The organism is Serratia sp. 22278, assembly GCF_052045405.1.
Classification (GTDB): domain Bacteria; phylum Pseudomonadota; class Gammaproteobacteria; order Enterobacterales; family Enterobacteriaceae; genus Serratia; species Serratia marcescens.
On record NZ_JBQEOW010000001.1, the window covers coordinates 557,286 to 612,402 of the forward strand.

A 55,117-nucleotide genomic window follows, 5' to 3' on the forward strand; every position below is an offset into this window, starting at 1 on the left:
AAGCGTCGTCACCCTGCAGATCGTGCCGGACGCCGGCGGCGGCAGCCTGCTGCGGATTATCCACCAGCTCGACGCCGCCAACGATGGCCCGCCGACGGTGATGCGCGCCGCCTGACGCGTTAAACACATTTCTCTTTGTTGCCAACCCAGGAGTTCACCGATGCGTGAGAAGATGATGCTCGTCCCGATGGTGGTGGAACAGACCAGCCGGGGAGAACGTTCCTTTGATATTTATTCGCGCCTGCTGCGCGATCGGATCGTGTTCCTTAACGGCGAAGTCAACGACGACGTGGCCGAAATGCTGTGTGCCCAGTTGCTGTTTCTGGAGGCGGAAAACCCGGAAAAACCGATCCACCTGTACATCAACTCGCCGGGCGGGGCGATCACCAGCGGGCTGGCGATTTACGACACCATGCAGTATATCCGCGCGCCGGTGCATACGCTGTGCATGGGCACCGCGCGTTCGATGGGGTCGTTCCTGTTGATGGCCGGCGAACCGGGGCACCGCATGGCGCTGCCTAATGCCAGCCTGCACGTGCACCAGCCGCTGGGCGGCTTTCAGGGGCAGGCCTCCGACATCTTGATCCACGCCGAAGAGATGAAGCGCACCAAAGACCGGGTGATTCGGCTGTATGCCCAACATTGCGGCCTAAGTTATGAAGAGGTGGAGCGGGTGTTGGATCGCGATCGCTTCATGACCGCCGACGAAGCGGCGGTCTGGGGGTTGATCGATCGGGTATTGCGGGCGCGGTAAAGGGCTCAGGAGTGCGAGGCGGATTGTTGCGTTTGCCAAACCCGTTCAAGTCCGAATTCGACCATCGCAAAATAGAGACTGAAATAGCGTTCCGCCATGATGAAGAACGAACTGTTGAGTTCGATTACCACATTATTGGTGGTGGTCAGCAGGCCGGATTTTTCCGCCGCCTGCAGAATGCGGTTCACGTGCGCGCGTGAGACGGAGCAGGACTTGGCGATTTTGGCCGAGGAGAGCAGCAGAAAAGGGGCGTCCTGTCGGATGCTTTCGATAAACAGCATCAACAGCACCATGTGGCCGGCATCTTTGCTGATAAACAGCCCTGACTGTTGCACCAGATCGATCAGGTAGATCTCCTTGAGCATCAGTTGCCCGTAGGCGGCGAAAAAGGTGGACAGAAAGCCGGGCGCCGCCAGCAGCGTCGCGATGGGCATCTGTGGCGCCAGCGCCTGATAAGGCCGCGCCATTGAGGCGATCAGCGCCTGGGTTTCCGCCAGCGCGTGCGGCGTAGGCTTATAGCGTAACTGGCGTTTGTCATGCTCACAGGGTTTGACCTCCAACCGGCGCCCGACCCGCAAAAAAAACAGAAAGGAGTCCAGGGAGTTCTCGCTGATCAAATTTTTCCCTTTAAAAAAGGCTTTGATGTCTTTCAGCCCGGCGGCGGGCTGATGGTAATAAATGGACAGGATGGTGGAACAAATGATGAACCGGCTGTTCCTGAAGATGATTTTGTAAAACAGCGGATGTTTCTTGTAGGTCTCTTTCAATAACTCCCCGTGTTTGACGATGGCGGCGTGAAACGCCGGTGACTGCCTGATGATGTTGGCCTGTTTCTCCAGGTGAAACTGTAGCTGGAATCTGCTTAGACTCATTTTCCCTATTTCCTGTACTTAAAAAATGTGCTGCTTTTTATCGTTATGGGTTTGCTGTGTATGACTTGACGATCTGTTGGCCCTGGTCGTTGATGAGGGTGGCCTGAACGGTGATCTGAGAGGGAAGTTCCGACGCTGCAACGTTGTCCAGGTGATAATCTCGCGTGCTGAATGGCGCGGTCATCATGTCGCTTTCTTGCCGCACCGGGGCATCGCGCCTGTCGGTTTGCACGGTGATGCGAGCGAACGAGAGATAAAACGCCGACCGGTTGTGACAGCGCAGCAGATAGCCGCCCGGTGATTTTTGCAGCGTGAACGAAACGACCTTGGCCGCGTTGTCGGCGTTTCCCTTCAGCGCGCTGGGGCGGTAGAAGATTTTCATCTGCGTGTTCATCGCCAGCGTCACGCGCGACGCCAGCGGCGGCGTGGCCGGCCGGCTGGGCGGGATCTCATACAGGTTAAGCCAGAACACCGACTCCCTGTCGGCGGGCAGGCTCGCGCCGGCAAACAGGATCCGCAGCCCTTTCAGCGCCGAAGGCTGCAGGGCGAATACGCTGGGCAGGGTGACAAACGGCGCGCGGGACAGTTCGGGGGCGGCGTTGACGTCGCCGTTATCGACCCAGGTTTGCGCCACGATCGGATAGCCGTTGGTGTTGAGCAGCATCAGGGTTTTTTCCGTCTCGCCTTCGCGGAAAATCACCCGCGTGGCGGAGGCGATGATGCCCGCCTGCGCGCCGATGGAAGCCAGCGCCAGCAGCAGGGCGCATCCCATAATCAGGCATTTCTTTCTCATCATTGCACCTTAACCCAGACGTAGGCCCTGGCGTCCACCTTGCCGGCGGTGACGGTTTGGCCAGGCAGCCGGGCGAGCGTGGCGGTGAGCTGGGTGGTGTAGTGGGTAAACCCCGCCGCGGTGCTGCCGCCGCCGCTGGCGCCGTTGAGCACCGGATACCAGCCGGCGTCGTTGCCCTGCGGGCATTGCCCGGCGCTGCAGCGCGCCCAGCCGACAAAGTTCATCGGCGCGCCGTTGCCGGCGTTGGCGAGCGCGATGCCCACGCCGGTAGCGACGCTGCTGTCGGTGCCGTAGCCGCTGGAGAGCAGGTAACTCACGCCGCCGTTGGCGCTGACCAACCCGAGTCGCTGCGCCGCGACATAGCTTTCATACGGCACCTGCAGGCCGAGGGCGGTATTGTTGCTGCTGACGCCGGACACGGCGGCGTTGTCACATTCGATATTGAGGGTGAACTGCGCCTGTGAGGTTTGCCCGGCGGTCAACTGGCTGACGGAGAGGGTCGGCAGGATCACCAGCGGCGTGACGTTGCGCGCCACGCAGGTGGCGGTATAGGTCAGCGAAGAGATCGGTGCGGTGCCCATGCCCATCGCATTCCAGCGCCCGGTGCCCCAGGTGGCGTAGTTGGTGGCGGAATCGCTGCCGATAGGATCCGAGGCGATGCCGGGCCCCTGAAAGGTGACATAGCCGTTCGGCTGCGTGCAGGTATAGTTCGAATTGCCGGTGGTCGACGCCATGCCCACCAGCGGGTTGCCGGCGCTGTAGCCGCAGTAGTTGCTGGCGCCCGCGCCCGGCAGCGAGCTGATGCGGATCAGATCGGCGCGGATGGCGCTGAAGTCTTTCACCCGGATCTGGATTTTGTTGCCCACGGTGGCGTAGCGGGTAATCGGCGCCGACTGCCAGTAACGGGTAAAAACCTTGCCGGAATCCAGGTGGGTCAAACGGATGCCGACGTAAGGGAAGTAGGTGGCGTAATAGTTGGGGTTGCCGTCCCTGGCGCCCAGATCGTAATAGCCGCCGACGCGATCGTCGCCGTTGGTGGCGAAGACTTCATAAATTTGCCCGACATCGCCGGCATCGCATTCATACAGCACCTTATTGGGATCGGGATAGCGGGTGCCGGAGGTCAGATCGAACACGCTGGTGCCGAGCGGCGTGCCGACGGGCTGCAGATAGGTGCTGGTCAGGTTGACCCGACCCAGCGCCGTGCCCACCCCGCAAGGATCGCAGCCGGAGTCGATCCAGGGGGCGACCCGCGTGCATTGCGCCAGCGCCGCGGGCGCGCCGAACAGCGACAGGGCGAACAGCGCCGGGGCGGCGACCAGATAAGAAATGCGTTTCATCGTCTCTCCTGAGATAAGTTAAACGGGCTAGCGGCACGGGGCGCTGAGCCGTTGGATCGGGCTGTCTTCCGCGACGGGCAGGCGGTAATGCAGCGTGCACTGCTGACCGGGCGCGTCGCCCCAGTTCAGCGTCAGCACACCGGCATTCTGGTCGCTGCGCAGATACACCTGATTGGCCTGGCCGACCATGCCCACGCTGTTCCCCGCCTTATCCAATACGTTGGCGCCCATCGGGATCGGCGCGTTATCGGGCCGCTGCGCGGTGATCAGCAGCGCCTGGCCGCGCACGGTGTTGAAGCGCAGGCGCACCGTGGCGCCGGCGTACGGCGCGACGCGCCGCTGGCCGTCTTCCAGTTCCGCTTTGTCATTCATGCCCTCGGGGTTCAGCGCGACGGTGTTGTAGTGATAGGGCACCAGCGCCGGCGCCAGCGCATAGCCGAAGCGATCGACACGCGCGCCTTGGCCGTCCATCACCTGCGCGCCGCTGGCGCCGGGCGCCTCGATCAGGGCGAAGGTGTCACCGACATACGGCCCTAATGTCACGCCGCCGCGGTGCGCCACCACCGCGCCCTGCAGCGACAGTGAGCCTTGTCGATACTGGCGCGCGGTGGAGAACGAGCCGGTGACGTTGGCGTAGGGCAGGCGGGTTTGCAGGTTGCCGCCCCAGATGCTTTGTTGGCGATCGTCGTCGGTGGTGAAGTTCAGGCCGTAGCTGACTGGCTGCTCGTCACCGACGCTGCCCGACAGCGCAGCCTGATAGTTGCCGCCCTGACCCTGGCTGTGGTTGGCCAGCAGCGAGACGCTGGGGGCGGATGACGAACGCCCGAGCGGGAAGCTCAGCGACAGGGCGGTGACGGTCTGCGTGTTCTGCGCCAGCGGCGCGCTGTAGACGTTGTCCAGCGGCCCGTAGCCGCGGTAGTCGCCGTTGCTGTAGCCCAGGCTGCGGGTGCGGGTGACGGAGAGGTTAAGCGCCACGCCGTTGCCGAAGGTTTTCCCCCAGCCCAACTGGAGCTGATTATCGCGGCCGCGCTGATCGCGGTAGTCCTGGGTCGAGCCGGACATCGTCAGGCTGCCGAACGCGCCCATGCCCTGATTGACGGCCACCTCGAAACGCGAACGCTGGCGGTAGGAGTCGGACTGCCAGCGTTGGCCGGTGACGGCGGCGCGCCGCACGCCGAGCACGTCGCTGAGATCGCGGAAACCTTCGGTGGAGTAGCGGTAGCCGGCGATGGATAAGGTGGTGTCCGTCGGGCTGAAGGTTCGGCTGTAAGAGAGATGCAGCATCCAGCCTGAGGCGTCGCCGTCCGGCAGGCTGGCGTGGGAATAGGTGGTGTCCATGCCGAAGGCGCCCAGTTCGTTGCTGTACACGCCGCCCAGCATCATCGCCTGATAGCCGTCCGCCAGCTGATTGCCGAGGTTGAAGGTCAGGGCGTTGGTCAGGCCGTGCTGCCAGGTCACTTCGCTGAACAGATCGTTGTCGCCGACGTAGCGGGAACGGCCGACAATGGCGGAGTAGCGAGACTGGCCGGGGCGGATGGATTCCGGCACTGCGGCGAACGGCACGGTGAAGGTGCTGACGCTGCCGTCGGCTTCGGTCACCACTACGGTCAGATCGCCGGCGTAGTTGGTGGCGTACAGATCGTTGATGGCGAACGGCCCCGGCGCTACGGTGGTTTCGTACAGCGTGCTTTTGCCCTGCAGCACCGTCACGCGCGCGTTGCTTTTCGCCACGCCGCGCACCACCGGCGCATAGCCGCGCTGTGAATCCGGCAGCATGCGATCGTCCGAGCTGAGCTGAATGCCGCGAAAGCCCAGGCCGGAGAAGAAGTGCCCGTCGGTAAAGCCTTCGCCCAACAGCATTTCGCTGCGCCAGGGCAGGATTGCGCGCTGCACGTAGCGGCGGCTGGTGTCCAGGTGACCGCCGAACTCCCGATCGTAGCGGTAGCTGGACTGCTGGCGGTAGCGCCAGAGCCCGAGGTTGAATCCGCCGTTCAGGTTGGCGTAGGTCGAATCGAGATCGCGGGTTTGCCCCTGCCGGTAGCTGACGTGGTACTGGTTGAGGTTGTAATTGACGAAGGCCATCGATTCGCCGCTGTCCAGGCTGGCGGGGTTGACGCTGCCGCGCGGCTGGCCGTTCAACAGCGCCTGCGGAATGCTCAGATCCAGCCGTAGCCGCGAGATATCGGCGTTCACCGCGATGTCTTTGAGATCCCGGCCGGGCAGCAGGCATTCCGCCTCGGCCGCCGGCGGATTCTTCAGCCCGAAGCGTGTCAGCTGCGGCCGATCGAAACAGGGCAGCACCTGCTTGTCTGCGCGCACGAAGCGAATTTGGTCGCGCTCGAGAAACTGGCCGTTGAGGTACAGATCGATCTGATAGCTGCCGGGGGCGACGGCGTCCTGTTGGTTGAACTGGCTCAGGGCGCTGTTGCTCAGCACGCTGCCGCGCAGCAGCGCGGGATCGAAGGTATAGCCGTCGGCGGCGGCGCAGCCCAGCGGCAGCGCCAGCAGCGCGCAGCACCAGCGCGCGGGCAGCGGCGTCGCCTTGCGGACATCGAACATGAAAACCTCCCTGTCTGGTTTCAGCGCGCGACGTTCAGGGTGCGCGTGATTTCCACCCCATAGTCATTGATGACGCGCAGCGTGACCTGCCGCACCTCCCCGTTCACCGGCCAACTGGCCTGCGAAAACGGCGGGATCAGATCCGCCTGCGGAATGGCGCTGCGCTTCGCGCCGCTCAGGATCGTGGCCTGGCTGACGTTGGCGTAGTAGCCGGTCGGGTTGTCGACGCGCAGCGCGTTGCCGACCTGGCGCAGGCTAAGGCGATCGATGACGTGGTTGGCGTCGCCGGCCAGCCCGGCGGGGCGATAGAACACCTTCAGTCGATTGGTGACCACCAGCAGCAGTTTGTTCTTGTCGCTGTCCGTCTGACGCACGGCGGGCACCTGCAGGAAGTTGAGGTAGAACAGCGATTCGCGATCGCGCGCCAGCGGCTGGCCGACGAACGACAGCCGCACCATTTGCCCGCTGTGCGGATTCATGCGGAAGATTTGCGGCGAGGCGACAAAGGGCGCATCGGCGTTTTCCGGCGTTGACTGCGGGTTATTGATGTCGAGCCAGATCTGCATCAGCGCCGGGGTGCCGTCGTCATTGGTGAACTGCAGCGTTTTTTCCCGCGCCTCGGCGGGGTAGATCACGCGGTTGCCGAGCAGCGTTACGCTGGCCAAGGCGTGGGTGGCGGCAAAACTCATCAGGCAAAGCGACAGGGCGGCCCATCGGCGGGCGGAGCGGGTTATCTGCGGCATAAACGTGAACCGATAAAGGGAGCGAGTCATTCAGCGCCGCCCGCTAAGGAACGGCGCTGGCATCAACAGGTATGGCGCCTGACGCCGGCTTATTTGTAGCTAATGGCGAACTGGGCGGTGGCGATCACCGAACCGGCCGCCACGCCGGTGTCTTCCGCGTAGTAGCGGGCCACCAGATTCTGTGAGGTGGAGGTGGCGTCCTTCGCCAGCGTCATCGCGGAGGTGGTGACGGTCGAACCGCTGGCGAATGACAGCGGCGTGGTGGCGTCGCTGTCCAGCAGTTGAATGGACACCTTGGCCGCATCGCCCGCGTTGCCCAGGTTGCCGTTGGTAGTCGGGTTGTTGCCCGCCAGCACGGTTTTGATCGCCGTATCGCTGGTCGCCGCGGCGCAGCCCGTCACGTTAACGGTAAAAGTGGTGTCGCCGGCGGTGGCGCCTTTGGCGGCGAGTTTGCTGGCGGCGACGGTCGGCAGCAACACGACCGGGTTGGATTGGTTGCCGTTAATATTCACCGAACAGGTTTGCGTGCTGACTTCGCCTTTGAATTGCACGGTATTGGATGAGGCGGCCGCACAGGCGCCGGTGAGAGCCAGCATGGATAATGCGACTAATTTAACATTCATGTGAAATGCCCTTTAATTAACTTTAGAGAAAAGCTTTCCTGACAGTAATAAATTACTGACGTGCGTTTGTTGATTAATCATGTTGCGCAATTGTTTTTTAAACGCGTCGGCAAACATGGATTTTCATCCTAACAAACTAAGAATTTTCCCTATAGGTGTTTTCCGCATGGTAATAAGGTGGTGGTGTGGGTTGTTACATTTATTTTCATTTTCCCTTATGTCATACAAAATGGAAAATAGATCTATATCATTGTGTTGCGTTTTTATTGGGTTGTCAGTTTTTGCTTATGAAATAATTTGAAACATTCATGCCTTTTTTGCGTATTAATCAACGTGCTGACTGCTGCGTGATTATTTGAAAAACATGTTATCAAGATGTTTTATATCGGTGTGCTTTGCAAGCGAATTACCCCAAAAAAGAACAGCGACAAGCTGCCTAAGGTGTGGAAGCATGTTTTCATGCTGATAAGGAGAATTAAAGTGAGAGTGATTTATATCGACGGTTCGTCGTTGTGCCGGTTAGGTATGAAAACATTATTGGGGGGTGGGGTGATAACCTTATCTGCGCCTAATATTAACATCGTTAAAAATATAAGCCCGGCGCCTGATTTAATTATCATGGATTTTCCCCATGAAATCTATCGGTTCGAAGCCTATTTGAGGTTTGTTGACCTTTGCCGCGCTGAATATAAAGACGTCCGGATACTGTTCTTCGTCGATAAGACTTCGCCGCTGATCCTGGCATTTATCGCGGCGGCGCGGCCGGATGCGATTTTGCACAAACGGGAAGCGCTGCGGGTGGTGCGGGAAACCTGCGCGGCGCTAGTCCGCCGTGAAGAGACGGGCGAACGGCGCGTGGTGAGCCGGCATCGGGCGGCGGCGATCACGCCTGGCGAGGCGGCGGTGTTGTGTGAAACCGCCCGTACGGAAGATATCCGCCAGACTGCGCGGCGGCTGAATTTGCACCCGAAAACCGTTTATTCGCACCTCAACAATGCCGGCAAGAAGTTCGGCATCCGTAATCGGGTGGAACTGCTGAAGATGATTGCGCTGCTGTAGCGCGCCGTTAACGGGCCTGGCCTACGGCCAGCCGCCATCGCGTGATCTCATCGGCGCCGGGGCCGGCCGCCAGCGCCAGGTTTTGCGCCGGCAGCGATTTGCCGGTCACGGCATCGACCACGCGCAGGGTGGCGGGGTGGCCAGTCGCACGGTCGACCACGCGCAGCGGCGGCCCGGCCAGCTCGGACAGGTTCCACTTGTCGCCAATCTGGATCATCGCCATCACCAGCAGCCCGAGATCTTTTCCCTTCTCCGTCGGAAGATACTCGTAGCGATCGGGGCGCGTCTGGTATTGCCGCTTTTCGATAAGGCCGCTGCCTTCCAGCGCCTTGAGCCGATCGGCCAACGTGTTGTTGGTGATGCCGGTCGATTGGCGCAGATCGTCATAGCGCGAGAGCCCCAGCAACAGATCGCGCATGAGAATCGCGCCCCAGCGATCGCCCAATGCCGACAGCACGTGGGCCACCGAGCACGTCATACCTTCAAACCCTTTTGCTTTCACGTTGCCTTGCCTCCGTTTGCCGCCCTAATGCGGATAATTTTATCGCCTCGGCTTGATAACTTCAATGATTGGAGTTATTACTCTTATTATTGGAGTTTTGTTTGACATAGGCTGCCGGCCAGAACGATTGTCGATACCCCGCAGCTTTACCGAGGAGATAACGCGATGCCACTGTGGCAGATTTACCACCCTGAACCGGCTTTCAGCGCCGCCGATAAACGCGCGATTGCGCAGAAGGTCACTGCCCTGTACCAGGACTTTTTGCCGCGCTTCTACGTCAACGTTTTCTTCCAAGCGCTGCCGCCCGGCACGGCGTATCTTGGCGGCGAACCGGCTGATGACTTCGTGCGGGTGACCATCGACCATATTGCGCGCGCCATGGACAACGACGCAGAGCAGCAGCAATTCCTTGCGGCCTGCACCCGCATCCTGCAACCCTACCTTGCCGCGCGCGGGTTGCGCTGGGAGCTGCACGTGGACGAAACGCCGTTCTCGCTGTGGACTATCGAAGGCTTGAAGCCCCCGGCGCCGGGAACGACGGCGGGGGAGAAATGGCGCAGCGAGAACCGGCCTTCGGTGTGGGAGGGGGATAACCGCGAGAAATGGACATAATGAGCAACGGTAAACGCTTGTGGACTATGAAATAATGCGTACTGTATCTGCCGAAAGAAATTGAAAGGCAACCTCCAAGAGGCTGTTTTTCGGAAGTGTTAGAATGGATAAAAATGTCGCTTGCAGGGAGAAGCCATGTCTCATTCATCAGCGAGGAAAAAAGTGTTGAATACGGCAATGCCGCTGGCACAGAGAGCGTCTCACGCGCGCAGTTGTGCTAACCATGTGGCGAACCGATTGGGAATGACTCGCAGTGAGCTTCTAATAAAAGTTGAGAAAGAGTCAGGCTCAAATCTGGAATCACCGTTAACTGAAGAAGAGCTGATGAACGCATTCAACTATATGGAAAGCCTTTAGGATTAGGCCGCTTTAAGCCGCACAAACATCTAATATTGAGCGTTCAGATTGGAAAAGAGGCCAGTACCGTTCTTTAAGCATTGATCATGGGATCGGATACTTTAACTCTATTTCAGGCGCATCAGCTAAATACCTGCCAGAGCGGGCCATTAAATAGCCGGCAATCTCTTCGGTTGTCAGGTCAACATGGAACATATCAGGATCCTGGAACCATTCATCCGGCCAAAAAATGAGGTCTGATGGATTGCCATCAAAATTTTTCTCAAGCAGTGCAAGAGCGAAATTTTGTTCGGATGCCTTACTTTTGGCATCAGACACACAGCGAAGTGTTTGAACCAATTCATCCCAGGTAAAATCCGCATAGAATTTTTCCAGATTGAAAGCCATGCGGGTGAACTCCCTGGCACTGGTCCAGGAGGAGAAATCTCTGAAATCTGAAAACGCATAGGGGCATGCAACCTGGCTGTTCCATTCGACTATCATTGCTTCTAAAACGGAATCTTGTTCGTCAAAACCTTCGTCAATTCTTGAAAGTATCTGCTTAGCTTTGTTTGCCAGCTCATTGATCTTTTTGCTACTGACTTTTGTGGGTCTCATTCGGTCAGGTAGAGGCATCGCTAGAATCCTTATCTAACTCACTAATTAACCAAAGATTGTGAAGTCATCTTAATACAGATATTAAAGTATTGAATAGCAGAAAATTTAATCATTCTGGATGAGGGGCCTACTGAATAAAACTGTCCGTTGCTCATCGTAACGTTCAGTACGTTGCACTTTTAACATTAGATTCTTATCCAGAGCGCTAACACGCAGAATCGAGAGACAAAAAAATCCACGCCGAAGCGTGGATTTTTCCGTTTCCGGCAGCGGAGAAATACGCTGCGGGGAAGGGATTAGACGTTGAACAGGAAGTTCATCACGTCGCCGTCTTTGACGATGTAGTCTTTACCTTCTGAGCGCATTTTGCCGGCTTCTTTGGCGCCTTGTTCACCCTTGTAGGTGATGAAGTCGTCGAAGGCGATGGTTTGCGCGCGGATAAAGCCTTTCTCGAAGTCGGTGTGGATCTTGCCGGCCGCCTGCGGGGCGGTGGCGCCGACCGGGATGGTCCAGGCGCGCACTTCTTTCACGCCGGCGGTGAAGTAGGTCTGCAGGTTCAGCAGCTCGTAACCGGCGCGGATCACGCGGTTCAGGCCCGGCTCTTCCAGACCCAGCTCGGCCATGAATTCGTCGCGCTCTTCGTCTTCCAGCTCGGCGATGTCGGATTCCACGGCGGCGCACACGGCGACCACCACGGAGCCTTCGGCGTCGGCGATTTTACGCACGGTGTCCAGGTACGGGTTGTTCTCGAAGCCGTCTTCGTTGACGTTGGCGATGTACATGGTCGGCTTCAGCGTCAGGAAGCTCAGGTATTTGATCGCCGCCTTGTCTTCCGCGGTCAGATCCAGCGCGCGCAGCATGCCGGCGTTTTCCAGGTGCGGCAGGCATTTCTCCAGCGCCGCCAGCTCGGCCTTGGCGTCTTTGTCGCCGCCTTTGGCTTTCTTCTGCACGCGGTGGATGGCGCGCTCGCAGGTGTCCAGGTCAGACAGCGCCAGCTCGGTGTTGATGACGTCGATGTCTTCGGCCGGATCGACCTTGTTGTTGACGTGGATGATGTTGTCGTTCTCGAAGCAGCGCACCACGTGGCCGATGGCTTCGGTTTCGCGGATGTTGGTCAGGAACTGGTTGCCCAGGCCTTCACCCTTGGACGCGCCTTTCACCAGGCCGGCGATGTCGACGAATTCCATGGTGGTCGGCAGAATGCGCTGCGGCTTGACGATCTCGGCCAGCTTATCCAGACGCGGATCGGGCATCGGCACCACACCGGTGTTCGGTTCAATGGTGCAGAACGGGAAGTTGGCTGCTTCAATGCCCGCTTTGGTCAACGCGTTGAACAGGGTGGATTTGCCTACGTTAGGCAGGCCGACGATACCGCATTTGAATCCCATGTTGTAATCACCTTAAATATCTTAACTATCAGCTGGTTAGGTTTAACCGACTGCATAAAGGGCAAAATAATGCCGCCATTATACACGTAATGGGCGTTTATCTCGATCAGACTTGCTTGGCGGGGGGGAGCGCAGCGCGGGCGACCGGTTTTTGATTGAGATTTGGATCACATTTACCCATACTGGCCGTTTCGATTAACCGACAGGAAACGCGCCGGATGTATTTCTTGCCTACGCCACCCTGAGCTGTGCCCGCCTGCACTCTGCCGCGCCTTGCGGTACCCCATACCCGCTACGCGGGGAGATGATGTCATCTGTCATAAGTGAATAATGCATGTTTAACCTGAGTAACGTCAGGATCGCGGACGTTAAAAATGAAGTCCTGGCGGGCTTTGTGGTGGCGGTTTCGATGATCCCCGAGGCGGTTGGCTTTTCGCTGGTCGCCGGTCTTTCGCCGATCGTCGGTTTGCATACCGCGTTTATTATCGGCCTGGTCACGGCGCTGTTCGGCGGCAAGCCGGGCATGGTTTCCGGCGCCGCCGGCTCCATTGTGGTGGTGCTGATGAGTCTGGCGGCGCAGTACGGCATGGGTTACGTGCTGTGGGCCACGCTGTTTGCCGGGGGGATCCAAATTCTGATCGGCGCCTTCCGGTTGGGCAAGTTCATTCGGCTGGTGCCGCTGCCGGCGATCCACGGCTTCGTCAACGGTCTGGCGATTGTCATCATGCTGGCGCAGCTGAAGATGATCGCCGGGCAGGGCCCGCTGATGTACGGCCTGGTGGCGCTGGCGATTGCGGTGGTGGTGCTGTTCCCGCGCCTGACCAAAGCCATTCCGTCTTCGCTGGCGGCGCTGCTGGTGGTCTCGGCGTTGGCGATCGGCCTCAACCTGCACACGCTGCGCGTGGGCGACCTGGCGGACATTTCCGGCGCGCTGCCGCACTTCAGCCTGCCGACGGCGCCGTTTACCCTGGAGATGGTGCGGGTGGTGCTGCCCTATGCGGTGGTGATCGCCTTGGTCGGTTTGATTGAATCGCTGCTGACCATGACGGTGCTGGATGAAATGGGCGGCAAGAAGGGCAACGGCAACCGCGAGAGTATCGCGCAGGGCGCCGGTAACGCGGTATGCGGCCTGTTCGGCTGCTTCGCCGGCTGCGCGATGATCGGCCAGTCGATCATCAACTTCACCTCGGGCGGTCGCGGGCGCATCTCCGGCACGGTAGGCGCCATCCTGCTGATCCTGTTCGTGGTCAGCCTGTCGCGCTATATCGGCCTGCTGCCGGTGGCGGCGCTGGCCGGGGTGATGCTGGTGGTGTGTTACAACACCTTCGAGTGGAGCTCGCTGCGTCGCTTGCGCCGCATGCCGAAGGCGGACGCGCTGGTGATGGTCGCCGTCACGCTGATCACCATCTTTACCGATCTGGCGGTGGCGGTGATCAGCGGGGTGATTATTTCGGCGCTGGTGTTCGCCTGGCAGCAGGCGCGCATCCGCGTGCGTCAGCGGCAGGTAACGGGCGAGGTGGCGGTGTATCAACTGGATGGCCCGCTGTTCTTCGGCTCTGCTGCGGCTTTCGCCGAGCTGTTCGACCCGCAGAGCGATCCGCAGAGCGTGGTGCTGGATTTTGCCGGCACCCGGGTGATGGATTCCAGCGGCGTAGAGGCGATCGATAAGCTGACGGCGCGCTATCTGGCGGCGGGGAAAAGCATTCGTCTGCGCCACCTGAGCGCTGACTGCGTGCGCCTGCTCAAGCGCGCCGGGCCGTTCTGCAGCCATGAGCTGGACGATCCGCAGTATTATGTGGCGGAAGAGGGCTTCACCGCCGATGAGCGCCGCGTGGGCGAGGAGACCTTCAACCCGCGCGGCTAAAAGCAGGCAGCGGGCAGGGCGCCCGCTGCGGCAAGGTTCAGGCCTGCGCCTTGAAGCTGTGCAGGCGCTGAACGGTTTTTTCCAGCCCGTCCTTCATCAGCATCTCGGTGCAGCGCAGCGATTCGTCGATCGCTTCGTCGATCATCTTCTGCTCGCCGGCCGGCGGCTTGCCGAGCACGAAGCCCACCACCTTGTTCTTGTCGCCCGGATGGCCGATGCCGATGCGCAGGCGGTAGAAGTTCGGGTTGTTGCCGAACTTGTTCTGGATGTCTTTCAGGCCGTTGTGGCCGCCGTTGCCGCCGCCGAGCTTGATTTTGGCCACGCCGGGCGGCAGATCCAGCTCGTCGTGCGCCACCAGGATCTCGTTGGGTTCGATGCGATAGAAATTGGCCATCGCCAACACCGCTTTGCCGCTCAGGTTCATGAAGGTGGTCGGCACCAGCAGGCGCACGTCGTTGCCCGCCAGGTTCAAACGGGCGGTGTAGCCGAAGAACTTGCTCTCTTCTTTTAACTGCTGATTGTGGCGCTGGGCCAGCAGATCGACGTACCAGGCGCCGGCGTTGTGGCGTGTCTGGGCGTATTCCGCGCCCGGGTTGGCGAGGCCGACTATCAATTTAATACTGCTCACTGGGAGATTCGCTATGATCAGGGTAATGGAAAGGGCCTTAGTCTACCTGTCGGGGCGGTGAATGACAAAACCCGATCTCTGCCGTCACCTTAGGTAAGAAAGGCGAGTGATTCATTAGCTGAATAATTCAATTTGTCCGCTAATTTTCAGCGCCGTGTTAAGAAGTGTCAATAATTCTTTACCATTTGTGATCGCCTCCGCAATCCCCTTGCCGCAACAGGGACTATACTTAACTTATCAAAGTGGGTTAACAAGTTGCAGCGTTATCCCGGTTGGCACATGGCAATCATGGAGGTGGCATATGAAACGTAGAAGCGCGGACAGAGTGGGCAACTTTTTTATGGGGCTGGGGCTGGTCGTGATGATCGGCGGTGTCGGATACTCCATTATTGCTGAAGTATCCCAGTTCAATCTGCCGCAGTTTTTCGCCCACGGCGCCATCATGAGCATCTTCGTCGGCGCGCTGTTGTGGCTGGTGGGCGCGCGTATCGGCGGCCGCGAGCAGGTGGCGGATCGCTACTGGTGGGTAAAACACTTTGATAAACGGTGCCGCAACGATCAACATCGTTCGTCGCATTGATTAAAAAAGCAGAAGGGAAGCAAGAGCAGGGCAAGGGAACATCTGCCGTGCATTAAGGTTTGAGGTCATGTCGGACTACGAGTAGAAAACCCGTTGTTGCTCACGCACCAACGGGTTTTTCTTTTTCTGCTGTCGAGCGCGCTATCTTTCCGGCGCAGTGGGCGCCGCACCGGAAAGATGACGGATCAATGCTCGAACATCGCAGAGATCGACTCTTCGTTGCTGATGCGGCGGATGGCTTCAGCCAGCATGCCGGACAGGGTCAGAGTGCGAACGTTTTTCAGTGCCTTGATTTCCGGCGACAGCGGAATGGTGTCGCAGACGATCACTTCATCAATCACCGAGTTCTTGATGTTGTCCACGGCGTTGCCGGAGAAGATCGGGTGCGTCGCGTAGGCGAATACGCGCTTGGCACCGCGTTCTTTCAACGCTTCAGCCGCTTTACACAAGGTGCCGCCGGTGTCGATCATGTCGTCGACCAGCACGCAGTCGCGGCCTGCCACGTCACCGATGATGTGCATCACCTGAGAAACGTTCGCGCGCGGGCGGCGTTTGTCGATGATGGCCATATCGGTGTCGTTCAGCAGTTTGGCGATGGCGCGGGCGCGCACGACGCCGCCGATGTCCGGGGAAACCACGATCGGGTTTTCCAGGTTCTGCTGCAGCATGTCTTCCAGCAGGATCGGGCTGCCGAACACGTTGTCTACCGGTACGTCGAAGAAGCCTTGAATCTGCTCAGCATGCAGATCCACCGTCAGAACGCGGTCAACCCCTACGCTGGAGAGGAAATCGGCGACAACCTTGGCGGTGATTGGCACACGCGCGGAACGCACGCGGCGATCCTGGCGGGCATAGCCGAAGTAAGGGATAACGGCGGTAATACGACCTGCGGAGGCGCGACGCAGGGCGTCGACCATCACAACCAGTTCCATCAGGTTGTCGTTGGTCGGGGCACAGGTGGACTGGATGATGAAAATATCACCGCCGCGTACATTTTCGTTGATTTGCACGCTCACTTCGCCGTCGCTAAAACGACCTACAGCGGCGTCACCAAGGCTGGTGTACAAACGGTTGGCAATACGTTGTGCTAGTTCCGGGGTGGCGTTACCAGCAAAAAGCTTCATATCAGGCACGAGAAGAACCTCAGGCTTGCGTCCAGAGAAGATATTGTCATGCGACATCGCCAAGGGGCAGTCGGCGACGCCGGCGCAATATACATACGGGTATGTAAAACTAAAATTGAGACCGCAGGCAGCGCAGGGATAACAGGGCCAGGTGTGCATGACCCTGCGCAGCGAAACGTTGAGCTACGACTCAAACCGCCCGGAACGAATGCGATGTAGTGGGGAGACGTTAACGCCGCGCGCTACAAAACCACACAACCACTCCGGGGCTTGATTTAACACCTGACGGGCGGCGATTTCTGTGTCGAATTCAGCAAACACACAAGCACCTGTGCCAGTCAGGCGTGACGGGGCGTATTCTAACAGCCATGAAAGAAGCTGTTCAACCTCGCGAAAACGTTTTCTTGCGATCGGTTCGCAATCATTTGCGTACGGCGCCTGCAACAGCTCACTTAAGGAGCGAACCGGGGTGTTTCTTTTTAATTCGGGGTCGCCGAAGATAACCGGCGTCGGGATGCCGACGCCGGGATGCGCCACCAGATACCATTTTTCCTGCGGCTCGGCCGGCTGCAGACGCTCGCCGATGCCTTCGGCGAAGGCGGCGTGGCCGCGCACGAACACCGGCACGTCGGCGCCGAGGCTGAGCCCCAATGCAGCCAGTTGGTCGTCGCCAAGACCGCAGCGCCACAGTTCGTTCAGCGCCACCAGCACGGTGGCGGCGTTGGAGGAGCCGCCGCCCAAACCGCCGCCCATCGGCAGGCGCTTGTCGATGCTGATGTCGGCGCCGCGCGGCGCGGTCTGCAGACCCTGTTCATCACAATAGCGCTGCAGCAGGCGGGCGGCGCGCACGATCAGGTTCTGCTCGTCCGGCACGCCGTCGACCGGCGTCAGCAGGTTAATGCGATCGTCCTGGCGCGGGTCAATGGTCAGGGTGTCGCCGTAGTCCAAAAACTGGAACAGCGTTTGCAGCAGGTGATAGCCGTCTTCACGACGGCCGGTGATGTACAGAAACAGGTTGAGTTTCGCGGGGGAGGGCCACTGGCGGATCATTTGAGCGTCCAGTTATCCATTTTCAGCTTGATGCGCTGGTCGCCCTGCTGCAGCTCCAGACGGTTCGGCAGCGTCGGCTGCACCTCGGTGCTGTAGCTCTGGTAATCCACTTTCCAGGTCTGGCCGCCTTGCTGGTAGGTCAGTTTGCTCAGTCGATATTGGTCATCCAGCGCAAAATCGCTGGCTTCGCCCGGCAGGCCGACCATCCACTGGCGCAGGTTGTTCAGCGGGATCGCCATGCCGGTCAGCTTGCGGATCATCTCTTCGGGGTTGTCGCTGACGTAGCGTTTGCCCTGGTTGTCGGTCAGCTGCACCACGTTTTTCTGTACGTTGAGATCCATTTCCGTGCTGCCCAGCGGGTTAGTCAGCAGCAGGCGGTAGCGCTCCGGCGAAAACTGTTGCCAGAAGAAGCGGGCATAGACTTTTTTCTGATCAGACAAGTAGGCGAAAGAGCCGCGGGTCTGATAGGTGCTAAGCTGCTGCACCGCCTGCTCATGGGCGCGCCACTGCGGTGAGGTCGGGCTGGTGGCCGGGCCGGTCGGCTTGGTGGTGGTACAGGCGGCCAGCACCAGGCTGGCCAGCGGGATCAGACGGAGCAAACTAACTTTGCGTATTGGCATAACTTTTTCTTGTCCTTTTGTCCTTGCGGGCATGCGCGACGAAACCCGGATTCAGCGCTCACGCTAACGGGGCGCCGGCGGCGCGTCAATTTTTTGCTGCATCGCGTTGAATCTTGCCGCGTTTACCGGCGTAGTGCCAACGCGGCGCGCGCGTCGGGGTTGTCATTAAGCGTAACACAATCGCCTGAAGGCGGGGGAGGCGCTCCCGATAAGCGGTGCAGAGTTGCGCAAACGCCGCCGTTATGTGCGTCGAATAGCGTGCGCCTCATCGCAAACTGCGCTAAAATTTAAACAATCAACCTACCCTTTGACTATTTATCCCGCTGTATTTATTACTTATTCATTAATTGATGTCGTCTATGACAGCGATTGAACGGAAGATGCGGTTGTTACTTTTATTGATCCCGCGCATCAAGTAGAATGCCGTTCAACGAGAACCCGTACCAACAGAAGTATTACTCGAAGCAATGACCCTGCTGGCGTTAGGTATAAATCACAAAACCGCTCCGGTTTCTCTGCGTGAAAGGGTGACCTTCTCGCCAGAGTCCATCGATGAGGCGCTGACCAGCTTGCTCCAACAACCGTTGGTGCAGGGCGGCGTCGTGTTGTCCACCTGCAACCGCACCGAGCTGTACCTCAGCGTGGAGCAGCAGGAGCACATGCACGAACAGCTGGTCGCCTGGCTGTGCGCCTACCACAACCTGCGTCCGGAAGAGGTGAAGAAAAGTCTCTACTGGCATCAAGGCAACGACGCGGTCAGCCATCTGATGCGGGTGGCCAGCGGGTTGGACTCGCTGGTGCTGGGCGAACCGCAAATCCTCGGCCAGGTGAAAAAAGCCTTCGCCGAATCCCAACGCGGCCAGTCGCTGTCCGGCGAGCTGGAGCGGCTGTTCCAGAAATCCTTCTCCGTTGCCAAGCGCGTGCGCACCGAAACCGACATCGGTGCCAGCGCGGTCTCCGTGGCTTTCGCCGCCTGTACGCTGGCGCGGCAGATCTTCGAATCGCTGGCCGATCTCAACGTCTTGCTGGTGGGCGCCGGTGAAACCATCGAGCTGGTGGCGCGCCACCTGCGCGAGCACAAAGTGCGGCACATGATCATCGCTAACCGCACCCGCGAGCGCGCGCAATTGCTGGCGGACGAAGTCGGCGCGGAAGTGATCACCCTGCCGGAGATCGACGAACGCCTGGCGGACGCCGACATCATCATCAGTTCCACCGCCAGCCCGCTGCCGATCATCGGAAAAGGGATGGTGGAGCGCGCGCTGAAGGCGCGCCGCAACCAGCCGATGCTGCTGGTGGATATCGCCGTACCGCGCGATATCGAACCGGAGGTCGGCAAACTGGCCAACGCCTATCTGTACAGCGTGGACGATCTGCACGCCATCATTCAAAGCAATCTGGCGCAGCGCAAAGCGGCGGCGGTGCAGGCGGAGTCGATCGTGCAGCAGGAAAGCACCAACTTCATGGCCTGGCTGCGCTCGCAGGGCGCGGTGGAAACCATCCGCGACTACCGTTCGCAGGCCGACCAGATCCGCGCAGAGATGGAGGCCAAAGCGCTGGCCGCCATCGCGCAGGGCGCCAGCGCGGAGCAGGTTATTCACGAGCTGGCCCATAAACTGACCAACCGTCTTATTCATGCCCCTACCAAATCCCTCCAGCAGGCCGCCGGCGACGGCGACGTGGAGCGGTTGCAGTTATTACGCGACAGCCTCGGGCTGGATCAGCATTAGTTTTCTCTATTAACAGGGTTTATTACCACGCATGAAGCCTTCTATTGTTGCCAAACTGGAAGCGTTACAAGAGCGCCATGAAGAAGTGCAGGCGCTGCTCGGCGATGCCGGCGTCATCGCCGAGCAAGACCGGTTCCGCGCGCTGTCGCGAGAATACGCGCAGCTGACCGACGTCAGCCGCTGCTTCCTGGAATGGCGTCAGGTGCAGGAGGATCTGGAGACGGCGGAAATGATGCTGGACGATCCGGAAATGCGCGAGATGGCGCAGGAAGAGCTGAAACAGGCGCGGGCGACCAGCGAAGCGCTGGAACAGCAGCTGCAGGTGTTGCTGCTGCCGAAAGATCCGGACGATGAGCGCAGCTGCTTCCTCGAAGTGCGCGCCGGCACCGGCGGCGATGAGGCGGCGATCTTCGCCGGCGATCTGTTCCGCATGTACAGCCGCTATGCGGAAAGCCGCCGCTGGCGCGTCGAGGTGATGAGCGCCAACGAAGGCGAACACGGCGGCTTCAAAGAAGTGATCGCCAAAGTTTCCGGCGACGGCGTGTACGGCCAGCTGAAGTTTGAATCCGGCGGCCACCGCGTGCAGCGTGTGCCGGAAACCGAATCCCAGGGGCGCATCCACACCTCCGCCTGTACCGTGGCGGTGATGCCGGAAGTGCCGGAAGCCGAGCTGCCGGACATCAACCCGGGCGATCTGAAAATCGACACCTTCCGCTCCTCCGGCGCCGGTGGTCAGCACGTTAACACCACCGACTCGGCGATCCGCATCACCCACCTGCCGACCGGCATCGTGGTGGAGTGCCAGGACGAACGTTCGCAGCACAAAAACAAAGCCAAGGCGATGTCGGTGCTGGGCGCGCGCATTCGCGCCGCCGAGATGGCCAAGCGCCAGCAGGCCGAGGCGTCCACGCGCCGCAACCTGCTGGGCAGCGGCGATCGTTCCGACCGCAACCGCACCTACAACTTCCCGCAGGGGCGGGTGACCGACCACCGCATCAACCTGACGCTCTACCGTCTGGACGAAGTGATGGAAGGCAAACTGGACATGCTGATCCAGCCGATCGTGCAGGAGTATCAGGCCGATCAGCTGGCTGCGCTGTCCGCCGAGCAAGAGTGATGGATTATCAACACTGGCTGAAAGCCGCCGCCGCGCGTTTGACCCACAGCGACAGCGCCCGGCGCGACGCGGAAATCCTGTTGGGTTTCGTGACCGGCAAGGCCAGAACCTTCCTGATGGCGTTCGGGGAAACCCTGCTGACGCCGCCGCAGCAACAGCAGCTGGAGACGCTGCTGGCGCGCCGCGAACGCGGTGAGCCGGTGGCCTATCTGGTGGGTGAACGCGAGTTTTGGTCGCTGCCTCTGTCGGTCTCGCCGGCGACGCTGATCCCACGCCCGGATACCGAATGCCTGGTGGAACTGGCGCTGGCGCGCCTGCCGCCGCAATCCTGTCACTTTCTCGATCTCGGCACCGGCACCGGCGCCATCGCGCTGGCGCTGGCCAGCGAGCGCCCGGATTGTTCGGCTATCGGCGTTGATGTGCAGCCGGAGGCGGTTGCGCTGGCGCAGCACAATGCGCACAAGCTGAGGATCGACAACGTCCGATTTCTACAGGGCAGCTGGTTTGCGCCCGTCGCGGGGCAACGCTTTGCGCTGATCGCCAGCAATCCGCCCTATATCGACGCCGCCGATCCGCATTTGTCACAGGGCGACGTGCGTTTCGAGCCGGGCAGCGCGCTGGTCGCCGCCGATCACGGGCTGGCGGATCTGGCCGCCATCGTGCGCCAGGCGCCGCACTATTTGCAACCGCAGGGCTGGCTGCTGTTGGAACATGGTTGGCAGCAGGGCGAGAGCGTGCGCGCGCTGCTGCAGGCCGCCGGATTTTCCGCTGTCGCCACCCACCGTGATTACGGCGACAACGACCGCGTGACGCTCGGCCAATGGCCGGGATAAGCGCCCCTCATAATAACGACGCCCGGGCCATTTAAGGGAGCATCATGACTGCATACACCGCGTTGAAACATTTCCATTTGCTGACGGTCGCCATCAGTATTACCTTGTTTGTGCTGCGTTTCTACTGGCAGTGGCGCCGCTCGCCGATCATGGGGCGCCGCTGGGTCAAGGTAGCGCCGCACCTGAATGACACGCTGCTGTTCGTCAGCGGCATCGCGCTGGTGGTGACGTTCGGGTTTTATCCGCTGCTGGGTATGGACTCATGGCTGACCGAGAAGCTGTTTGGCGTTATTATCTATATCCTGCTTGGCTATGTCGCATTGGGCAAGAAGACCAAAAGTCAGCGGCTGCGAACCGTGGCGTTCGTGCTGGCGTTGGGCTGTCTGTATCTGATAATTAAACTTGCCACGACGAAAATACCGTTTCTGATGGGATACCTATGAGTAGCATTGCTGATTTTGAATTTAACACCTCGCCGCTGAGCGAAGGGGTGATCCTGGTGTCGCAGTCGGTGCGGCGCGACTTCCCGGCTGCCGACGTGGAGCGAAAGCTGCAACAGCTGGTGGATGAAGCGCGTGCGGCAGTGCCGGTCGATATCACTCAGGAGCAGCAACTGGATGCGCTCATTGAACTGTTCTACAAGACCTGGGGATTCGGCGGCGCCAGCGGCGTGTACCGCCTGTCGGACGCCATCTGGCTGGACAAGGTGCTGGAAGGGCGGCAGGGCACGCCGGTCTCGCTGGGCACCATTTTCCTGCACATCGCCAACGCGCTGGATCTGCCGCTGCTGCCGGTGATTTTCCCCACCCAGTTGATCCTGCGCGCCGATTGGCTGGACGAAGAGCTGTGGCTGATCAACCCGCTGAACGGCGAAACCCTGAGTGAGCACCAGCTGGAAGTGTGGATCAAGGGCAACCTGGGGCTGGGCGCCGAGCTGGAAGACGACGACCTCGATGAGTCGGAGAACATCATGGTGGTGCGCAAGATGCTGGACACGTTGAAGGCCGCCCTGATGGAAGAAAAGCAGCTGGAAATGGCGCTGCGCACCAGCGAAACGGTGCTGTGCTTCGATCCGGAAGATCCGTACGAGATCCGCGACCGCGGGCTGATTTATGCCCAGCTGGAGTGCAACCACATCGCGATTTCCGATCTCAACTATTTTGTCGAGCAGTGTCCTGAAGACCCGGTCAGCGAAGTGATCAAAGTACAGATCCACTCGATTGAGCCGAAACAGGTGACGCTGCATTAATTCAATGACTCCGTGCAGTTTGCAAGGCGACGGTAACAACCTTAACAAAGGCGAAAGCATGAAACAGAAAGTGGTTAGCATTGGCGACATCGACGTAGCAAACGACCTGCCGTTTGTGCTGTTTGGCGGTATGAACGTGCTGGAATCGCGCGATCTGGCGATGAGCATCTGCGAGCACTACGTCACCGTGACGCAAAAACTGGGCATTCCTTACGTATTCAAAGCTTCCTTCGACAAAGCCAACCGTTCTTCCATCCACTCGTACCGCGGTCCGGGCCTGGAAGAAGGGATGAAGATCTTCGAAGAGCTGAAAAAAACCTTCGGCGTGAAAATCATCACCGACGTGCATGAAGCGGCGCAGGCGCAGCCGGTTTCCGAAGTGGTTGATGTGATCCAACTGCCGGCCTTCCTGGCGCGTCAGACCGATCTGGTGGAAGCGATGGCGAAAACCGGCGCGGTGATCAACGTCAAGAAGCCGCAGTTCGTCAGCCCGGGGCAGATGGGCAACATTGTCGACAAGTTCAAAGAGGGCGGCAACGACCAGGTGATCCTGTGCGATCGCGGCAGCAACTTTGGCTATGACAACCTGGTGGTCGACATGCTGGGCATCAACGTGATGAAGAACGTCACTGGCGGCCATCCGGTGATCTTCGACGTGACCCACGCGCTGCAGACCCGCGATCCATTCGGTGCCGCGTCCGGCGGCCGCCGCGCTCAGGTGGCCGAGTTGGCGCGCGCCGGTATGGCGGTTGGCCTGGCCGGCCTGTTCCTCGAAGCGCACCCGGATCCGAACAACGCCAAGTGCGACGGTCCTTCCGCGCTGCCGTTGGACAAACTGGAACCGTTCCTGGCGCAGATGAAAGCCATCGACGACCTGGTGAAGAGCTTCCCGGAGCTGGATACCAGCAACTAAGCGCTCGTCGCCATAAAAAAAGCCCGACTTGTCGGGCTTTTTTACGTTTAGGCGCCGGTGGCCGCCAGCGCTTCCGGCAGGGTCGGATAGAACTGCAAGCGGCCCTCGATCGGCTGCACCCGCGCGCGCGCCAGGGTTTTCAGCGGCTGGAATGGCACGTCGGTGATCACCAGCTTTTTATCCGCCGGCAGCACGTCGATAAAGCGCCGCAGGGCGTTCAGGCCGCCGGCGTCGAGCACCGGCACCGCATCCCACTGCAGCACGATTGTTCGGTAGTCCTCGCTGCGCGCCAGCAGTTCGCTAAAGATGCGCTCGGCGGCGGCGAAGAACAGCGGGCCATTCACTCGCAGCACCAGACGGCCGTCATCGGCGCTCAGTTCGCTTAGCCGCGTCATGCGGGCGATGCGGCGCATAAACAGCAGCGACGCCAACACGATGCCCACGGTAATGGCGATCACCATGTCGAACAACACCGTCAGCGACATGCACAGCAGCAGTACCAGAATGTCGTCCTTCGGCGCCCGGCGCAGCAGGTAAATCACTTTGTGAGCCTCGCTCATGTTCCAGGCGACCATCAACAGCAGCGCCGCCATCGCCGCCAGCGGCAGATAAGAGAGCCATGGCGCCAGAACCAGCAGCGCCAACAGCACCAGCAGCGCGTGGATGATGGCGGACACCGGCGAGGTGGCGCCGGCGCGCACGTTGGCGGCCGAGCGGGCAATCGCGGCGGTCGCGGTGATGCCGCCGAAGAACGGCGCGATGATGTTGCCCGCGCCCTGGCCGATCAGTTCGCTGTTCGAGTTATGCTTCTTGCCGGTCATGCCGTCGAGCACCACGGCGCACAGCAGCGATTCGATCGCCCCGAGCATCGCCATCGAAAACGCCGCCGGCAACAGGGCGGAAACGGTTTGCCAACTCAGAGTGAACGGCTGCCCGCCGCCGCCCGGCAGATCCCAGGGCAGCAGCAGCTGCGGCAAGATAGGCGGGATGCCCTGGCCGCTGCTGCCATCGGCCAGCAGGTAGCTGAAGCGGGAGCCGATGGTTGCCACCGGGTGGTCAAACAGCGTCAGCAGCCCCATCAGCGCGGTGCCCGCCAGCAGCGCCGGCAGGTGGCCTGGCACCCGCAGGCCGAGCTTGGGCCAGAAGATCAGGATCAGCAGCGTCACGGCGCCGATCAGGGTATCGCCGAAATCCAGCGTCGGCAGCGCCTGCAGCAGGGCGTACAGCTTGCCGACGTAATTTTCCGGCGTGTGCGCCAGCTGCAGGCCGAAAAAGTCCTTGATCTGCATGGTGGCGATGGTGATGGCGATGCCGGAGGTAAAGCCGAGCGTCACCGGCAGCGGAATGTACTCGATCAGCCGGCCAAAGCGCGCCAGCCCCATCAGCAGCAGAAATACCCCGGAGATCAGCGTGGCGACCAGCAGGCCGGCCAGGCCGAACTGCTGAGAAACCGGATACAGGATCACTACGAAGGCGGCGGTGGGGCCGGAGACGCTGTAGCGCGAACCGCCGCTGACGGCGATGACGATGCCGGCGATGGCGGCGGTATACAGGCCGTACTGCGGCGGCACGCCGCTGGCGATCGCCAGCGCCATCGCCAGCGGGATGGCGATAATACCGACCGTCACCCCGGCGATAGCGTCTTTCAGCAACCGCGCCAGGTTATAAGGTTCCCGCCAGCAGGCGTCTATCAGCGCGCTGAAGGGGCGAATTTTGTTTATTTCATGGGTTTTCATCTACGGTGCGTACCAAATCTTCAAAAGTGAAAGGAATGGCGGGCCCGATGAGGTCCGTCTTGTCACGTGACAGATACCATACGCCTTTTGTTCAGCGGATTACCAGACCTGTGTCAATTTGGCGCAGGAAATCAGAGAGTCGCCCTTTTGTTCGGCGCTAAATGCCGAAAATAGAGAAGTCAGCCGCAGATTCTGCGGCTGAAAAGGAAAGTGACAGTCAAGGTTTTAACGGTTATTGCAGGTCGGGCAGGGATAAGCCGAGAAAGTGGGCTAAAGTGCTCACCAATAGTTGGTGATCTTCCTTCTGCGGCGCGCCGGAAATGCTGATGCTGCCGACGCAGCCGAGGCCGGTCAGGGTGAGCGGGAAGGCGCCGCCGTGCACCGAATAGTCGCGCACGCTCAGCCCGTAACGCTCCTCCAGCGACGTTTGCCGCTGCTGCAGGCGCAGGCCGATGGCGTAAGAGCTTTTGTGAAAATGGTTCACCAGATTGCGCTTGCGCCGCACCCAGTCGGCAATGTCCGGCGTGGCGCCCGGCATGGCGTAATAAAACAGCGTCTGCCCGGCCAGTTGGATCTCGATGGCGATGCTCAGGCCGCGCCGCTCGGCGGCGGTTTTCAGCGCCGCGCCCAGTTCCCAGGCGGTGGCGGCGTCAAAATGGGTAAAGGCCAGCGTCGCTTCCTGTTCGCTGAGCGCTTGCAGTTCATCGTCGATATTCATGCGGTTCTCCCCCGATAACACAATGCTCAGAGTAGCCTGAAGCGTGCGTCGTGAGATAGACGGCTTGGCGATAAGATAGAACTGCTACTCTATTAATAGACTGTGTATCCCTATGGATTTCAAATTGCAGCTAGGCGCCCAGCGATCGCATCCCCAGGAGCTTACTCAGGTAAGTGACTGGGGTGAGAGCATGCAGGTAACAACGCTGCGGTTTGAAAGACGACGGGTATAAATGGCCGCCGCCGAAGCGGAGACGACAGGGATGCGTTATTCAACGTCTGCACATTACCCCCTGGCGATCCCGAGGAGCGCGCTGACTATTTATGACTTACATTGCGTCCATTTCCACCCTTTACAGCGACGCCTGCATCACCTACGCGACGTTGTCGATAAGCTATTTCCTTCTCAGCAAGAATGCCCCTTTTTCTTATCAATCCGCTCTGTGGAAGCGCGTTGTTTTCGGCCTGCTGGCCGGGGTGGCGGTGCTGTATTTGAGCCAGGATCGGCTGGAGCTGACCGATAAGGTGCATTACAGCTTTGCGATGATCCCGATGATTTTGGTGACGTTCTTCGGCGGCGGCGTCAGCGGGCTGGTAAGCTTTCTGTTCGCTATGGCGCTGACCGGCGGCTTCACCGTCGATAACCTGTTCATCGCCTCGATCGTCGCGCCGCTGCTGCTGTCGCGGGTGTGGCTGAAGAAATCCCATCGGGTGTTTTACCTGACGATCGGCGTCATCGCGCTGTATCGCATCGTTGTGGTGTGGCTGTTGGTGGACCTGAGCGGGCTGTGGCCGGATGTGTTGCTGTACCAGGCGGCTTCGGCGCTCTGTCTGGCGATTTGTTATCATGCGCTGAATTTCAAAGAGCGCCATATCTACGCCTATTTCGCGATGCGCGCGCGCGCCACTACCGACAGCCTGACCCACATCAACAACCGCGCCAGCGTCGATTATCAGCTGATGCTGCAGCGTGCCGAGCGCCGCCCGTGTGGGCTGATGATCCTCGATTTGGATAACTTCAAAAGCATCAACGATACCTACGGTCATCCGGCCGGTGACGTGCTGCTGGCCAGCGTCGGCCGGCTGCTGCAAAACAGCGTGCGCAATGAGGACTTCGTCGGGCGCTACGGTGGCGAAGAGTTTATGGTGATCACCGCCAGCTACGATCCGCAGGTCATCGGCGGGGTGGCGGAGCGCATTCGCAGCGCGGTTGAGAGCTCGACGTTCTTGCTGAATGCGCATGACGAAGCGCACATCACGCTGTCGATCGGCGTGTCGCTGTATCTGCCGGGCATGACGCTGGACAAGGCGATCGCCATGACCGACGAGGCCTTGTATGAGGCGAAGCGCGGCGGTAAAAACCGGGTGGTGACCAGCCGCGTGATGCAGCTGGCGCCGCTGGGCGCCGGATTCCCGCGCGAATAAGCCGCCTCCGCCGCCACGGCGGGGGCGTTGGCTCAGGCCGCCAGCGTATGCTCGCGGAAGGCGTTCAGCAGCTCTTCGGTGAACGACAGGCGTTTTTGGCGATCGGCCAGATCGAGCGTGAACTTCAGCTTGCTCGGGCCGTCCAGGCGGTAAACCTGCGGATTGCCCTGCAACAGGCCGATCAGATAACCCGGATCGACGCGGTTGTTGTCGCCGAACTCGATAAAGCCGCCGCGCTCGTTGCTCTCGATGCGTTTGATCCCCAGTTTCTGCGCATGCAGGCGCAGCGCCGCGCACTGCAACAGATTGCGCGCCGCATCCGGCAGTTGACCGAAGCGGTCGATCAGCTCGACCTTCAGCTCGTCAAGCTCACCGTCGTTTTTCGCGCTGGCGATACGCTTATACAGTGACAGGCGGGTATTGACGTCGGGAATGAAATCTTCCGGCAGCAGCGCCGGCATGCGCAACTCTACCTCGGTCTGGCTGCTGGTGAGATCTTCCAGCGACGGTTCTCGGCCGTTTTTCAACGCGTCGACGGCGCTTTCCAGCAGCTCCATATAGAGCGAGAAGCCGACGGTGGTCATCTGGCCGCTCTGATCTTCTCCCAGCAGCTCACCGGCGCCGCGGATCTCCAGATCGTGGGTCGCCAGCGCGAAACCGGCGCCGAGATCTTCCAGCGACGCGATGGCCTCGAGCCGTTTATGAGCGTCGGTGCCCATGGCTTTCGGGTTTGGCGTCAGCAGATAGGCGTAAGCCTGGTGGTGCGAACGCCCGACGCGGCCGCGCAGTTGGTGCAGCTGCGCCAGGCCGAAGCGATCGGCCCGCTCGATGATGATGGTGTTGGCGCTGGGGATATCGATGCCGGTTTCGATGATAGTGGTGCACACCAGCACGTTGAAGCGCTGGTGGTGGAAATCGTTCATCACCCGCTCCAGATCGCGTTCGCGCATCTGGCCGTGGCCGATGGCGATGCGCGCTTCCGGCACCAGCTCAGCCAGGCGCTGCGCCGCTTTCTCGATGTTTTCCACGTCGTTGTAGAGGTAGTAAACCTGGCCACCGCGCAGCACTTCGCGCAGGATCGCCTCGCGCACCACCAGACTGTCGTATTCGCGCACGAAGGTCTTCACCGCCAGCCGGCGCGCCGGTGGGGTGGCGATGATCGACAGATCGCGCATGCCGCTCATCGCCATGTTCAGCGTACGCGGGATCGGCGTGGCGGTCAGCGTCAGGATATCGACGTCGGCGCGCATCGCTTTGATGCGTTCCTTGTGGCGCACGCCAAAGCGGTGCTCTTCATCGACGATCAGCAGCCCCAGGTCTTTCCAGCGCAGATCGCTCTGCAACAGCTTGTGGGTGCCGATAATGATGTCCACTTTGCCTTCGGCCGCGTCGTCCAGCACCTGCTGCTGCTCTTTGGCGCTGCGGAAACGCGACATCATCTCGATGCGGATCGGCCAGGTGGCGAAGCGATCGCGGAAGTTGTCGAAGTGCTGCTGCGCCAGCAGTGTCGTCGGCACCAGGACCGCCACCTGCTTGCCGTTTTCCACCGCCAGGAAGGCGGCGCGCATCGCCACTTCGGTTTTGCCGAAGCCGACGTCGCCGCACACCAGGCGGTCCATCGCCAGCGGCTGGCACATGTCGCTCAGCACCGCGTTGATCGCCTGTTCCTGATCCGGCGTGGTTTCGAACGGGAAGCTCTGGCAGAACAGCTGGTACTGCTCGCGGTTGTGTTTGAAGGCGAAACCGGCCTTGGCGGCGCGCTGGGCGTAGATATCCAGCAGCTCGGCCGCTACGTCGCGCACCCGCTCGGCCGCTTTCTGCCGCGCGCGCGTCCAGGCGTCGCCACCCAGTTTGTGCAGCGGAGCGTTTTCGTCCGCGCCGCCGGCGTAGCGGCTGATCAGATGCAGCGAGGACACCGGCACGTACAGCTTGTCCTCACCGGCGTAGGAGAGGATCAGGTATTCGGCCTTGATGCCGCCGGCTTCCAGCGTGGTCAGGCCGACGTAGCGGCCAACGCCGTGCTCCAGGTGCACCACCGGCTGGCCGGGATGCAGCTCCGCCAGGTTGCGGATCAGGGTATCGGTGTTAATGGTGCGCCGGTTGTCCTGCCGGCGGCGGCTGACGCGCTCGCCGAGCAGATCGCTTTCGCAGATCAGCGCCCGCTGGCGCAGGCCGTCGAGGAAGCCGTGTTCGGCGGCGCCGACCATCATGTAACGGCCTGTCGTCTCCGCCTGATCGAGACGCTGAATCAGCGCCGGCGCCAGCTTGATGCGGCCGAGCAGATCCTGCAGCGTTTCACGCCGCCCCTCGCTCTCGACGGAGAAAATCACGCTACCGTCGAAGCCTTCGATAAAGCGCCGCAAATTATCCAGTGGGGATTTATGCTGCGCCTGCACCGCCAGATCGGGCAGGGCATGGTAATCCAGATTGGTATTGCCGGCCTTGGCCGGCAGCTCATCGGTTTTCAGCGCGATGCGCGGCCAGGCCTTCAGCTCGCCGAACAGCGCATCAACGCGCAGCCACAGCGTATCCGGCGCCAGCAGCGGACGCATCGGATCGACGCGGCGGCTTTCGTAACGCTGGTTGACGTCCTGCCAGAAGCGCTCGGCGGCGCCCTCCAGATCGCCGGTATTGACGATCAGCGTATTGGCCGGCAGGTAGCTGAACAGCGACGGCAGCGGCTGGCTGAAGAACAGCGGCTGCCAGTATTCGATACCGGCGGGCCAGGCGCTTTTGCTGACCTGCTGATAGATGTGCTCGGCGTCGCGACGCACCTCAAACTGCTCGCGCCACTGGCTGCGGAACAGCTCGATGGCGTTCTTGTCGGTGGGGAACTCGTGGGCCGGCAACAGATTGATGGCCTCGACTTCGCTCAGCGTGCGCTGGGTATCGACGTCAAAGATGCGCAGACTGTCGATTTCGTCATCGAAAAAGTCGATGCGGTAAGGCTCGTCGCTACCCATCGGGTAAAGATCGAGCAGCGCGCCGCGGGTGGCGAATTCGCCATGCTCCATCACCTGATCGACGCTGCGGTAACCGGCCTGTTCCAACTGCGCGCGCAGCTTGTCGCGCGACAGGCGCTGGCCTTTCTTCATCACCAGCGCATGGCCGTGCAGGAATTCGTGCGGGCAGACGCGCTGCATCAGGGTGTTGACCGGCAGAATGATCACGCCGCGCGCCATGGTCGGCAGGTGATACAGGCTCGACAAACGATCCGAGATGATTTCCTGATGCGGCGAGAAGCTGTCGTACGGCAGGGTTTCCCAGTCGGACAGCGTGGTCACCATCTGATCGGTGAACTGCTGGATCTCGTCGCGCAGCCGCAGGGCGTTTTGCATGTCCGGCGCGATCAGCATCACCGGGCCAGGGTGGCGTTCGACGATCTCGGCGCACTCCACGGCACAGGCCGCGCCGGTCAGTTGCCCCAGTTGGCGCAGATCGCCCGCGCGATCGGGCAGAGAATAACGGGGGGATGAAGAACGGTTACGGCTATCGGAAGTGCTCATTCAGGTATCTTTAATCAATGTGTTGGATGGCGTCCCGGCACGGATAACCCAGCGCCTTTATGCTGTTTATAGTAGCCCAGCGGCCGGCAAACTGACACAGCAAAAAGCGCTGCTCATCAATTTTCTGCCGGTTATTTAACCGGTTAGTGCCGTCTGTTTTTTGCGGTTGAGGATAAATAACGCGCGAAGCTGCCGCCGTCTCTCTCTTCGCCGCCACGCAATAAAAGGCCGTCGGGTGTTCCCTAAACGAGGGAGAGCCTTTATTATCCATGATCACTTTGCTTAAGCCACGGCTATCAAACGGATTTCATGTATCAACCTGTCGCGTTATTCATTGGCCTGCGCTACATGCGCGGGCGAGCCTCAGACCGCTTCGGGCGGTTTGTGTCCTGGCTTTCCACCATCGGCATTACGCTGGGGGTGATGGCGTTGGTCACCGTGCTGTCGGTGATGAACGGATTCGAAAAGGATCTGGAAAACAACATTCTCGGCCTGATGCCGCAGGCGTTGGTCACCAGTCCGCAAGGATCGATCAACCCGCAGCAGCTGCCAGCCTCCGAGGTGCAGAAGCTGCAGGGCGTCACGCGCGTCGCGCCGCTGACCACCGGTGACGTGGTGCTGCAAAGCGCCCGCAGCGTGGCGGTCGGGGTGATGCTCGGCGTCAATCCCGACGAGGCCGATCCGCTGACCCCGTATCTGGTCAACGTCAAGCAGCAGCAACTGCAGCCGGGCCAATACAACATCATCATCGGCGAACAGCTGGCGGGGCAACTGGGCGTCAAGCGCGGCGATTCGCTGCGCGTGATGGTGCCGAGCGCCAGCCAGTTCACGCCGATGGGCCGCATTCCCAGCCAGCGCCTGTTCACTCTCATCGGCACCTTCCACGCCAACAGCGAGGTGGACGGCTATCAGCTGCTGGTCAACCAACAGGACGCTTCGCGCCTGATGCGCTACCCGGCCGGCAACATCACCGGCTGGCGCCTGTTCCTGCAACAGCCGCTGACGGTCGATACCCTCAGCCAACAGGCGCTGCCGGCGGGCACTGTCTGGAAAGACTGGCGCGATCGCAAGGGCGAGCTGTTCCAGGCGGTGCGTATGGAGAAGAACATGATGGGGCTGCTGCTCAGCCTGATCGTGGCGGTGGCGGCGTTTAACATCATTACGTCGCTCGGCCTGCTGGTGATGGAGAAGCAGGGCGAGGTCGCCATTCTGCAGACCCAGGGGCTGACCCGCCGCCAGATTATGTCGGTGTTCATGGTGCAAGGCGCCAGCGCCGGCATTATCGGTTCGCTGCTCGGCACGCTGCTCGGCGTGCTGCTGGCCACCAACCTGAATAACCTGATGCCGATCCTCGGCGCCTTGATCGACGGCGCTTCGCTGCCGGTGGCGGTCGATCCGCTGCAGGTGACGATCATCGCCGTGGTGGCGATGGCGGTTTCCCTGTTGTCCACGCTCTATCCTTCATGGCGCGCTGCCGCCGTACAACCCGCTGAGGCTTTACGTTATGAGTAACCATCTTTTGCTGCAGTGTGACAACCTGTGCAAGACCTATCAGGAAGGCAACCTGCACACCGACGTGCTGCGCAATGTCAGCTTTGCCATGCAGCAGGGCGAGATGATGGCGATCGTCGGCAGCTCGGGTTCCGGCAAGAGCACCCTGTTGCACCTGCTGGGCGGGCTGGACTCGCCGACCTCCGGCGAGGTGATCTTCAAGGGCGAATCGCTGAACGCCATGTCTTCGGCGGCCAAGGCCGAGCTGCGCAACCGCCAGCTGGGTTTCATCTATCAGTTCCACCATCTGTTGCCGGACTTCACCGCGTTGGAAAACGCCGCCATGCCGCTCTTGATCGGCGGCGCCAAGCCGGCGCAGGCGCAGGAGAAAGCGCGGGAGATGCTGGCGGCGGTCGGGCTGGAAAAGCGCAGCAAACACCGCCCGTCCGAGCTTTCCGGCGGCGAGCGTCAGCGCGTGGCGATCGCCCGCGCGCTGGTCAACAACCCGGCGCTGGTGCTGGCGGACGAACCGACCGGTAACCTGGATAAACGCACTGCAGACAGCATCTTCGATCTGCTGGGCGAGCTGAACGTGCGCCAGGGCACCGCGTTCCTGGTGGTGACGCACGATCTGCAGCTGGCCAAGCGCCTGAGCCGCCAGCTGGAAATGGCCGACGGCCACCTGCAGGCGCAGCTGACCCTGATGGGGGCCGAGTAATGGCGGGAGCCTCACTGTCCTTCCTGACGGCCCTGCGTTTTAGCCGCGGCCGTAAACGCGGCGGCATGGTGTCGCTGATCTCGGTCATCTCCACCATCGGCATCGCGCTGGGGGTGGCGGTGCTGATCGTCGGCCTGAGCGCGATGAACGGCTTTGAGCGCGAGCTCAAGAACCGCATTCTGGCGGTGGTGCCGCACGGCGAGCTCGAACCGGTCAATCAGCCGTTCAGCGGCTGGCCGTCGATTCTGCAGCGGGTGGAAAAGGTGCCGGGCATCTTGGCCGCCGCGCCGTACATTAACTTTACCGGCCTGATGGAAAACGGCGCGCAGCTGCGCGCGGTGGAAGTCAAAGGCGTGGATCCGCAGCAGGAGAGCCGACTGAGCGCGCTGCCGCAGTATGTGCAGGGCGACGCCTGGGCCAACTTCAAGCCCGGCGAGCAGCAGGTGATCCTCGGCAAGGGCGTGGCCGACGCGCTGGGCGTCAAGCAGGGCGCCTATGTCACGGTGATGATCCCCAACAGCGACCCGGAAATGAAGCTGCTGCAGCCGAAGCGCATTCGCCTGCACGTGACCGGCATTTTGCAGCTCAGCGGCCAGCTCGATCACAGCCTGGCGCTGGTGCCGCTGGCCGATGCGCAGCAGTATCTCGACATGGGTGACAGCGTCACGGGCATCGCGCTCAAGATGAACGACGTGTTCGCCGCCAACAAGCTGGTGCGCGACGCCGGCGAAGTGACCAACGCTTACATCTACATCAAGAGCTGGATCGGCAAGTACGGCTACATGTACCGCGACATCCAGATGATCCGCGCCATCATGTACCTGGCGATGGTGCTGGTGATCGGCGTGGCCTGCTTCAACATCGTCTCCACGTTGGTGATGGCGGTGAAAGACAAAAGCGCCGACATCGCGGTGCTGCGCACCCTGGGCGCCAAAGACGGCTTTATCCGCGCCATCTTCATCTGGTACGGGCTGCTGGCCGGGCTGCTGGGCAGCCTGAGCGGCGTGGTGATCGGGGTGATCGCCTCGCTGCAGCTGACCAACATCATCCGGGGCGTCGAGAAACTGGTCGGTCACTCCTTCCTGTCGGGCGATATTTACTTCATCGACTTCCTGCCTTCCGAGCTGCACTGGCTGGATGTGCTGATCGTGCTGGCGACCGCCATCGTGCTGAGCCTGTTGGCCAGTTGGTATCCGGCGAGGCGCGCCAGCCGCATCGATCCGGCGCGGGTGCTGAGCGGACAATAAAACCGACGGGGAGGCAGCGATGCCGCCCCGTTTTTTTAGCCTGGGGATGGGTTATGTACTACGGTTTCGATATGGGCGGCACCAAGATTGAGCTGGGGGTGTTCGACGACAACCTGCAGCGCATTTGGCAAAAGCGGGTGCCGACGCCGCGTGAAGATTACCGGCAGCTGCTGGCCACGCTGTGCGATCTGACCCTTGAGGCGGATGCGTTTTGCGGCCGGCGCGGCAGCGTCGGCATCGGTATTCCGGGCCTGCCCAACGACGATGACGGCACGTTGTTTACCGCCAACGTGCCGGCGGCGATGGGGCGGCCGCTGCCGCGCGATCTGGCGGCGCTGATCGGGCGCGAGGTGCGCGTCGATAACGACGCCAACTGCTTTGCGCTGTCGGAAGCCTGGGACGACGAGTTCCGCCGCTACCCGACGGTGCTGGGCATCATTCTCGGCACCGGCGTGGGCGGCGGCCTGATCGTCGGCGGCAAGACGGTGCCCGGGCGCAACTATATCGCCGGCGAGTTCGGCCATTTGCGCCTGCCGGTGGACGCGCTCGAGGTGCTGGGGCGTGATGTGCCTCGCGTTGCCTGCGGGTGCGGCCATCAGGGTTGCATTGAAAATTACATATCGGGCCGCGGTTTCGAATGGATGTACGCCCATTTCTATGACCGGCGCTTGCCTGCCACCGAGATCATTGCGCATTATCAGGCGGGCGAGCCGCAGGCGGTGGCTCACGTCGACCGCTTTATGGACGTGTTGGCGATCTGCCTGGGCAACCTGCTGACGGTGCTGGATCCGCACCTGGTGGTGATCGGCGGCGGGCTGTCGAACTTCGACGCCATTTACCAGGCGTTGCCGCAGCGGCTGCCGGCGCACCTGCTGCGGGTGGCCCGGCTGCCGCGCATCGAGAAGGCGCGCTATGGCGACGCCGGCGGCGTGCGCGGCGCGGCGTTCCTCAATTTGGCTCGCCCAACGTAATGGGCGTTGAGGCAAGGCGTGAATGTATGCAGCCAACAACGCCGCAATGTCCAGTAAGAAGGGTAAACAGGGAAAAGTAAGGAGAGAGTTAATGCACACTCGCCATCGGCTGTGTCAGTTTCGCAAGAGTAAGCATGTGCTGCATCAGCGCTTTCGTTCACGCATTTTTCACCGTGACACCATGGCGGCGGCCGAGCTGAAAAAGCCGTTTGTGGTGGTGTTGACCGGGGCCGGCATTTCGGCCGAGTCGGGCATTCGCACCTTCCGCGCCGCGGATGGGCTGTGGGAAGAGCACCGGGTGGAGGACGTCGCCACGCCGGAAGGTTTCCAGCGCGATCCGGCGCTGGTGCAGGCGTTTTACAACGAACGCCGGCGTCAGCTGCAGACGGAGGAGATCGTCCCGAACGCCGCGCACCGCGCGCTGGCGGATCTGGAAGAGTGGCTGGGGGACAACTTCCTGCTGGTCACGCAAAACATTGATAACCTGCATGAGCGCGCCGGCAGCAAGCGGGTGCTGCACATGCACGGCGAACTGCTGAAGGTGCGTTGCACCCAGTCGGGGCAGGTGTTCGAATGGCCCGGCGATCTCAGCGTTGACGATCGTTGCCATTGCTGCCAGTTCCCGGCGCCGCTGCGGCCACACGTGGTGTGGTTCGGCGAGATGCCGCTGGGCATGGACGACATCTACCAGGCGCTGAGCAAGGCCGATTTCTTCGTCGCCATCGGCACTTCCGGCCACGTCTATCCGGCGGCCGGGTTCGTGCATGAGGCGCGGCTGGGCGGCGCCTACGCGATGGAGTTGAACCTGGAGCCGAGCCAGGTAGAGAGCCAGTTCGATGAGAAACACTACGGTCTGGCCAGCGAAGTGGTGCCGCGTTTTGTGCACAAGTTCCTGGTGGGCAAGGTGGCGCGGGCCGACAGGCCCTGAGAAAGGCATCAGGGCGCACTGCGCGCCCTGATGGGATGGCGGGGCGTATTAGCGCCCGGCTTTCAGCTTTTGGAAGTAGCTTTCGTACAGCGTGCTGGCGTCGCCGACGTCGTTTTGCCACTCGCCGTGCTCAATCACCGTCTTATCCGGGTAGAGTGACTTGTCGTTGGCGATCTCCGGCGACAGCAGCTTCTTCGCCGCCAGGTTCGGCGTCGGGTAACCGATGGTTTCCGCCACCTGCACCGCGATTTCCGGCCGCAGCAGGAAGTCGATCAGTTTCAGCGCCCCTTCGACGTTGCGCGCGTTGGCCGGAATGGCCAGGCTGTCCATCCAGAAGATCCCGCCTTCCTTCGGCCAGACGATCTCCAGCGGCGTGCCGGCCTGGCGCGCCACAAAGGCCGAACCGTTCCACACCATGCCAACGTTGACTTCCCCTTCCATAAACGGGTTGCCCGGGTTGTCGGAGTTGAAGGCCAGCACGTTCGGCATCAATTTCTGCAGTTCGTGGTAGGCGGCTTCGATCTCTTTCGGGTCAGTGGTGTTGCCGGAATAACCCAGCTTGAGCAGCGCCATCTGGAACACTTCGCGCGCGTCGTCGGTCAGCAGCAGGCGGCCTTTGTACTGCGGTTGCCACAGATCGGCCCAGGAGGTGACGGTGGACGGATCCTGCGCGTCGCTGTTGACGCCGATGGCGGTAGCGCCCCAGATGTAAGGAATGGAGTAGTCGTTGTTGGGATCGAACGGCTTGTTCAGCAGGGTGGGATCGAGATCCTTGAAGTGGCTGAGCTTGCTCTTGTCGATTTTTTGCAGCATGCCTTCCTTGCTCATCTTGGCGATGAAGTAGGTGGAAGGCACCACCAGATCGTACGCGCCGTCCTTGTAGGTCTTCAGCTTGGCGTACATGCTTTCGTTGGATTCATAGGTGGAATAGATCACCTTGATGCCGGTTTCTTTGGTGAACTGCTCCAGCAGCCCCGGCGGGACGTATTCAGTCCAGTTATAGAAATACAGCGTTTTGCCGTCAGAGGCGTTTGCAGAGCAGAAACTCAGCGCCATCATCCCGGCTGCGAGCAGATGTGACCACTTTTTCATGCAGCGTATCCTTCAGCAGTAGTGAGCCGAACCCGTATGGGCTGCCGTTTTCGGCCGCGCCATACCCCAGAAAGGGGCCATTATAGGGGCCGGGGCGGGGTGGGTAAAGGCGGTTATCCCGCTGGCAAATCAAGGGGTTCGGCGGCTTAAAGCGCATCACAATTTGTGTGTCTCGCGCTGGACAGGCGGTGAAGCGCGTGCGAAACAATAATTTTGGCGAATAAACGAGGGCGGCAATGAATTTCAAACAGGTCTTCAGCCAGGCGGAGCTTAGCAAGACGGATCTGACGATTTTGCACTGCATTCTCGACAACCCGGACGCCTGCATCGACGACGGCATCCGCGCGGTGTCCGCGCGCTGCTACAGTTCCCCCTCGACGCTGGTGCGGCTGGCTAAAAAGCTGGGCTTTCGCGGCTATCTCGAACTGGTCTATTTCATCAAATTCAACCTGACGATGGCGCCGGCCTACCAGGCGGAACGCCCTACGTCGGCGGCACCGCCGGCCCAGCAGGCGCAGTTTCTCGATCTGCTCGACAGCGGCAAGATCCTGATCCACGGCAGCGGTTTTTCGCAGCTGGTGGCGCAGTATATGTACAACAAGTTTATGACGCTGGGCGTAGACAGTTACCTGTCGCTGTGGCCGGATTTCGATATTCTTGACCGTGAGACGCGCTTTCGCTTCGACATGGTGATCGTGATTTCAAAGTCGGGCAACAGCGGCTCGGCGCTGAGCTGGGGCGAGGCGGTGAAGCGTAACCGCATTCTGCTGGCGGCCTTCTGCGGCGACGGCGACAGCCCGCTGGCGCAGCAGGCCGACATGACCTTTCTGTTTGAGGACCGGCAAAAATACGATCACGATATCTACTATCCCAACCCGTTTTTCGGCCACTGTCTGTTGGGATTCGAGAATGTGATCACCGCCTGGTTTGAACGACGCGGCCGTTGACGGCCGCGCCGTTTAGCGCCAGTGCCCGGCATACGCGCGGTGGGCCTGCAGGTACTCCTCCACCAGCGTTTTCGCCAGCGAGTAGGAGTTGACCAGCGGGTGCACCATCAGCGCTTTGATGGCCAGTTGGCGGTTGCCGGTCAGGATCGCCGCCACCGCCAGCCGTTCGTACTCTTTCACCTGCGAAATCAGGTTTTTCTGGGTGTCGGGAATATCGCGCATTTTGACCGGCTGAATGCCGGCGCTGCTCAATTCGCAGCTGATTTCGATCACGTCATCCGGGTGCAGAAAATCGAGCGTGTCGCGGTTTTGCATCGACACCACCACGCGTTTTTGCCGGCCGCTGTTGACCGCCTCCAGAATGTCGATCGCCACCCCGGCATAGCCGCCGCTGTCCGGCTGCTCGATAAACTGTTGCAGCGTCAGCATCTCGCGCGTTTTCACCTTGCCCTGGTTGGACTCGCGCTGCATGTAGGAGTTTTCGCGCTGCAGATAATGGCTGAAATAGACAGAGAAGGCGTGTTCCAACTGGTGGGGGATGTCCAGCTCGCCTAACTCTGACAGCATTTGGCGGTTGATCGCCGCGATTTGTTCGCCGCGGGTCTCGCCGCCCGCGACGATGGCGGCGATCGCCTGCTCACGATAGTAGTAATAATAGAGATACTCGTTGAGCATCAAATTGTCCGACAGCGCCACCAACTCTGGCGAGAAGTATTTCATGCAGGTATCACGATACAGGCGCGGATCCGCCAGCAACCGTTCCGTGACCGGTTCGCCGTTGACGCGCGCATTGCGGAACCAGGAAAGATGGTTGAGGCCGAAGCAGTCGACGCTCAGTTGGTCTTCGCGGCAGCCCAGCAGCTCGGCCAGTTCGCGGATAAACTCGCTGGGGGCGTCGCAGATGCCATAGACCCGGCGCTGGAAGCCGGATTTGATGATCGCCTCGGTCACCATGCCGGAAGGATTGGTGAAGTTGAACAGGACCGCGTCCGGTGAGGAAACCTGTTCGATCAGGCGGCAATAGTCGAGGATCGCCGGAATCGAACGCATCGCCATGGCGAAGCCGCCGGCGCCGGTGGTTTCTTGCCCGAGCAACTGGTGATTGAGTGCGATGCGCTCGTCATGGATGCGGCCTTCCTCGCCGCCGATGCGCAGGGTGGTGATGATGTAGTCGGCGCCTTGCAGCGCCTGGCGCGGATCGCTGCTGAGGCTGAAAGCAATGTCGCCGCGAATGCGCTGGAATACGCCCTGCGCGAGGGCGCCGTAGATCGCCAGATGGCGCTCATCGGTATCCATAAACACCACTTCGGTAATGCCGATGCGATGGGCGTTATAGGCGATGGATTTGGCGAGGAACGGGGAACGCACGCCGCCGCCGCCGAGAACGGTTAATTTCATTCGATATCTCCCATTAATAAAGCGTTAGAGTGTCGCTAAATATTTTTCTACCTGATTTTTGACCTTGCCGACCGTGACGCCGTAAATTACCTGCACTTCACGGCGATTCTTCACTACGCCTTTGGCGCCGGTGCTTTTTAACGCGGCTTCATCCACCCGCGTCATATCCTTTAATTCCACCCGCAGTCGGGTAAAACAGTTATCGACGGAAATAATGTTTTCCTTGCCTCCCAGCGCGCGAATAATGATGCCGCTCGGCTCGTCCGGGGTATTTTTGCGGTTCCGGTAATCCTTTTTGGAATAGAGTCTGACGTCCTGATCATCTTCACGACCCGGCGTCTTCAGATTGAGCTTCAGCACCAGCGTTTTGAACACCAGGTAATACACCGCAAACTGCACCAGGCCGATGACCACGTACAGCGGCCAGCGGGTGAGGGAAACCGGCAGCGGCAGGTTATAGGCCAGGAACTCGACCAGCCCGCTGGCGCCCCAGGGGCGCACCTGGAACAGGTTGCAGACCACCTGCGACAGCGCGGTCAACACGGCGTGGATCACCCACAGCAGCGGAGAGATAAACAGGAAGGTGAACTCTATCGGCTCGGTGATGCCGACCAGGATCGAGGTGGTGATGGCCGGGATTAGAATCGCCTTGGCCAGCATTTTCTTTTCCGGCTTGGCGGTGTGATAGAAAGCCAATGCCGCGCCCGACAGGCCGAAGATGGTCACCATCCCTTGCTGCGAGAAGCGCAGCGCCTCGTTCATCAGCGGCGAGATGCTTGGGTCGCGCATGTAGGCCAGGAAAATCGCCTGCGAACCGGAGACGGTCTGGCCGTCCTGCACGATCGAACCGCCGATGCTGGTGAGCTGGAACGGCGACCAGATAAAGTGGTGCAGCCCGGTGGGGATCAGGAATTTCTCAAAGAAGCCGTAGACGAATACCCCGAGCGAGCCGGCGCTTTTCATAAAGCCGGTCAGCGCGATCAGGCCCTGTGAAATCGCCGGCCATAGGTAGCTGAAGGCGACGGCGTACAGCATGATGATCGGCGTCATGGCAATCAGCACCAGCTTGGCGCCGCCGTAGACCGAGAACACGCCGTTGAGTTCGACGTTGCACAGGCGGTTATGCACCCAGGCGATGGTGACGCCGAGGATAAGACCGAGGAAAATGCCCATATCCACCACGGTAAAACCCAGCAACTCCGTCTGCCCGGTCCCATAATACTCACCGTTGATCTTGGCCGCGACGTGGCCGCTGAATTGCAGATAAGAAGAATTGGCGCCGAGGAACATGATAAAGCACATCACCGCGACCAGCGCCGCTTCGCTTTTCTTGTCTTTGGCCAGGCCGTAGGTAATACCGATACAGAAAATCAGCCCGAGATTGCCGAATAACGGCCAGAAGGTATCGCCGATCATTTTACCGATAGAGAAGATGGCGGAATGTTCATTGATTAATGTGGCATTGGTGAGAATAGAACTGAGCGCCAGAATCAGACCGATTACCGGCAGGAAAAATATCGGCCCCATCATGGCTTTGGAGAAAAGCTGCAGCTTATTTAAGATATTATCGATAATACCTTTCATGGCATTTCCTTTTTATATTTTAATGGATGACGACGTTGCTGAATAAACTCCCTGGAAGCGAGAAAAAATAAGGCACCTTGCCTGGATTCAGTTATAGGGGGAAGTTTTCGCCGCTGCAATCGGCGGGGCGGAAATAGGCACCGATGGTCAGAGAGTGACAACCGGTGCCGGTTGTGAAGGGGATCACAACCGGGCGCAGCGGCGCCCGGCGGGAAGGATTATTCTGCCTTGGGCGCGCGATCGCGCATCACCCACTGGCTGGCGATCACCAGCACCAGCGACAGCAGCAGCAAAATGGTGGCCAGCGCATTGACCTCCGGCGAGACGCCGACTTTCACCATCGAGTAGATCTTCAGCGGCAAAATCTCGTAGCTCGGCCCGGTGACGAAGGAGGAGACCACCACGTCGTCCATCGACAGGGTGAAGCTCAGCAGCCAACCGGCCGCCACCGCCGGCATCGCCAGCGGCAGGATAATTTTGCGCAGGATGGTGAACTCGCTTGCGCCGAGATCGCGCGCGGCTTCCAGCATCTTCACGTCGAAGCCTTTCAGGCGCGCGTAGACGGTCACCACCACGAACGGCAGGCAGAAGGTGATGTGCGAGAACAGCAACGACCAGAAGCCGAGCGAAATGCCCAGCAACATGAACAGCACCAGCAGCGAGATGGCCATCACGATGTCCGGCGACATCATCACCACAAACAGCATGCCGCCGACGAACGGTTTGCCGCGGAAGCGGTAGCGGTACAGCGCCACCGCGGTCAGCGAGCCGATCAGCGTGGCGAAGGTGGCGGAGAGCACCGCCATGGTCAGCGAGTGGCCCGCGGCCTGCAGCAGGCTGTCGTTATTCAGCAGCGTGCTGTACCACTTGGCGGTAAACCCTTGCCAGTTGATGCCGAAGCGCGAGGCGTTGAAGGAGTTGACGATCAGGATGACGATCGGGATATACAGATAGGCGTATACCAGCGTCATAAAGCCGCCGCGCAGCAGACGTCCGATCATGCCAGATCCTCCTTCTTGTTCAGCAGGCGTGCGGCCCGGTAATAGACCAGCAGCAACAGCCCCATCACCAGCGTCAGGCAGATGCTGGTGGCCGCGCCGAACGGCCAGTCGCGGATATTGAGGAACTGGCTTTTAATCACGTTGCCGATCAGCAGGTTTTTGGCGCCGCCCATCAGATCGGCGACGAAGAACAGCCCCATCGCCGGCAGCACCACCAGCAGGCAGCCGGCGATAATGCCCGGCATGGTCAGCGGCACGATGATGCGGATAAAGGTCTGCAGCTTGCTGGCGCCGAGATCGCGCGCCGCCTCCAGGCAGGATTTATCGAGCTTTTCGATGCTGGAGTAGAGCGGCATCACCATAAACGGCAGCAGGATATACACCAGGCCGAGGACGACCGCTTCCGAGGTGTACATGATGCGCAGCGGCTTGTCGATGACGCCGATCCACAGCAGCGCGTCGTTGAGATAGCCGCGGGTGCTGAGAAACAGCTTCAGGCCGTAGATGCGGATCAGCGAGTTGGTCCAGAAGGGCACGATCAGCAGAAACAGCAGCAGCGGCCTCATCTTCTGCGGCAAGCGCGCCAGGATAAAGGCGAACGGATAGCCGATCGCCAGGCAGCACAGGGTGGCGATCAGCGCCATGTTCAGCGAGTGCAGCAGCACCTGGGCATACAGCGGATCGAACAAACGCCGGTAGTTATCCAGCGTGAACACCATCTGCACCAGGTTGGCGTCGTCGCGGGTCAGGAAGCTGGCACCGATGATCATCAGGTTCGGCATGAACACGAACAGCAGCAGCCAGGCGACGACGCCGACGATCACCACATTCTGAAAGACTTTACGCGATTTCTTCATCGGCCAGCACCACCTCCCAGCTTTCGACCCAGGTCACCGCCATCTTCTGATTGAGCGAGTGATCGACGTCCGGATCGTCTTCGTTGAAGAACTCGCTGACCATCACCGTTTTGCCATTCTCCAGCTCGACCACCGACTCCAGCGTCATGCCTTTGTAGTTGCGCTCGCGCACGTACCCGATCAACCCGTCGTGCTGCGCGCTGTCGTTCACTTCTTCCACCCGCAGATCTTCCGGGCGCAGCAGCACCTTCAGCTTTTGGCCCGGCTCCACCGGCAGATCGGCGTAGATGTCGCACTCGCGGCCCTCGACGTTGGCGCGCACCCGCTGCGGATCGAGACGTTGCAAAACCACCGCGTCGAAGATGTTGATCTCGCCGATGAAGCTGGCGACGAACAGGTTCTTCGGCTCTTCGTAGATCTCACGCGGCGTGCCGTCCTGCTCGATGCGGCCTTCGCGCATCACCACGATGCGATCCGACATGGTCAGCGCTTCTTCCTGATCGTGGGTGACGAACACGAAGGTGATGCCCAGTTTGCGCTGCAGCGCTTTCAGTTCGTTCTGCATCTGCTTGCGCAGCTTGTAGTCCAGCGCCGACAGCGATTCGTCCAGCAGCAGCACCTTCGGTTTGTTGACCACCGCGCGGGCGATGGCCACGCGCTGCTGTTGGCCGCCGGAGAGCTGCCCCGGCCGCCGCTTGGCGAACGCATCCAGTTGCACCATGCGCAGCGCCTCTTCCACGCGCGGCGTCAGTTCCGCCGCCGGCACCTTTTGCATGCGCAGGCCGAAGGCGACGTTGTCGAACACCGACATGTGCGGAAACAGGGCGTAGCTTTGAAACACGGTGTTGACGTGGCGATGTTCGGCCGGAATGGCGGTGATGTCCTGGCCGTCGAGCACGATGCGGCCCAAATCGGCGTCTTCCAGACCGGCGATCAGGCGCAGCACCGTGGTTTTGCCACAACCGGAGGGGCCGAGAATGGTGAGGAATTCGCCGTGGTTAATCGTCAGATCCAGATCGGCAATGATGGTTTTGCCATCGAACGCTTTGCTCAGGGCATGCAGTTCAACAAGGGGAGTCGGAGAGGATGTCTCAGTCATTTATCGTATTACTCTATCCCGTGGGCTAATGCAGATAGAACCGCAACTGGAAAAGACTGCCGGAGCTTGCGGGAATGCCCGCGATTCAAAAGAAGCTCAAACCAGTTACGCCAATGGAAATTTTTCGAGCGCGCATGATAGACGCTGAATGCCGGAATTGAAAGCCGATCCGGCCCAGATGCCGCGTTTTTCATCATGATAGCGACAAATGACCCTGTGATGACAGCATTATTCCCCTCAGAAATCATCACAAAGATTAATGATATTGGCGAATTCTGGTTAAAAATGACCTGACGCAATATTTGATCCTGATCGGTTCCGCATAATGAAACGCGATATTCTGAGGGGCCGCTACCATGGACAAATTACTTGACCGCTTTTTCAACTACGTCTCTTTCGACACCCAGTCCAAAGCGAACGTAAAGCATGTGCCGAGCACCGACGGGCAGTTGAAGCTGGCGCGTGCATTGCAGCAGGAAATGATCGCGCTCGGCTTCGAGCGGGTGTCGCTCAGCGAACACGGCTGCGTGATGGGCACCTGGCCGGGTAACGTCGCCTGGCCGGTGCCGGCGGTCGGTTTCATCGCCCATCTGGATACTTCGCCGGATTTCAGCGGTAAACACGTCAATCCGCAGATCGTCGAGAACTATCGCGGCGGCGACATTGCGCTCGGCATCGGTGATGAAGTGCTGTCGCCGGTGATGTTCCCGATCCTGCACCAGATGCTGGGGCAGACGCTGATCACCACCGACGGCAAAACGCTGCTGGGCGCCGACGACAAGGCGGGCATCGCCGAGATCCTCACCGCCATGGTGCGCCTGCGCGCGCGCAAGATCCCGCACGGCGACATCCGCGTGGCCTTCACTCCGGACGAGGAGGTGGGCAAGGGGGCGCAGCTGTTCGACGTGGCGGCCTTCAATGCGGAATGGGCCTACACGGTGGACGGCGGCGGCGTCGGCGAGCTGGAGTGCGAAAACTTCAACGCCGCCTCGGTGACGATCAAAATCCTCGGCAACAGCGTACACCCCGGCAGCGCCAAGGGAGTGATGGTCAACGCGCTGTCGCTGGCGACCCGCATTCATCAGGCGCTGCCGGCGGACGAAGCGCCGGAGACCACCGAAGGCTACCAGGGCTTTTATCATCTCAGCAGCATCAAGGGCAGCGTGGAGCGCGCCGAAATGCACTACATTCTGCGCGACTTCGAGCGCGAAGGGTTCGAGGCGCGCAAACGCAAAATGGTGGACATCGCCCGTGAGGTCGGCAAAGGCTTGCCGCGCGATTGCTATATCGAAGTGAGCATCGAAGACAGTTATTACAACATGCGCGAACAGGTGGCGGAGCACCCGCACGTGATTGCGCTGGCGCAGCAGGCGATGCGCGACTGCGACATCGAACCGGTGATGAAGCCGATCCGCGGCGGCACCGACGGCGCGCAGCTGTCGTTCCGCGGCCTGCCGTGCCCGAACCTGTTCACCGGCGGCTACAACTACCACGGCAAGCACGAATTCGTGACGCTGGAGGGCATGGAGCAAGCGGTGGCGGTAATTATGCGCATCGCGGCGCTGGCCGCCGAGCGGGCGCGGTAAACGCCTTCGTTCCCCGGCCGGCTTGCGCCGGCCCGCATTCCCTTTTCTGATCCACCCGGCGGGGCTCCGTGTACTCGCCGTTCTCTTATCGTTCCCTGCCTCATTGTTGTCCCCTTCATCATACAACCCGTGGTGAGGGGATCCCGTTATCCGCAGAGATAAATTGTTGGTTATGCATACAGGACACATACTGCTTCGCTTGAAGACTATAGAATAAATGAAAAGGAACAGGCGCTTTATACAGATGGGGCCCTACAAGCCGCATATGAACAGGCGCTGAAAGATGCTATGGGAGGAAAGAAATAATGCCTTTAAAAGATATCGTTAAAAATGAAAGTGTAGAAGATGTACTAACTTTTTTGGGGCCGACCTCTGATTACCGTAAATTGGATCGGCTATATACCTATAATCGCTTTGATGCAATTTCCAGCGGGGAGCTCTCTTCTACTTACGATGCATTATTCCAAAAAGGGGTGCTTCAGGATCAAAATGGAAAAGTAGTGAAAGGCCCCAATTGGAAAGAGCCGAAATTCGTAGCCGAGAAAAAATACGGTATCGAATAGCTATAGTTATGGTCTGATTAGTGCATTTTTAACCCCCAGCAAACGAAAGTTTGTTGGGGGTTTTCTTTTGGTGATGTACCGGGCAGAACGAAACTAATAAACCTAGTACCGACCGGGTCGGCACCGGCATTAGGCAGCCGGACAGCATCGTGGTCACCACCTTCCCGGCGGATGTGGTGCAGGATCTGCAAGACTTTATCCTGTGGCAGCCGGATGCGCTGGAAACCGGAGTTGAAGCTGTCTATGTGATGGTGAGCAAGCCCTATGGTGAAACCAACGCCAGGGGCAAATACAGCGGTCGTGAATACAACACCAATAAAGCTGGAGGCCCCATCCAGAATCTGGATTGGAAAGGGGCCAGCATCGACCGTGCCGGCGTGGATAAAGTGAAACTGCATACTGGGCGTTTTACAGAGTCAGACGCTAACAAAGTGATGATCGACCGCCTGGAAAAGATCCTGAAGGGAGAACTGCACCCCACCGATACTGACAGGCGATTTTATACACATGAGATCAGAGAATTGGAGCGTTATCGCAATTTGGGTATTAGAGATGGCTCGGTGCCAGATAATCAAGGGGAAGTGTGGAATAATACGCATACTGCGACGTTGGAAGATTATCAATTAGGCAACAGCGAGGCTTTGCTCTATACGCAGGAGGCTTTAGACGCTGCTGAACAACAAGAGTTGAGGATGCTAAAATGATTGATTTAGAGCGCTTGGCAAAAGAAGAAAAAATTTCTGACGTCATTGCCTTTTTGGTGAGAAATGAGGATGGGTTTGGTTATCCCCAAATGGATCGATTCTTTAGTCGCCATAATTTTACAGTAATTGGGAATGGTGAATTCAGGCGGGTGCTCGAACAGTTACGTCAGAATGGCGTTATTGAATGGGGTGACAAAATGCTTGTTAAAAAAGGTCCCAATTGGAAAGAGCCGAAATTCGTAACTGAGAAAAAATACGGTATCGAATAGCCGTGGTTATGGTCTGATTCGTGCTTCTTTAACCCCCGGCAAACGAAATTTTGTTGGGGGTTTCTTTTTTGGCTGGTGGGGGCGCCATAACGCGAGCCTTTATGCCGGGTGGCTAAAGTAGCGGCCCTCGCTTTTTTGTCGCCTGGGTTAACGTGCGGATACTGTAGGTAAAACGGGACGCTTGCGATCGGCATAATCGCTTGCCGCAACAAGGCGTTGCTCATAGTGTGGAAGCCTATTCCCCACGCATAAGGACCGCATGATGAGCACCGAATACCGTATCGCCAGCCCACATTTGGCGCAGTTCGTTCAGGCGATTTGGCGCCAGGCCGGCAGCACGGCACGCGAAGCCGAGCTGGTGGCCGATCATCTGGTGCAGGCCAATCTGGCCGGGCACGACTCGCACGGCGTCGGCATGATCCCCAGTTACATGGCATCGTTGGCGCAGGGGCAATTGCAGCTTAATCAACATGCCGAGGTGGTGCGCGACGCCGGCGCGGTGCTGACGCTCGACGGCGCGCGCGGCTTCGGTCAGGTGGTGGCCAGCGAAGCGATGGCGCTGGGCATTGAACGCGCCGGCAAGCTGGGCCTGGCGGCGGTGGCGCTGCACAACGCGCACCATATCGGCCGCATCGGCCATTGGGCGGAGCAGTGCGCCCGCGCCGGTTTTATCTCGATTCACTTCGTTAACGTGGTGGGCGATCCGATGGTGGCGCCGTTCGGCGGCAGCGATCGCCGCTTCGGCACCAACCCGTTCTGCGCCATTTTCCCGCGGCCGGGCCGCACGCCGCTGCTGTTGGATTTCGCCACCAGCGGCATCGCCTTCGGCAAGACTCGGGTGGCCTATAACAAAGGCTTGTCGGTGGTGGCGGGCTATCTGATCGACGAACACGGGCAACCCACCACCGAACCGAAGGTGATGCACGAAGCGCCGTTCGGGTCATTGTTGCCGTTCGGTTTGCACAAAGGCTATGCGCTGGCGGCGATGTGCGAGATCCTCGGCGGCGCGCTCTCCGGCGGCCGCACCACCCACGACGCCACGCTGAAAGCCGACAGCGACGCCATCTTCAACTGCATGACGACCCTGATCCTCGATCCTCAGGCCTTCGACGCCCCGCAAATGCAGGCCGAGGCCGAAGCGTTCATCGGCTGGGTGAAGGCGTCGCCGCCGAGCGGCGAACAGCCGATCGCGGTGCCGGGAGAATGGGAGGAGGCCAAACGCGCGGCGCGGCTGGAGCAGGGCATACCGATAGACGCCACTACCTGGCGGCAGATTTGCGCGGCGGCGGAGCAGGCGGGCATGGCGGATGAAGCGCTGGCCAGTTTTCGCGCGCAGGCGCGGCAGGCATAAAAAAGCCACCCGGCAGGGTGGCTTGTGCGCGTGACGGCAATCAGTCGTTAAAGTACCAATAGCCGCTGTTGACCAGCGCGGTCAGCAGCGCCAGGAATGACGGATCGTCCACCGCGTCGCCGAGCAGGGCGGCGTCGACGCTGAAGTGCTGGCACAGGGCGTCTGCGGCCTGCAGCTGGTCGGTGTCGATCAGCTCGCCGTTGACGAAGCAGCGATCGCCGACGCGCAGCACGCGCAACCCGCCCAGGCGCTGCAGCGCTTCACCCTGTTGCAGCAGTTCGTAGATTTCCCCGGCCTGATACGGCGGCTCCGGCGGCGCCAGATCCAGCTCGTGGCGCGACTGGGAGATAAACTCGCCGAACCAGTGCTGGAAGTGCTCCGGCTGTTGCACCAGATCCAGCATCATCTGCCGCAAGGCGTCCACTTCCTGCGGCAGGATCTCCGCCGGGTGTTCGCGCAGTTTAACGTCCGGATCGCCGTAGCGCTTGCTGCCGAGCTCGCGCGCCAGCACGTAGTCGGCGAAGCCGCTCACCAGCTCGCGGCCGTTCGGCGCGCGGAAGCCCACCGAGTAGTTGAGCGCGTTTTCCAGCGCGTAGCCTTCATGCGGGAAGCCCGGCGGAATGTAGAGAATGTCGCCCGGCTCCATCTCTTCGTCGATGATGGCGTCGAACGGCTCTACCTGCAGCAGATCCGGGTGCGGGCAGTGCTGTTTCAGCGGCGTTTTTTCCCCGACGCGCCAGCGGCGGCGGCCGGTGCCCTGAATGATGAACACGTCGTACTGATCGAGGTGCGGGCCGACGCCGCCGCCCGGCACCGAGAAGGAGATCATCAGGTCATCCATCCGCCAGTCCGGCAGTTGGCGGAACGGGCGCATCAGCGCCGCCGAAGGCTCATGCCAGTGATCCACCGCCTGCACCAGCAGCGACCAGTTGTTTTCGCTCAGGTGATCGAAGCTCTCGAAGGGGCCGTGCGCGACCTGCCAACGGCCGTCCTGGTGGCTGACCAGGCGGCTGTCCACTTCGTTTTCCATCGCCAACCCGGCCAGCTCATCCGGGGAGATCGGATCGATAAAGTTTTTGAAGCCGCGCTTCAGAATCACCGGACGCTTTTGCCAATAACGTTGCAAAAAATCGTTCCAGTCCAGATCTAATTGATAATCCATGTTCTATTCCAGGATAGGGGAGTGAGCCTGAGTGCGATTATAACGGAAGTTTGGCCCCGTGGATCGGGGCCGCAGCGGCATAATTTATTCGTTGTGGTGGGTATCGTGCTGGCGGGCGAAAGTGACCTGCATGCGCGCGCCGCCGAGCGGGCTGTCGCTGATGACGATTTCGCCGTCGTATTGCTCGATGATCTCCGCCGCCACCGACAGGCCAAGGCCCTGGCCGGGGCGCAGGGTGTCCACCCGCTGGCCGCGCTGGAAGATCAGCTGGCGCTTGCTTTCCGGGATGCCCGGGCCGTCATCGTCGATAACGATGGTGAGGTTTTTCTCGGAGTGCAGCGAGGTGATTTCCACGAACTCCAGGCAGTATTTGCAGGCGTTTTCCAACACGTTGCCCATCACTTCCATAAAGTCGTTCTTCTCGCCCATAAAGGTCACTTCCGGCGAGATGTCCAGCGTGATCACCACCCCTTTGCGCTGGTAAACCTTGTTCAGCGCCACCACCAGGCTGTCGAGCAGCGCCGGCACCGAGTGGATCTCGCGCGTCAACACCGTTTGGCCGGAGTTGATGCTGGCCCGGTGCAGGTAGTAACCGATCTGCTGCGAGATGCGCCCGATCTGATCCAGCATGATCGGCTCGGCTTCTTCGATGGTGGTCTGCTTGCCGCTGCGCAGCGAGCGCAGGGTGCTTTGCAGCACCGCCAGCGGCGTTTTCAGGCTGTGGGTCAGATCCGACAGGGTGGTGCGATATTTGGTGTAGCGCTGGCGCTCGTTACGCACCAGAATGTTCAGATTGCGCACCAGCCCGCGCAGTTCGCTGGGCGGGTTCTCATCCAGCTGATCGCGCTCGCCGTTCTCCAGTTCGCCAACCTGATTGACCAGCGCCTTGATCGGCCGCAGGCTCCAGTAGGCCGCCAGCCACAGCAGCGGCACCACCAGCAGCAGGTTGGCCAACAGCACGTAGCTGAACCACTCCCACACCACGTCGGATCGCTGCAGCTCCTGCGGAATGCTGTCAACCACCACGATGGTCAGCGCCGGCAGGCGAGGCGTGGCGGCATAGGTGTTGACCGCCACCGAGTGGGTCAGCGCGTTCTGATCGGTATCGTCGTAATTCTTCAGCTGATCCTGCGCTTTGGGGTTGTCCCCCAGCACTTCGCTACTGACGCGGGTGTCGGTGTCGATTTCGTAGAAGCCGGACTCCTCCAGCCATTCCTTGTTGATCAGCTTCTCGAGCTCCGGCACCTTGCGCTGGCTCCACAGCAGGTTGCCTTTATCGTCGTAGATAAAGACCAGCGTCGGGAAGTTGAGATCGAGATCGGGGGGAATGGCGATGGTGAGTTTGTTGTCTTTCCACTGCGCCAGGCTGAAGAACAGGTTGCTCTCGCCGCGCAGCAGACGGAAGGCGGTTTTGTCGAAGCTGACGATATAGCCGACGACCGCCACCAAACCGTAAGAGAGCGACAGCGCCAGGATCACCCCGGCGGTCGCCATCAGGAAGCGGGCACGCAGCGAAAACGGTTTTTTATTCTTGTTGAACATCATGTTCACTTCGCGTCAAAACGATAGCCCTGGCCACGTACCGTGGTGATCACTTCATGCGGGTATTCCGCCTGCACTTTCTTGCGCAAGCGGCCCATCAGCACGTCGATGGTGTGGCTTTCACGCAGTTCGGCGTCCGGGTAGAGCTGCAGCATCAACGAATCCTTGCTCACCACCTTGCCGGCGTTGCGGATCAGGGTTTCGATGATGGTGTATTCAAAGGCGGTCAGCTTGATCTGTTGATCGTTGACGCTCAGTTCGCGGCGCGACAGATCGATCTGGAACGGCGGCAGCACGATCACCTGCGAAGCCAGGCCGCTGTTGCGGCGCATCAGCGCCTGCATGCGGGCGATCACCTCTTCCAGGTGGAACGGCTTGGTGACATAGTCGTCGGCGCCGGCTTCCAGCACCGCCACTTTGTCCTGCCAGCTTTCGCGGGCGGTCAGCACCAGGATCGGCAGCTTGGTCTGATGGGCGCGCCAGCGGCGGATCAGGCTCAGGCCGTCTTCACCCGGCAGGCCGAGATCGACGATGGCGATATCCGGCGCGTGTTCCTGCAGGAAATAATCGGCTTCCTTGGCGTCTTCGGCCGCGTCGACCTGATGGCCCATCTCGCGCATCTGAACGGAAAGGTGGTGACGCAGCAAACCATTATCTTCAACAACCAGTACTCGCATGGCGAACTCCTGTGACTATGCGGGTGAACATCCTGTCACCCACGCGATAAAAGGGAACACGCTCCGCGGCGTGTCAGGGAATAACGCGGCCACCTGAACCATTTTGACAAAAAGTGCTGAGGCTATGGTAGGTATAACCCGCCCGGCCCGCAAGAGAGCCGAAGCAATGTATTAAAATAAGCGTTATCAATTTGTTCGCCGACATTATCGACAAGCTCTGATAAACGTCGGATAAACAGCGGCGGGGCAACATTAAACGCAACTTAAACGCGCCGGGCATTGCCCGCGAAAGGGAAGTGTGAGCCGGGCGCTTGATAAGCTTTAAAGGTACTAATAAGGTATTATTGAGGCAACGGCACATTTTCTCAGGAGCGACGGATGAAGCAGTTAACCCAGGCAGAACGCATAGCGGGCGCACTTTACGGACAGATGCTGGGCGACGCGCTCGGCATGCCTTCCGAGCTGTGGCCGCGCGAGCGGGTTAAGCGCCATTTCGGCTGGATAGACGGTTTTCTCGATGGGCCGGCGGAGAACTCGGCCGCCTGTTACTTCAAGGCCGGGCAATATACCGACGATACCGCGATGGCACTGGCGCTGGCCGATGCGCTGCGGGAAGCGGAAGGTGAGGTGGTGCCGGCGCTGATCGCCCGCAATGTGATCCGCTGGGTGGACAGTTTTGACGCCTTCAACAAGAACATTCTCGGCCCCAGTTCCAAACTGGCGTTGAGCGAGCAAAAAGCGGGCACGCCGATCGCCGAGTTGGAAAACAACGGCATCACCAATGGCGCAGCAATGCGCATTTCGCCTTTGGGCTGCGTGCTGCCGTCTGCGCCGCTGGAGGATTTCTGTCAGCAGGTGTGGCTGGCCTCCAGCCCGACGCACAAATCCGACATCGCCGTCGCCGGTGCCGTCGCGATCGCTTGGGCGGTTTCGCGTGCGGTGGAGGGCGCGGACTGGGCCTCGATTCGCCTGGCGCTGCCGGGCGTGGCGGAGTATGCCCAGCGCCGTCAGGTGACGACGTTCAGCCCCTCACTGGCGGCGCGCATCGAGTTGGCGTTTCAGGTGGTGGATGAGGCCGCCGATCCCGAGCAGGCCTCTGAGCGGATATATCAACTGATTGGCGCCGGGGTGAGCACCATCGAGTCGGTGCCGGCGGCGCTGGCGATGGTGCAGCTGGCGCAAACCGATCCTACCCGTTGCGCGGTGCTGTGCGCCAATCTGGGCGGCGATACCGACACCATCGGCGCGATGGCCACCGCTGTCTGCGGCGCGCTGCACGGCGCCGGCGCGATGGATCCTGCCCTGCTGGCGGAGTTGCAGCGGGTGAATCCGCTGGACGTTGAGGCGTATGCCCAGGCGTTCGCGCGTTTTCGCCGTCGCCGGCAGGGCGAGGCGTGACGGATCAGCTCTCGCTGGTAAACTCGTACATGTCGCTGCGGCAGAAGCTTTCGCTGTATTCGATCGGCTTCTTGCGGTGGTCGAACAACGTCTGGCGCACGATCAGCAGCGGCATCGGTTCGGATAGCTGCAGCGCCTGGCGGATGTCGTCGTCGGCCATCGCCGCGCTGACCTGGCTGCGCAGCGAGCCCATCTCCACATTGTTGCGCCGGAAGTAGTCGTACAGCGAGATGCCAATCTCGTCGACGTTGGCAATCGCCGCCGCCACCACGTAGGACACCGCCACCGACATCGGCCGCCGATCGATAAAGTGAATGCGCTTGAGTTGGTAGATCGGCGCTCCAACCGCCAGCCGGAGTTTTTCCGCCAGTTCGGCGCTGGCCGGCACCCGCTCGCGGCTGATCCATTGCGTATCCGGCTGACGCCCCTGTTGCGTCGCCTCGCGCGAGAACCCTTTGATGTCCGCTAATGAATAGCGCAGCTTCGGCGCGGGCCGTTGTGGCTGGATGAAGGTGCCGTAGCCGCGTGAACGGCCGATGATGCCGTCTTGCTCAAGGCAGGCCAGCGCTTTGCGCACCGTGATGCGCGAGATGCCGAGCCGTTCGGTAAACAGGCGCTCGCTGGGCAGGAAATCCCCCGCGTTCAGCAATCCTTGCTCGATAGCCTGGCGCACCGAGGCGTTAAAGCGCAGATATAACGGCATCGCGCCCGCGCTGGCCAGATCCTGCAGCAGTTTTTCCAGCAGACGCTGGTTGATCTCCTTGCTCATAGCTGACGGAAGTCCTGTAGCCGCAATGCGATGGCTTATTTAAGGGGATTTCGCCGGGCAGCGCAACTGCCGCCGCCGCTGGGAGAAATGAGGTAGAGTAGTGTGCTATCGCCCCAGGCTCGGAGAAACAGACTGCCCATGAGTGACACCCCACGACACGCGGACGACGCGGCAATCCTGGCAGCCTTTATCCAGCAGCGTCAGCAGGGGCTGACCCGACGTTCGGCGCTGCATCAGGCCCTGTTGCGGCTCATCACCGCCGGGGAACTGCCGTGGCGGGCGAAGCTGCCGCCGAGCCGCGCGTTGGCGGCCCGGTTGACGGTAGCGCGTGACACGGTGGAACAGACCTACGCGCGGCTGGAGGCGGAGGGGTTTATCAGCCGAACGGTGGGGCGCGGCAGCTTTGTGCGTTATCGCTGCGATACGCTGCTTGGCCGTGAACTGCTGGCGACGCAGGCAGGCCAGGAGGCGC

54 protein-coding genes and 1 pseudogene (2 of these 55 only partly in view) are annotated in these 55,117 nt (G+C 60.3%); 27 read left to right on the forward strand and 28 right to left on the reverse strand.

The window, feature by feature from the left end:
• A protein-coding gene (locus ACTJJ6_RS02810) for an SRPBCC family protein (protein ID WP_016928120.1) crosses the window boundary here: on the forward strand, positions 1-115 show its 3' portion. It extends 215 nt beyond the left edge of the window; 115 of the gene's 330 nt are visible here — the last part of the coding sequence; the start codon falls outside the window, past its left edge; the stop codon is at positions 113-115.
• 45 nt (positions 116-160) lie between these two features.
• The gene (locus ACTJJ6_RS02815) at positions 161-754 is read left to right on the forward strand and encodes an ATP-dependent Clp protease proteolytic subunit (protein ID WP_016928119.1); all 594 of its coding nucleotides are present in this window, start codon (positions 161-163) and stop codon (positions 752-754) included.
• A gap of 5 nt (positions 755-759) precedes the next feature.
• Here the strand turns inward: ACTJJ6_RS02815 and ACTJJ6_RS02820 are convergent, their stop codons facing one another.
• The 6 genes from ACTJJ6_RS02820 to ACTJJ6_RS02845 are packed head-to-tail and all read right to left on the reverse strand — an operon-like array spanning position 760 to position 7,684.
• Positions 760-1,626 carry a hypothetical protein gene (locus ACTJJ6_RS02820; protein ID WP_016928118.1) on the reverse strand — a complete coding sequence of 289 codons (867 nt, stop codon included), beginning with the start codon at positions 1,624-1,626 and terminating at the stop codon, positions 760-762.
• 43 nt (positions 1,627-1,669) lie between these two features.
• Positions 1,670-2,422 carry a fimbrial biogenesis chaperone gene (locus ACTJJ6_RS02825; RefSeq protein ID WP_240429836.1) on the reverse strand — a complete coding sequence of 251 codons (753 nt, stop codon included), beginning with the start codon at positions 2,420-2,422 and terminating at the stop codon, positions 1,670-1,672.
• Positions 2,419-3,759, reverse strand: coding sequence for a fimbrial protein (locus tag ACTJJ6_RS02830; RefSeq protein ID WP_016928116.1), 1,341 nt, complete (start codon positions 3,757-3,759; stop codon positions 2,419-2,421). The genes ACTJJ6_RS02825 and ACTJJ6_RS02830 overlap by 4 nt, the downstream gene beginning before the upstream one ends.
• A 27-nt stretch (positions 3,760-3,786) precedes the next feature.
• Positions 3,787-6,318 (reverse strand): fimbria/pilus outer membrane usher protein, encoded by a 2,532-nt coding sequence (locus ACTJJ6_RS02835; protein ID WP_440802010.1) that lies wholly within the window; start codon positions 6,316-6,318, stop codon positions 3,787-3,789.
• A gap of 20 nt (positions 6,319-6,338) precedes the next feature.
• On the reverse strand, positions 6,339-7,091 hold the full coding sequence (locus ACTJJ6_RS02840) for a fimbrial biogenesis chaperone (protein ID WP_228009676.1): 753 nt from the start codon (positions 7,089-7,091) through the stop codon (positions 6,339-6,341).
• A 59-nt stretch (positions 7,092-7,150) separates the two neighbouring features.
• Positions 7,151-7,684 carry a fimbrial protein gene (locus ACTJJ6_RS02845; RefSeq protein WP_028128040.1) on the reverse strand — a complete coding sequence of 178 codons (534 nt, stop codon included), beginning with the start codon at positions 7,682-7,684 and terminating at the stop codon, positions 7,151-7,153.
• A gap of 375 nt (positions 7,685-8,059) precedes the next feature.
• Between ACTJJ6_RS02845 and ACTJJ6_RS02850 the strand changes: the two genes are divergently transcribed.
• Entirely contained in the window at positions 8,060-8,743 is a 684-nt protein-coding gene (locus tag ACTJJ6_RS02850; RefSeq protein ID WP_241005495.1) for a helix-turn-helix transcriptional regulator, read from the forward strand.
• A 7-nt stretch (positions 8,744-8,750) separates the two neighbouring features.
• Here the strand turns inward: ACTJJ6_RS02850 and ACTJJ6_RS02855 are convergent, their stop codons facing one another.
• Positions 8,751-9,221 (reverse strand): winged helix-turn-helix transcriptional regulator, encoded by a 471-nt coding sequence (locus ACTJJ6_RS02855; RefSeq protein ID WP_241005496.1) that lies wholly within the window; start codon positions 9,219-9,221, stop codon positions 8,751-8,753.
• Positions 9,222-9,410: 189 nt separating this feature from the next.
• On the opposite strand from ACTJJ6_RS02855, the gene ACTJJ6_RS02860 reads away from it, so the two are divergent.
• Positions 9,411-9,857, forward strand: a complete 447-nt coding sequence (locus ACTJJ6_RS02860; protein WP_151254695.1) for a tautomerase family protein — start codon at positions 9,411-9,413, stop codon at positions 9,855-9,857.
• A gap of 135 nt (positions 9,858-9,992) precedes the next feature.
• Positions 9,993-10,214, forward strand: a complete 222-nt coding sequence (locus ACTJJ6_RS02865; RefSeq protein WP_075335069.1) for a hypothetical protein — start codon at positions 9,993-9,995, stop codon at positions 10,212-10,214.
• An 84-nt stretch (positions 10,215-10,298) separates the two neighbouring features.
• On the opposite strand, the gene ACTJJ6_RS02870 is transcribed toward ACTJJ6_RS02865, so the two are convergent.
• Both ACTJJ6_RS02870 and ychF read right to left on the reverse strand, forming a co-directional pair.
• Positions 10,299-10,829 carry a hypothetical protein gene (locus ACTJJ6_RS02870; protein ID WP_151254696.1) on the reverse strand — a complete coding sequence of 177 codons (531 nt, stop codon included), beginning with the start codon at positions 10,827-10,829 and terminating at the stop codon, positions 10,299-10,301.
• Positions 10,830-11,107: 278 nt separating this feature from the next.
• On the reverse strand, positions 11,108-12,199 hold the full coding sequence (gene ychF, locus ACTJJ6_RS02875; RefSeq protein ID WP_004941048.1) for a redox-regulated ATPase YchF: 1,092 nt from the start codon (positions 12,197-12,199) through the stop codon (positions 11,108-11,110).
• A gap of 334 nt (positions 12,200-12,533) precedes the next feature.
• Here ychF and ACTJJ6_RS02880 point away from each other — a divergent pair, with 334 nt between their 5' ends.
• Positions 12,534-14,063, forward strand: a complete 1,530-nt coding sequence (locus ACTJJ6_RS02880; RefSeq protein ID WP_206195360.1) for a SulP family inorganic anion transporter — start codon at positions 12,534-12,536, stop codon at positions 14,061-14,063.
• Between the two features lie 37 nt (positions 14,064-14,100).
• Here ACTJJ6_RS02880 and pth read toward each other — a convergent pair whose 3' ends face one another.
• Complete coding sequence (gene pth, locus ACTJJ6_RS02885) at positions 14,101-14,691, reverse strand: aminoacyl-tRNA hydrolase (RefSeq protein WP_028128042.1); 591 nt, start codon at positions 14,689-14,691, stop codon at positions 14,101-14,103.
• A 301-nt stretch (positions 14,692-14,992) separates the two neighbouring features.
• On the opposite strand from pth, the gene ychH reads away from it, so the two are divergent.
• The gene (ychH, locus tag ACTJJ6_RS02890) at positions 14,993-15,271 is read left to right on the forward strand and encodes a stress-induced protein YchH (RefSeq protein ID WP_004941056.1); all 279 of its coding nucleotides are present in this window, start codon (positions 14,993-14,995) and stop codon (positions 15,269-15,271) included.
• Positions 15,272-15,456: 185 nt separating this feature from the next.
• Here ychH and prs read toward each other — a convergent pair whose 3' ends face one another.
• The 3 genes from prs to lolB all read right to left on the reverse strand — a co-directional run bounded on the left by prs (position 15,457) and on the right by lolB (position 18,065).
• Entirely contained in the window at positions 15,457-16,404 is a 948-nt protein-coding gene (prs, locus tag ACTJJ6_RS02895) for a ribose-phosphate diphosphokinase (protein ID WP_004941061.1), read from the reverse strand.
• A 174-nt stretch (positions 16,405-16,578) separates the two neighbouring features.
• Positions 16,579-17,445 (reverse strand): 4-(cytidine 5'-diphospho)-2-C-methyl-D-erythritol kinase, encoded by an 867-nt coding sequence (ispE, locus tag ACTJJ6_RS02900; protein WP_016928102.1) that lies wholly within the window; start codon positions 17,443-17,445, stop codon positions 16,579-16,581.
• On the reverse strand, positions 17,442-18,065 hold the full coding sequence (gene lolB, locus ACTJJ6_RS02905) for a lipoprotein insertase outer membrane protein LolB (protein WP_004941069.1): 624 nt from the start codon (positions 18,063-18,065) through the stop codon (positions 17,442-17,444). Before lolB ends, ispE begins: the two co-directional genes overlap by 4 nt.
• Before the next feature lie 467 nt (positions 18,066-18,532).
• On the opposite strand from lolB, the gene hemA reads away from it, so the two are divergent.
• Genes hemA through kdsA form a run of 6 tightly spaced genes read left to right on the forward strand, consistent with a single transcriptional unit; the run spans position 18,533 to position 23,907 of the window.
• Complete coding sequence (hemA, locus tag ACTJJ6_RS02910; RefSeq protein WP_049300665.1) at positions 18,533-19,795, forward strand: glutamyl-tRNA reductase; 1,263 nt, start codon at positions 18,533-18,535, stop codon at positions 19,793-19,795.
• Positions 19,796-19,826: 31 nt separating this feature from the next.
• On the forward strand, positions 19,827-20,912 hold the full coding sequence (gene prfA / locus ACTJJ6_RS02915; RefSeq protein ID WP_016928099.1) for a peptide chain release factor 1: 1,086 nt from the start codon (positions 19,827-19,829) through the stop codon (positions 20,910-20,912).
• Positions 20,912-21,745 carry a peptide chain release factor N(5)-glutamine methyltransferase gene (gene prmC, locus ACTJJ6_RS02920; protein ID WP_049300663.1) on the forward strand — a complete coding sequence of 278 codons (834 nt, stop codon included), beginning with the start codon at positions 20,912-20,914 and terminating at the stop codon, positions 21,743-21,745. The genes prfA and prmC overlap by 1 nt, the downstream gene beginning before the upstream one ends.
• Positions 21,746-21,786: 41 nt before the next feature.
• The gene (locus tag ACTJJ6_RS02925; RefSeq protein WP_170913124.1) at positions 21,787-22,188 is read left to right on the forward strand and encodes a SirB2 family protein; all 402 of its coding nucleotides are present in this window, start codon (positions 21,787-21,789) and stop codon (positions 22,186-22,188) included.
• Entirely contained in the window at positions 22,185-22,994 is an 810-nt protein-coding gene (gene sirB1, locus ACTJJ6_RS02930) for an invasion regulator SirB1 (RefSeq protein WP_016928096.1), read from the forward strand. The genes ACTJJ6_RS02925 and sirB1 overlap by 4 nt, the downstream gene beginning before the upstream one ends.
• 58 nt (positions 22,995-23,052) lie before the next feature.
• Positions 23,053-23,907: a 3-deoxy-8-phosphooctulonate synthase gene (kdsA, locus tag ACTJJ6_RS02935; protein WP_004941087.1), complete on the forward strand. Its 855-nt coding sequence runs from the start codon at positions 23,053-23,055 to the stop codon at positions 23,905-23,907.
• Positions 23,908-23,954: 47 nt separating this feature from the next.
• Here the strand turns inward: kdsA and dauA are convergent, their stop codons facing one another.
• Positions 23,955-25,643, reverse strand: a complete 1,689-nt coding sequence (gene dauA / locus ACTJJ6_RS02940; protein WP_049300661.1) for a C4-dicarboxylic acid transporter DauA — start codon at positions 25,641-25,643, stop codon at positions 23,955-23,957.
• 232 nt (positions 25,644-25,875) lie between these two features.
• Positions 25,876-26,361, reverse strand: coding sequence for a heme-degrading domain-containing protein (locus ACTJJ6_RS02945; protein ID WP_016928093.1), 486 nt, complete (start codon positions 26,359-26,361; stop codon positions 25,876-25,878).
• Positions 26,362-26,684: 323 nt separating this feature from the next.
• Here ACTJJ6_RS02945 and ACTJJ6_RS02950 point away from each other — a divergent pair, with 323 nt between their 5' ends.
• On the forward strand, positions 26,685-27,785 hold the full coding sequence (locus tag ACTJJ6_RS02950) for a GGDEF domain-containing protein (RefSeq protein WP_049300658.1): 1,101 nt from the start codon (positions 26,685-26,687) through the stop codon (positions 27,783-27,785).
• Positions 27,786-27,817: 32 nt separating this feature from the next.
• Here ACTJJ6_RS02950 and mfd read toward each other — a convergent pair whose 3' ends face one another.
• Positions 27,818-31,291 (reverse strand): transcription-repair coupling factor, encoded by a 3,474-nt coding sequence (gene mfd / locus ACTJJ6_RS02955; RefSeq protein WP_049300657.1) that lies wholly within the window; start codon positions 31,289-31,291, stop codon positions 27,818-27,820.
• Positions 31,292-31,301: 10 nt separating this feature from the next.
• Complete coding sequence (locus ACTJJ6_RS02960) at positions 31,302-31,562, reverse strand: hypothetical protein (RefSeq protein WP_115435891.1); 261 nt, start codon at positions 31,560-31,562, stop codon at positions 31,302-31,304.
• 38 nt (positions 31,563-31,600) lie between these two features.
• Between ACTJJ6_RS02960 and lolC the strand changes: the two genes are divergently transcribed.
• From lolC to cobB, 5 genes are all read left to right on the forward strand, one after another.
• Positions 31,601-32,803, forward strand: a complete 1,203-nt coding sequence (gene lolC, locus ACTJJ6_RS02965; protein ID WP_049300656.1) for a lipoprotein-releasing ABC transporter permease subunit LolC — start codon at positions 31,601-31,603, stop codon at positions 32,801-32,803.
• A complete protein-coding gene (lolD, locus tag ACTJJ6_RS02970) occupies positions 32,796-33,500 on the forward strand; it encodes a lipoprotein-releasing ABC transporter ATP-binding protein LolD (RefSeq protein WP_004941120.1) in 705 nt (234 codons plus the stop codon). Before lolC ends, lolD begins: the two co-directional genes overlap by 8 nt.
• Positions 33,500-34,747, forward strand: coding sequence for a lipoprotein-releasing ABC transporter permease subunit LolE (lolE, locus tag ACTJJ6_RS02975; RefSeq protein WP_049300655.1), 1,248 nt, complete (start codon positions 33,500-33,502; stop codon positions 34,745-34,747). Before lolD ends, lolE begins: the two co-directional genes overlap by 1 nt.
• A 53-nt stretch (positions 34,748-34,800) precedes the next feature.
• Positions 34,801-35,718, forward strand: a complete 918-nt coding sequence (nagK, locus tag ACTJJ6_RS02980; protein WP_016928087.1) for an N-acetylglucosamine kinase — start codon at positions 34,801-34,803, stop codon at positions 35,716-35,718.
• Positions 35,719-35,809: 91 nt separating this feature from the next.
• On the forward strand, positions 35,810-36,646 hold the full coding sequence (gene cobB, locus ACTJJ6_RS02985; protein ID WP_016928086.1) for a Sir2 family NAD+-dependent deacetylase: 837 nt from the start codon (positions 35,810-35,812) through the stop codon (positions 36,644-36,646).
• 48 nt (positions 36,647-36,694) lie between these two features.
• On the opposite strand, the gene potD is transcribed toward cobB, so the two are convergent.
• Positions 36,695-37,738, reverse strand: a complete 1,044-nt coding sequence (potD, locus tag ACTJJ6_RS02990) for a spermidine/putrescine ABC transporter substrate-binding protein PotD (protein WP_016928085.1) — start codon at positions 37,736-37,738, stop codon at positions 36,695-36,697.
• 236 nt (positions 37,739-37,974) lie between these two features.
• Between potD and ACTJJ6_RS02995 the strand changes: the two genes are divergently transcribed.
• The gene (locus tag ACTJJ6_RS02995) at positions 37,975-38,685 is read left to right on the forward strand and encodes a MurR/RpiR family transcriptional regulator (RefSeq protein WP_016928084.1); all 711 of its coding nucleotides are present in this window, start codon (positions 37,975-37,977) and stop codon (positions 38,683-38,685) included.
• A 12-nt stretch (positions 38,686-38,697) separates the two neighbouring features.
• On the opposite strand, the gene ACTJJ6_RS03000 is transcribed toward ACTJJ6_RS02995, so the two are convergent.
• The 6 genes from ACTJJ6_RS03000 to ACTJJ6_RS03025 all read right to left on the reverse strand — a co-directional run bounded on the left by ACTJJ6_RS03000 (position 38,698) and on the right by ACTJJ6_RS03025 (position 44,923).
• Positions 38,698-40,083, reverse strand: a complete 1,386-nt coding sequence (locus ACTJJ6_RS03000; protein ID WP_048323015.1) for a family 4 glycosyl hydrolase — start codon at positions 40,081-40,083, stop codon at positions 38,698-38,700.
• Positions 40,084-40,107: 24 nt separating this feature from the next.
• Entirely contained in the window at positions 40,108-41,667 is a 1,560-nt protein-coding gene (locus ACTJJ6_RS03005; protein ID WP_440802027.1) for a PTS transporter subunit EIIC, read from the reverse strand.
• Positions 41,668-41,885: 218 nt separating this feature from the next.
• Positions 41,886-42,668 (reverse strand): spermidine/putrescine ABC transporter permease PotC, encoded by a 783-nt coding sequence (potC, locus tag ACTJJ6_RS03010; RefSeq protein ID WP_033640617.1) that lies wholly within the window; start codon positions 42,666-42,668, stop codon positions 41,886-41,888.
• Complete coding sequence (gene potB, locus ACTJJ6_RS03015; protein ID WP_337055373.1) at positions 42,665-43,525, reverse strand: spermidine/putrescine ABC transporter permease PotB; 861 nt, start codon at positions 43,523-43,525, stop codon at positions 42,665-42,667. Before potB ends, potC begins: the two co-directional genes overlap by 4 nt.
• On the reverse strand, positions 43,509-44,624 hold the full coding sequence (gene potA, locus ACTJJ6_RS03020) for a spermidine/putrescine ABC transporter ATP-binding protein PotA (RefSeq protein WP_016928080.1): 1,116 nt from the start codon (positions 44,622-44,624) through the stop codon (positions 43,509-43,511). The genes potB and potA overlap by 17 nt, the downstream gene beginning before the upstream one ends.
• 8 nt (positions 44,625-44,632) lie before the next feature.
• Positions 44,633-44,923 (reverse strand): hypothetical protein, encoded by a 291-nt coding sequence (locus ACTJJ6_RS03025; protein ID WP_126502237.1) that lies wholly within the window; start codon positions 44,921-44,923, stop codon positions 44,633-44,635.
• A gap of 57 nt (positions 44,924-44,980) precedes the next feature.
• Between ACTJJ6_RS03025 and pepT the strand changes: the two genes are divergently transcribed.
• The 5 genes and pseudogenes from pepT (at position 44,981) to ACTJJ6_RS03050 (ending at position 49,097) form a co-directional block, all read left to right on the forward strand.
• Positions 44,981-46,210, forward strand: a complete 1,230-nt coding sequence (pepT, locus tag ACTJJ6_RS03030; protein ID WP_004941154.1) for a peptidase T — start codon at positions 44,981-44,983, stop codon at positions 46,208-46,210.
• A 305-nt stretch (positions 46,211-46,515) separates the two neighbouring features.
• Complete coding sequence (locus ACTJJ6_RS03035; protein ID WP_049300652.1) at positions 46,516-46,773, forward strand: hypothetical protein; 258 nt, start codon at positions 46,516-46,518, stop codon at positions 46,771-46,773.
• Positions 46,774-46,871: 98 nt separating this feature from the next.
• Positions 46,872-47,477 (forward strand): annotated as a pseudogene (locus ACTJJ6_RS03040) (S-type pyocin domain-containing protein); the annotation flags it as partial.
• Positions 47,474-47,746: a hypothetical protein gene (locus ACTJJ6_RS03045; protein ID WP_435981187.1), complete on the forward strand. Its 273-nt coding sequence runs from the start codon at positions 47,474-47,476 to the stop codon at positions 47,744-47,746. The pseudogene ACTJJ6_RS03040 and the gene ACTJJ6_RS03045, both read left to right, overlap by 4 nt.
• Positions 47,747-48,008: 262 nt before the next feature.
• A complete protein-coding gene (locus ACTJJ6_RS03050) occupies positions 48,009-49,097 on the forward strand; it encodes a malate/lactate/ureidoglycolate dehydrogenase (RefSeq protein ID WP_440802074.1) in 1,089 nt (362 codons plus the stop codon).
• A gap of 40 nt (positions 49,098-49,137) precedes the next feature.
• Here the strand turns inward: ACTJJ6_RS03050 and ACTJJ6_RS03055 are convergent, their stop codons facing one another.
• The 3 genes from ACTJJ6_RS03055 to phoP all read right to left on the reverse strand — a co-directional run bounded on the left by ACTJJ6_RS03055 (position 49,138) and on the right by phoP (position 52,478).
• On the reverse strand, positions 49,138-50,259 hold the full coding sequence (locus tag ACTJJ6_RS03055) for a ribosomal protein uL16 3-hydroxylase (RefSeq protein ID WP_004941161.1): 1,122 nt from the start codon (positions 50,257-50,259) through the stop codon (positions 49,138-49,140).
• 84 nt (positions 50,260-50,343) lie between these two features.
• The gene (gene phoQ, locus ACTJJ6_RS03060) at positions 50,344-51,801 is read right to left on the reverse strand and encodes a two-component system sensor histidine kinase PhoQ (protein WP_004941164.1); all 1,458 of its coding nucleotides are present in this window, start codon (positions 51,799-51,801) and stop codon (positions 50,344-50,346) included.
• Between the two features lie 5 nt (positions 51,802-51,806).
• Positions 51,807-52,478 (reverse strand): two-component system response regulator PhoP, encoded by a 672-nt coding sequence (gene phoP, locus ACTJJ6_RS03065; RefSeq protein WP_004941169.1) that lies wholly within the window; start codon positions 52,476-52,478, stop codon positions 51,807-51,809.
• A 378-nt stretch (positions 52,479-52,856) separates the two neighbouring features.
• Between phoP and ACTJJ6_RS03070 the strand changes: the two genes are divergently transcribed.
• The gene (locus ACTJJ6_RS03070; protein WP_016928074.1) at positions 52,857-53,876 is read left to right on the forward strand and encodes an ADP-ribosylglycohydrolase family protein; all 1,020 of its coding nucleotides are present in this window, start codon (positions 52,857-52,859) and stop codon (positions 53,874-53,876) included.
• Positions 53,877-53,880: 4 nt separating this feature from the next.
• On the opposite strand, the gene ACTJJ6_RS03075 is transcribed toward ACTJJ6_RS03070, so the two are convergent.
• Positions 53,881-54,645 carry a GntR family transcriptional regulator gene (locus ACTJJ6_RS03075; protein WP_033640605.1) on the reverse strand — a complete coding sequence of 255 codons (765 nt, stop codon included), beginning with the start codon at positions 54,643-54,645 and terminating at the stop codon, positions 53,881-53,883.
• A gap of 138 nt (positions 54,646-54,783) precedes the next feature.
• Here ACTJJ6_RS03075 and pdxR point away from each other — a divergent pair, with 138 nt between their 5' ends.
• A protein-coding gene (gene pdxR / locus ACTJJ6_RS03080; protein ID WP_049300650.1) for a MocR-like pyridoxine biosynthesis transcription factor PdxR crosses the window boundary here: on the forward strand, positions 54,784-55,117 show its 5' end (the start). It continues 1,181 nt past the right edge of the window; the window shows 334 of its 1,515 coding nt (coding positions 1-334); it begins with the start codon at positions 54,784-54,786; its stop codon lies beyond the right edge, outside the window.

What these genes read in the sequence shown, in the direction of transcription:
- ACTJJ6_RS03000 (WP_048323015.1), bottom strand. Translation starts at nt 40,083, where the DNA reads ATGAAATTAACCGTTCTCGGCGGCGGCGGCGTGCGTTCCCCGTTCCTC.
- ispE (WP_016928102.1), bottom strand. Translation starts at nt 17,445, where the DNA reads ATGATCCGCCAGTGGCCCTCCCCCGCGAAACTCAACCTGTTTCTGTAC.
- kdsA (WP_004941087.1), top strand. Translation starts at nt 23,053, where the DNA reads ATGAAACAGAAAGTGGTTAGCATTGGCGACATCGACGTAGCAAACGAC.
- ACTJJ6_RS02950 (WP_049300658.1), top strand. Translation starts at nt 26,685, where the DNA reads ATGACTTACATTGCGTCCATTTCCACCCTTTACAGCGACGCCTGCATC.
- ACTJJ6_RS02855 (WP_241005496.1), bottom strand. Translation starts at nt 9,221, where the DNA reads ATGACGTGCTCGGTGGCCCACGTGCTGTCGGCATTGGGCGATCGCTGG.
- dauA (WP_049300661.1), bottom strand. Translation starts at nt 25,643, where the DNA reads ATGAAAACCCATGAAATAAACAAAATTCGCCCCTTCAGCGCGCTGATA.
- sirB1 (WP_016928096.1), top strand. Translation starts at nt 22,185, where the DNA reads ATGAGTAGCATTGCTGATTTTGAATTTAACACCTCGCCGCTGAGCGAA.
- pepT (WP_004941154.1), top strand. Translation starts at nt 44,981, where the DNA reads ATGGACAAATTACTTGACCGCTTTTTCAACTACGTCTCTTTCGACACC.
- cobB (WP_016928086.1), top strand. Translation starts at nt 35,810, where the DNA reads ATGCACACTCGCCATCGGCTGTGTCAGTTTCGCAAGAGTAAGCATGTG.
- potC (WP_033640617.1), bottom strand. Translation starts at nt 42,668, where the DNA reads ATGATCGGACGTCTGCTGCGCGGCGGCTTTATGACGCTGGTATACGCC.
- ACTJJ6_RS02850 (WP_241005495.1), top strand. Translation starts at nt 8,060, where the DNA reads ATGTTTTATATCGGTGTGCTTTGCAAGCGAATTACCCCAAAAAAGAAC.
- ACTJJ6_RS03070 (WP_016928074.1), top strand. Translation starts at nt 52,857, where the DNA reads ATGAAGCAGTTAACCCAGGCAGAACGCATAGCGGGCGCACTTTACGGA.
- ACTJJ6_RS02870 (WP_151254696.1), bottom strand. Translation starts at nt 10,829, where the DNA reads ATGCCTCTACCTGACCGAATGAGACCCACAAAAGTCAGTAGCAAAAAG.
- ACTJJ6_RS03050 (WP_440802074.1), top strand. Translation starts at nt 48,009, where the DNA reads ATGAGCACCGAATACCGTATCGCCAGCCCACATTTGGCGCAGTTCGTT.
- ACTJJ6_RS02945 (WP_016928093.1), bottom strand. Translation starts at nt 26,361, where the DNA reads ATGAATATCGACGATGAACTGCAAGCGCTCAGCGAACAGGAAGCGACG.
- ACTJJ6_RS03005 (WP_440802027.1), bottom strand. Translation starts at nt 41,667, where the DNA reads ATGAAAGGTATTATCGATAATATCTTAAATAAGCTGCAGCTTTTCTCC.
- prfA (WP_016928099.1), top strand. Translation starts at nt 19,827, where the DNA reads ATGAAGCCTTCTATTGTTGCCAAACTGGAAGCGTTACAAGAGCGCCAT.
- ACTJJ6_RS02825 (WP_240429836.1), bottom strand. Translation starts at nt 2,422, where the DNA reads ATGATGAGAAAGAAATGCCTGATTATGGGATGCGCCCTGCTGCTGGCG.
- ACTJJ6_RS02865 (WP_075335069.1), top strand. Translation starts at nt 9,993, where the DNA reads ATGTCTCATTCATCAGCGAGGAAAAAAGTGTTGAATACGGCAATGCCG.
- ACTJJ6_RS02835 (WP_440802010.1), bottom strand. Translation starts at nt 6,318, where the DNA reads ATGTTCGATGTCCGCAAGGCGACGCCGCTGCCCGCGCGCTGGTGCTGC.
- lolB (WP_004941069.1), bottom strand. Translation starts at nt 18,065, where the DNA reads ATGCCAATACGCAAAGTTAGTTTGCTCCGTCTGATCCCGCTGGCCAGC.
- ACTJJ6_RS03045 (WP_435981187.1), top strand. Translation starts at nt 47,474, where the DNA reads ATGATTGATTTAGAGCGCTTGGCAAAAGAAGAAAAAATTTCTGACGTC.
- ACTJJ6_RS03055 (WP_004941161.1), bottom strand. Translation starts at nt 50,259, where the DNA reads ATGGATTATCAATTAGATCTGGACTGGAACGATTTTTTGCAACGTTAT.
- prmC (WP_049300663.1), top strand. Translation starts at nt 20,912, where the DNA reads ATGGATTATCAACACTGGCTGAAAGCCGCCGCCGCGCGTTTGACCCAC.
- potB (WP_337055373.1), bottom strand. Translation starts at nt 43,525, where the DNA reads ATGAAGAAATCGCGTAAAGTCTTTCAGAATGTGGTGATCGTCGGCGTC.
- ACTJJ6_RS02880 (WP_206195360.1), top strand. Translation starts at nt 12,534, where the DNA reads ATGTTTAACCTGAGTAACGTCAGGATCGCGGACGTTAAAAATGAAGTC.
- ACTJJ6_RS02960 (WP_115435891.1), bottom strand. Translation starts at nt 31,562, where the DNA reads ATGGATAATAAAGGCTCTCCCTCGTTTAGGGAACACCCGACGGCCTTT.
- ACTJJ6_RS02860 (WP_151254695.1), top strand. Translation starts at nt 9,411, where the DNA reads ATGCCACTGTGGCAGATTTACCACCCTGAACCGGCTTTCAGCGCCGCC.
- ACTJJ6_RS02830 (WP_016928116.1), bottom strand. Translation starts at nt 3,759, where the DNA reads ATGAAACGCATTTCTTATCTGGTCGCCGCCCCGGCGCTGTTCGCCCTG.
- nagK (WP_016928087.1), top strand. Translation starts at nt 34,801, where the DNA reads ATGTACTACGGTTTCGATATGGGCGGCACCAAGATTGAGCTGGGGGTG.
- phoQ (WP_004941164.1), bottom strand. Translation starts at nt 51,801, where the DNA reads ATGTTCAACAAGAATAAAAAACCGTTTTCGCTGCGTGCCCGCTTCCTG.
- ychH (WP_004941056.1), top strand. Translation starts at nt 14,993, where the DNA reads ATGAAACGTAGAAGCGCGGACAGAGTGGGCAACTTTTTTATGGGGCTG.
- potD (WP_016928085.1), bottom strand. Translation starts at nt 37,738, where the DNA reads ATGAAAAAGTGGTCACATCTGCTCGCAGCCGGGATGATGGCGCTGAGT.
- ACTJJ6_RS03075 (WP_033640605.1), bottom strand. Translation starts at nt 54,645, where the DNA reads ATGAGCAAGGAGATCAACCAGCGTCTGCTGGAAAAACTGCTGCAGGAT.
- ychF (WP_004941048.1), bottom strand. Translation starts at nt 12,199, where the DNA reads ATGGGATTCAAATGCGGTATCGTCGGCCTGCCTAACGTAGGCAAATCC.
- mfd (WP_049300657.1), bottom strand. Translation starts at nt 31,291, where the DNA reads ATGAGCACTTCCGATAGCCGTAACCGTTCTTCATCCCCCCGTTATTCT.
- ACTJJ6_RS02815 (WP_016928119.1), top strand. Translation starts at nt 161, where the DNA reads ATGCGTGAGAAGATGATGCTCGTCCCGATGGTGGTGGAACAGACCAGC.
- phoP (WP_004941169.1), bottom strand. Translation starts at nt 52,478, where the DNA reads ATGCGAGTACTGGTTGTTGAAGATAATGGTTTGCTGCGTCACCACCTT.
- lolE (WP_049300655.1), top strand. Translation starts at nt 33,500, where the DNA reads ATGGCGGGAGCCTCACTGTCCTTCCTGACGGCCCTGCGTTTTAGCCGC.
- ACTJJ6_RS02840 (WP_228009676.1), bottom strand. Translation starts at nt 7,091, where the DNA reads ATGACTCGCTCCCTTTATCGGTTCACGTTTATGCCGCAGATAACCCGC.
- lolD (WP_004941120.1), top strand. Translation starts at nt 32,796, where the DNA reads ATGAGTAACCATCTTTTGCTGCAGTGTGACAACCTGTGCAAGACCTAT.
- ACTJJ6_RS03035 (WP_049300652.1), top strand. Translation starts at nt 46,516, where the DNA reads ATGCCTTTAAAAGATATCGTTAAAAATGAAAGTGTAGAAGATGTACTA.
- ACTJJ6_RS02995 (WP_016928084.1), top strand. Translation starts at nt 37,975, where the DNA reads ATGAATTTCAAACAGGTCTTCAGCCAGGCGGAGCTTAGCAAGACGGAT.
- potA (WP_016928080.1), bottom strand. Translation starts at nt 44,624, where the DNA reads ATGACTGAGACATCCTCTCCGACTCCCCTTGTTGAACTGCATGCCCTG.
- hemA (WP_049300665.1), top strand. Translation starts at nt 18,533, where the DNA reads ATGACCCTGCTGGCGTTAGGTATAAATCACAAAACCGCTCCGGTTTCT.
- lolC (WP_049300656.1), top strand. Translation starts at nt 31,601, where the DNA reads ATGTATCAACCTGTCGCGTTATTCATTGGCCTGCGCTACATGCGCGGG.
- ACTJJ6_RS02845 (WP_028128040.1), bottom strand. Translation starts at nt 7,684, where the DNA reads ATGAATGTTAAATTAGTCGCATTATCCATGCTGGCTCTCACCGGCGCC.
- ACTJJ6_RS02820 (WP_016928118.1), bottom strand. Translation starts at nt 1,626, where the DNA reads ATGAGTCTAAGCAGATTCCAGCTACAGTTTCACCTGGAGAAACAGGCC.